Source organism: Acinetobacter sp. GXMZU3951 (assembly GCF_054457875.1).
Genome location: NZ_JBTLFO010000005.1, coordinates 115,344 through 173,014, shown reverse-complemented (window position 1 = coordinate 173,014; position 57,671 = coordinate 115,344). Strand labels below are relative to the sequence as shown.

Here is a 57,671-nt window from a genome sequence, read left to right as displayed (position 1 = left end):
ACCTGCCTGTGAAGCGGGGAGATCACTATAGTCTTTTCTATCAACATGAAAATCAGAGACTTGAATTAAAACTCAATCAAAAAAAATTAGGAGAAATACGTGATCCAAATGCCAATCAATATTTTAAAATCTGGTTTGGTGCTGCCCCATTTAATGCTAAATTAAAGCAACAATTATTAAATTAATCGGCATTTTTTAGCAGATGAGTAATCACTTTATCCTCATGGTCGAAGATCATTTCGAATTGGCGGCAACGGTATGCGAATTTTTGGAAGCGCATGGCTATGTGATTGATCATGCACGTAACCTAGATGCGGCTAAAACTTTACTCAAAACCCAGCACTACAACTTATTATTATTAGATATTAATTTACCCGATGGCTCTGGATATGACTTATGCGAATGGATTCGTAATCAGCAAAATTTGGATATTCCTGTGCTGATGCTGACTGCACGTGACACTTTGGATGACAAGCTCAAAGGCTTTGCCGCGGGCACCGATGATTATCTGGTCAAACCTTTCGACTTTAATGAACTGGTCATGCGCATTCGTGCCCTAATTAAACGCGCTTTGGGTGAAGTTGCCAATCACAAACTGCAAATTCATGATCTTGTACTCGATAGTGCCACACAAACCGTCTGCCGTGCTGGTCAAAGCATAGAACTCCCCCCGATTCAGTTCAAATTGCTGAAAATTCTCATGCGCAATTCTCCTAAGGTCATTACCAAACAAGAAATCATGATTGAATTATGGGGCGATGAAGAGCCCGAAAGTGATGCCTTGCGCAGCCATATTTATAATCTACGCAAAATGATTGATAAGCCTTTTTCACAGAAACTCCTGCATACCGTTTCTGGGGTCGGTGTGAAAATTTCGATCGAATCTGGTGAGTATTAGTAAAAATACACCACCACAACCAAGCCCGTACTATGGGCTAAATCAAGTTCGGGGTGCACAGACAAATAATATTCCCGATCAAACAGTTCGACGCGCCAACCGAGCTGTTTACACAGTTTTTCGACCAATTGTAAGCCTATACCGTGCCCTTTAATTTCAAACCCGAGTTGCGTGCTATTTAATTCCTGCACTTTAGCATCATTCGGCAGATTGATCCCGATACCATTGTCTGCAATCAGCAGGCTATGCTTTAGCTGAATGATGTGAATTTCAGACCCTTGCGAATAATTCAGTGCATTTCTGAGGATATTACTCAGCACCATTTTGGTCATAGATGGATATAAGTTCCTGAGCTGCTCAGACTCATTCTGCTGTACATGAATCTGCATGCCTTTGCTTTGACTAACCGCATGCAATGAATCTACCAAATCCTCAATAATGTCAGACAATAACATCTGCTCTGCTGCCAAATGTTGTGTGGTATTTCGAGCAATGGCCAACAAGGTATCGACCAGCAGCTGCATATCATCAATGGTATTATTTAAGCGGGTAAAAACCTTATCTTGCCCGTATCGAGCCTGACAGAGCTGCACATTGCCTTTTAGAATCGTAAGCGGCGTACGCAATTCATGACTGACATCGCCTGTGAACTCGCGTTCGCGTTGAATAAACTCACTCAACACGTGATGATATTTTTCAAGGGCCTGCTTCAGATATTCTGCTTCCATATTGCCATTGGTATAAATATCCTGAAATGGCGATGCCTTCGTATTGCGATGTGCCCAGTCAATATGTTCCAAAGCATTTGCCAGCCGAGTGATAGGCGAAAAATAGCGTTTGGCGCGTCGGTTTGACCACCATAAAAAACTGTACAGAATGAACAGGCTCAACATGAGCGGTGCCAAACCAAACAGCCAGACTAACTTATTGACGTTACTTTCACCAAACACCAATAAAACATGCTGCCCATTCTGCTCCCCATATACGGTCATGCGTTCTTTACCATCTACCCAAATCCGATGTACGCCTAAATCTAAAGACAGATTTTGAAACTGTTCAGGCGGGGTACTGCTCGTCCAGCGATAACCATAAAGGTTTTTGGTATCTGGCAAATCAGCATTCGGATCACGCTCTACCCTTGACCAGTAATGGGCCATTTCTTGTTCTAATGCGGTCTTTAACAATGAACCTTTAATCACCCAAGCACTACAGCCTATCCCGATAATAATCGACATTGCAATCAGGCCAATTTGCAACCAGTAATAACGATTGAAAATTTCTGTTAACGCCTGTTTTTGGAAGTGCGCTTGGGATTTCCGCATACTATTTCCCTAGTTCAGTAAGTCTGCATCAAGTGGTCTTTTTGTGAAATAAGAAATGAGCAATGACCCATTCTTGCCCCTGTTCAAAACCAAATAACTCTGCACATGCCATAAAAAAGATTCGCCAGCGTTGCCACCAAGCATCAGCATCTTTACCATAGGTTTGCTCAAAGATAGGTTTGAGCTCCATGTGCTGTGCATCCATATTGTCTAACCAGGCATTGGCTGTTCGTTCATAATGCTGACCTGACCACTGCCAATGTTGTTCCAGTTCTAAATGCTCCTGAAAATGTAAAAAGGTAGATACCGAAGGCATAAGTCCACCTGTAAAGAAGTATTTAGACATCCAATCATATTCAGACTTAATTTCAAACGGATAATGCAAGAAACGGTGACAGAAGATATGACACCACAATAAACCATCTGGCTTGAGCCACCCATTAATTTTTTCAAACAGTCGCTGATAATTCCGCACGTGCTCAAACATTTCTACCGAAACGACTCGATCAAACTGATCTGGACTTAGCTCCAAAACATTCACATCACAAGTCAGCACCTCAATATTCATCAACCCGCGAATTCTGGCCTGTTTTAAAATATGTTCACGCTGGGTTTTTGAATTAGAAACTGCGGTAATACGCGCATTCGGGTAACGCTCAGCCATCCATAAAGTGAATGACCCCCAACCACAGCCGAGTTCCAAAATGTCTTGGCCGTCTTGCAGCTTGGCGCGTTCACTATACAGTTGCAAGGCAAACTCTTCCGCCTGATCCAATGTTGTCGTTTCATGAGGAAAATAACAGGCACTGTATTTCAGGCGTCTGCCGAGTACGGCCTGAAAAAATTGCGTTGGCAACTCATAGTGCTGCTGATTGGCCTTATCGGTTTCTATTGCGATTTCACTCTGCTTGAGCATATTCAGCACATCCATATAGCGCTGTGCTGCCTGCTCAGGATCATAACGCCCCTCTTGAATCAGACGCTTTTTACTTAGGCCACGAATGGCTGCGCGAATCGCCTGATCTGGAATAAAACCACTTTCTACCAGTTTTAATGACTTCTGAATTATATAATCCATGTGCGTACCTACTTTTTGGGTTTCCACGGAATGAACATTGATGTTCGTTGTTGGTAATCGAGATAATTTTGTCCCCGATTTTTAAGTGCTTGTTGTTCGCTAAATGGGATGCCAGTGAGGTAATACAAAAACAACCACATCAGCACCGGATAGATCCACAATAGATAGAGTCCTGCTGCCAATCCCAAAATGGGATAAGCAAACCAATGCATCCATTCGAAAAAATAATTGGGATGGCGCGAATAACGCCAAAGCCCCTGATCCATGGTTAGGCCACGATGTTGAGGCTGTTGTTTAAAGCGATAGAGTTGCTGGTCGGCAAGGCTTTCCCCTACAAAAGCTAGGATTAAGATGAGTGCCGCAACGAGCAAATACACTGGATAAGCCGGACTCCAATCGTGTTGCGGTGTAGTCAACAATGCCCACATCGGCACGTAGAATAAGATGGCTAGACCCGCCTGAAAAATAAAAAATAACAGGAAACCGACATGCTGAAATTTACCCATGGCACGGCGCATATTGGCATAACGTGTATCTTCCTGATGTTCAGCAAGATAACGTCGTAACAAATGTGCACTCAATCGGATAAACCAAAGACCGCTGAAAATTGCAATGAACAGGCGGATGGGCATGGGAGCGACATCCACCACAATCGCGGTCAGAATAATATTTAAAGCCAGACAGCCACTCCAGGCCACATCCACAATACCGACACGACGATTGAAGGTTGCCCAGCCCCAACAACACAACATAATCCCTAGGTTCAAGAGCGTAAGCTTGACTAACATCATCTTCCCCTATGTCGATCTGCCCAATTAGTACGGGCTGGCTTCAAACAACATATGTACATCGCTAATCACGCCTTCTTTGAAGCCGCCTTCGCAATAACATAAGTAAAAGTCCCACATCCGAATAAAATTTTCATCAAATCCGAGCTGTAAAACCTGCTCCTTGGCATTCAGGAAGCGCTCACGCCAAGCATGGATGGTCTGAGCATAACTCAGTCCAATATCATCGAGCTGTTTCAACCGCAACTTCTGTTGCGAGGCGCTCTCTGTGAGCACACTAATGCAAGGAATAAAGCTACCCGGGAAAATATAACGTTTTATGAAATCAACCGTTCTCAACGCTTTTTCATAGCGTGCATCTTCGATGGTAATGGCTTGAATGAGCGCCAAACCCTGTGGTTTAAGTAAATCACGACACTTTTTAAAATAGGTCGGAAGATACTGCTCACCCACCGCCTCAATCATTTCAATGGAAACCAATTTGTCGTATTTACCTTCCAACAAACGGTAATCTTTAAGCTGCACATCAACGCGGTGGCTTAAACCCGCAGCTTGCACACGTGCCACAGCTTCATCAAACTGCGCCTGAGAAATGGTAATGGTGGTGACTTTGCAGCCATAATGCTGAGCAGCATAAATTGCAAAACCACCCCAGCCGCTGCCGATTTCCACCAGATGATCCAGCGGTTTGAGTTGCAGTTTTTGACAGATCAGCTCTTTCTTTAATTCCGATGCAGCTTCAAGCAACATGTCAGCATGTTCATACACCGCACTGGAGTACATCATGGATTCATCAAGAAAGAGCTTAAAAAAATCATTACTTAAGTCATAGTGTTCCGCAATGTTTTTACGGCTGCCACTGAGGGTATTCCTACGGCTTTTGTACCAGTTTTTCAGGACAAACTGGCTGAGCTGCGCCACGGCATTTTGATTAATTTTATCTAAGACATCCCGATTACGTGCCAAAATCTGAATCAGCTCGACCAGATCGTCACTTTTCCAGTCACCGCGAATATAACCTTCCGCGGCACCTAACACACCTTGTTTAAAGATGAGCTGCATGACCTCTGGATTATGCACCTCAACCACCGCATGTAAATCGGAAACCTCTCCGACCGTACCATTCCACACGCCACGAAAACTGATTTGTCCATGACGTAGTTTCAGTAAACTTCTGAGTAAAAATGGCAGTGAAGCTTGCTCACCATAAAGAAATGCTTTCATCATGACATGTTAATCCTTATTTTTCTTCGGGTGCCGATAAAACGGCACCTTTTTCCACCATAACTGCAAGGCCTGAACATAGATTGAAGCCATCATTTTTAAAGGTTCTAAACTATATCTGAGAGCATAATAATGTTGCTGTGAAGGAAATGTGATGGGACGCAAACGAAAACGCATGGTGGCATCAAATATCTGTTTTTGTTGTTCAAACAGTTGCATATGAATCACATGCATCTGCTCTGAAAAGTGGAATCGCCAACGATAATCCAAATTCATGGGCATAAACGGCGACACATGAAATGATTTTTCAAAACAAAACTCGTAGCCACGAAAACTGCTATGAACTTGCGCTGCATGCCGACAGTCATGCAGATACACCTTCCGTTCATTCCAAGGGGTATTGGTGATTTCACTCAAAATAAAAATGGGCTGCTGCTGTTGAGAATCGAAAATGAAATAAAACACCACGGAGTTGAAGCGAAAGCCGAGACAGCGAGGTAAAGCCAGAATACGAATCTGCCAGTCAGGCAACAACTCAACCTCGGCTTGCTGAGCCAGCACCTGCTCGACTTTTTGTCTAAGGCTGCCAGAATAGTCGGTTAAAAAATCCGTACTATATAAATTCAGAATATTCCAGTGATGGGCAGACCAAAACGGTGACTGCGCCGTAATGCGTTCAAGTTGATCGGGATCAAACCACAAATAGCTCAACTGGCTTTCAAAAGCATGAGCCTTCGGCATATAGCGCCGATGACGGATACTGGCTTCGGCAATCGCAAGCGGAGTATTCAACATCTGCAAGCTCCATGACTCATATCAAGATAATGTCGCTAAATAATCAACCACACGTGCCGCACTGCGAGCTCCATCTTCATGAAAACCCCAGCCCCAATAGGCGCCACAATATGCAGTCCGATTCAGTCCCTGCAACTCTTGCCAACGTGATTGAGCTTGTATCGCTTTTTGGTCAAACACTGGATGACGATAATGTCGTTGCACCAAGATTTTGGCAGGGTCAATTTTCATATTCGGATTTAAGGTGGCAAAAATTTGAGTTTTACATTGCAGATTCTGCAAGTTGTTCATCCAGTAGCTAAAACTATATTGTGTGACAGCTAAATCTACACCAGCTTCTTCATCTGCTGTGACATGGACATGCCAACTCGCCCATTGCGAACGCTGCCTTGGCATAATCGAGCTATCATGGTGAACGACCATGCGATTATCTTGATAATCAAAGTTGTGTAGAATCTCTCGTTCTAAATCAGTCGCATCTTCTAATAATTGCAACGTATCATCAGCATGGCTGGCAAAAACAACCCAATCAAAGGTGTGCAGACCTGCATCTGTTTGTACTTCGACATAATCGGAATGTCGTCTGACGCTGTGCACCGCAAGATGTTCCCACTGAATGCTCGGACATTGCTGATGAATTGCCCGAATATAGCGATTTGAGCCATTTTTAACGGTTTGCCATTGTGGTCTTTCCTTTAACTGCAACATGCGATGATGCTGGAAGAAACTCACCACAAACTTATAAGGAATTTGTCCAACCTGATCGACGGGGGTTGACCACAAGGCACCACACATGGGATAGAGATGCTCATGTCGAAACTCTTCTGAGTAATGATGTTGGTTTAAATAACTTTCGATGGTCAGTTCAGGATCAGAATCAATTACGGATTGGTCTTTATTCTCTTGATAGAAGCGATATAAATCTAACAACATGCGCCGAAACTTTTGATTCAAAAAGTTTTGCGGACGCTTGAGTAGCGACCATTTTTTTGAAGGATTATATTGCAATCCAGTCACAACATTATTGACTGAAAAACTCATATCGCTGCTTTGTTTCTCTACCCCGAGTTGTGCCAGCATTTCACTAAACAAGGGGTAATTAAAATCATTAAATACAATAAATCCGCTATCTACAGCAATGCTCTGACCTTCAATCTGAAAATGATGGGTATCGGTATGCCCGCCAAAATAGCTATTTTTTTCAAAGATTGTGACTTGATGCTGTGCAGATAATTTCCATGCCGCATAGAGTCCAGAAATACCCGAGCCTATAATCGCAATCTTCATGAAAAATCTTCCTTTTTTAATTTTTTTGGATGGATGTAAAGGGATGATGCATTTCGATGACTGGCTGCATACACTCGCGCTGGAATGGGCTTTAAGCCCCAAACTAAACCAAACCAAGACATCACTTTTAAAACATAATAAGTCACATCAATCTGCCACCAATAAAAGCCTTGTCGGGTACTGCCTGCATAGTAATGATGATTATTATGCCAACCTTCACCTAAGGTAATAATCGAAAGAAAAAGATTGTTGCGACTGTGGTCTTTAGTTTCAAAATCGCGTGAACCATATAAGTGCGCCAAAGAGTTAATACAAAGCGTGGCATGAATCAACAACACCGTTGAAATGACAAATCCCCACACCAGCAATTGCGGGCCTGAGGTGGCCAACTGCGGATACGCTACAGCCAGCCATTCACCCAAGCCATAAATAGCTGCCGCCGTGACTAGCACCACTGGAAGACTAAAACGGTCTAACCAGATCAACTCTGGGTATTTCAGCCAATCTTTCACCACTTCTTTACGAATGTTGAAGTTCTGATCATTCAAAAACCAACCGACATGGCTATACCAAAACCCATGGGTAGAAGAATGTGGATCCTGCTCAGTATCCGTAAAACGATGGTGATAACGATGATGCGCTGCCCACCATAAAGGCCCCCGCTGTGCACTCATTGTGCCAATCAAAATAAATACAAACTGGACAATACGAGAGGTTTGAAATGTTTTGTGCGATAAATAGCGATGAAAAAAAGCCGTGATCGCAAACATTCGGATTAGATAGAACCCCAACATAAACAGTACGGCAAATTTCGACACCCCCACCCAAAACACAGCAAGACAGGCAAGATGCAATAAAATGAAAGGCGAAATACGCAGCCATTGGATGTTTAAGTCTTTAGGAGGACTGTCTGGCTGCACGGTTAGAGTTTTTGCATCACCCGACCAGCTGTCCATCCAGCGTAGAAAAAATTTGAACATTGTTTCTTCCGCATTTTGAGTTTTTATATTTGCCTTTCATTTTATGTAGCACGATATGAAATTTATGTGAAGTTCACGCATAAGTTGATCGTGCAACAAGAAAATCTCAATGGCCTTGAATGAGTGAGTTGGAATGAGGTGTTCGTACGAGTTTAGTTACATCATAACCATATTGACGCGCAGTTTGTAGGTAAGATTGGTAGGTTGCTTCGTCAATCTGTGGACTACGTGACAAGATCCATAAATATTTATGGCTAGGACCACCCACCAATGCAACGTTATAGTTAGGATCAACTCTTAACACCCAGTAATCCCCTTTTGTGAAAGGAATCCATCTTAAGCCTGCAGGTAAAAAACTCACCTTTAATTGACTCTTCCCTGCATTTTGTGCATAAGCAACACCCTGTGATGAAATCGTTTCACCAGTTTGGGTCTGGCAACTATTCACAACGCTCAGCGTCTGATCTGGATTGAGTGCATAATTTGCCTTGGTGTTACTGGCACAATGACGTTGAAAGTACATGGGCAAATGTGCGATTTCATACCATTGCCCGATATATTGATCAATCTCAATTTGACTGACGGCTTGCGGCTTGGATTCTTCTGCCTGAGCCGACCATGATGAAAATAAACTGAGGCAGGCTATCGCAGCACAACTTAAAGATTTTTTAAAGAAATTTGGCATGACTCAACCTATGGCATAACTGTTTTGTCAAACATACAGGAGCCACTTGTGAATAAAGCGTGAATTTCAATGGAGCTGAGCAGCACTGCAACAGTATGCTTCAACCCTTTGAACATTTTTTAGCTTTATTCAATATAAATTTAAGCGATTTAGGCTTTTCACCCATTTTTTAATAGGATTGCAATGCAGCAAAAAGGCTGGTTTTACCAGCCTTGGAGGATTGTTAATTGCCTCGGTAGGTCGAGTAGCCATAAGGACTTAACAATAAGGGAATGTGGTAGTGGCTGACACTGCCATCCACTTTAAAGATGACGGGAACTTCTGGGAAAAAAGTACTCTGATTATTCTTTTTGAACCAGTCTCCTGTTTTAAACGTGACCTTATAAACCCCTTGTGCTAATGGCTGATTTTCAGGAAAAAGTGCCGCAATACGACCATTCGCTCCCGTAAATTGCTGATTCAGCTTCACCCAGTGATTACCTGAATTCTTTTCCAGCACCACCTCAACATCGGCCGAAGGTAAACCGTTTTCTAGATTTAGCACATGCACACTTAATGGGTTATTTTGTGCAAACGCCATTGATGCCAATAACAAAGTGGAAAGGGGTAAAAATTTCTTAAACATGATGGAATCCTTAATGGTTAAAACTAGACTGAATGGCTGCTTCAGCGCAATACTGGTCATTTTTGGCACCTCCTGCGCCCGCAACGCCAATTGCACCGACCACCTGATTTTCATAACGCACCGGCAAGCCGCCACCTAACAACAGTAAATCTGACACGGTGGTTAAATTTTTTGCATCACTGTTTTCATGGGCATTTTGACTTAACAACAAGGTTGCTGTTTTGGTTGATAAAGCGGTATAGGCTTTCTTTTCAGCCGCGCCCAAATTATGAGGACCCACAGTTTCATGCCTACTCGCCATCAAGGTATTTCCTCCCCGATCAACCACCACCACAGCAATGTTGTGCTGTATTTTTTGACAAGCTACCACCGCAGCATCTACTAAGGTTTGTGCGGCTTTAGAATCGAGTGAATAAACTTGATTCAATTGAATGGTTTGTGCAAAAGTACTGCTACTCATCAGCATTACTGTTAAAACAAGCCCTGTAAGTTTGTTCATCATGATTGCCCTGAATTAAGTTTTAAAAAATCTTATACAACCTGAATGATTTCAAGCATGACAATCACATTACAAAGTTGTCATCTTCAAAATGAGTCTGAGCAAAATGTGTATTCTGATTATCGAAGATGAAGTGAAGATCGCCTCATATCTGGTGAAGGGCTTAAATGAATCTGGCTATGCGGCTGAATGTGTTCATTCAGGACTCGAAGGCTTGGAGAAACTCAAGATGCAACCTTATACCTTGGTCATACTCGATGTGATGCTGCCCGATATTGATGGCTGGGCAGTGTTAAAAGTATTGCGTCAATTTTCCCAAATACCTGTGATTTTTCTCACCGCCAAAGACCAGATTATTGACAGAGTCAAAGGTCTGGAACTGGGTGCCGACGACTATCTGGCCAAGCCTTTTTCTTATATTGAGTTACTCGCACGCATTAAAAGTCTGTTGAGACGGCAACAGTATGTGCAGGAAAATGAGTTATGGATCGGCAACTTAAAAATGGACTTAATCCATCATAAAGTTTGGCGGAATGAGCAGTTAATTGAACTCAGTAAAAAGGAATTTAGTTTATTGCGCTTTATGCTACAGCACCCAAATGAAATTATTACGCGCAGGCAAATTGCTTCCGAAGTTTGGCATATCAATTTTGATACCGATACGAATTTTATTGATGTGGCGGTACGCCGCTTACGCAGTAAAATTGATGAGGGGCATGAGATAAAACTCATTCATACTGTTCGTGGCCTAGGCTATAAAATTTCGGTTGAAGCCTAATGTTCAAGCGCCTTCGCTCTTTAGAACTCCGATTAACACTATTGGTCACATGGTGTGCTGCCATGGTGTTGTGTGCTGTAGCTTTTATGACCTATCTGGGTATTAACCAAATTTTAATTGCCCAGCAAGATCGGGCTTTGGTTGAACGGATTGAGCGGCTAGAAATTTTGCTACAAGACAGTCGCAATATCGAACAGATTATTGCTCGCCCGAAGCTGTATCAAAACATGTTGGGAAATCAGGATAATTTGTTTTTATTGATTCAGGCCGACCAGATTCTGATTAATATCAATCCACTTGGCATTCCGCTGCCCGAATTTACCCATCAGCCCCAGATTCAATTCCGTGATTTATCGGCTCATGCTTACCCGACCCGTATTGCGTGGAAAACCATTCAAATCAATCAGCAACCCTATGTGTTAATTGCAGGCAAACAGTGGTCTGAACGTTTAGCCATTATCTCACCTTTTCAAAAGCGTCTTTTCCTCTATGTGTTTACAGGCATCTTGGCCATTTTCATACTCTGTGCCATAGCTAGCCGTCTAGGATTGAAGGCTTTAAGAACCCTGCGCGAGCAAACCCATGCCATTAATATTCAGCAACTTGAGCAGCGACTCAATCTGATCCATCCGCCTCAAGAGATTGAACAGCTGGCATCCGATATCAACGCCATGCTTGACCGTATTGAAATGGGATATAGCCAACTGAATCGTTTCTCTGAAGACATTGCGCATGAATTTAGAACCCCACTGAATAATTTAATTGGGCAAACCGAAATTTTACTCATGAGTGAACGCAGTCCCGCACAGTATCAGGAACTCTTGATTTCCAACTTGGAGGATTACCAACGTTTAAAAAGAATGATTGACAGTATGTTATTTCTTGCCCGCGCAGATGCGCATAAAGTTCGCTTAAACAAACAGAAAATTCAGCTCCAATCCTTTATAGAACATATGTGCAGTATTTTTGAATATCAAGCTGAAGAACAGGACTGCCATTTTGTGTTCAGGCTGGAAGCGACTGAACTCTGGGCAGATCCAGAACTGTTACAACAAGCCCTGTATAATCTGATATCAAATGCACTGATCCACTGCGGCAATCACCGAAGCATTTATGTGGTAAGCCAACGAAAGATGATCAATCACATGCATATGATTGGATTATCTGTGATCACCAGTGGCATAGAGATTGCCCCTGAGCATTTACCGCATATCTTTGAGCGCTTTTATCAGTGCAATTCCAGCAGACAAAACCCTCACCAAACGGGTGGTTTAGGGCTGTCGATTGTGGCATCCATTCTGACACTTCATCAGGGGACGTATCAGGCAGTCAATAGTGCAGAAGGCGTATGTTTTGAACTAATATTCCCAGACGTGTGATCCGAATTTGTCCTTATTTCATCTCGTTTTTGGAATCACTCTGAATTTTCCCATCTACTAGATTAATAGTTCGGTCACAGGTTGCCGATAATCTGGGATCATGCGTGACCAGCAATACAGCACAGTCATGTTCACGATGTACTTTGCGAAATAATTCAAACATTTCCGCGGCAGTTTGAGTGTCCAGATTGCCTGTCGGTTCATCGGCCAACAATAGTGCAGGCTTGGTTATCAGCGCTCGAGCTATCGCCACACGCTGCTGCTGTCCGCCTGAAAGCTCATTCGGTTTACGATCCGCAAATTTTTCCAACCCTACTGCGGCCAATAATTCATGGGCATATTGCAGTGCAGATTGATCTGGCTTGCCTTGCTTCAGCATTAACGGCATCAGGACATTATTTAAAGCAGTAAATGCCTGTATAAGATGATGGAACTGAAACACAAAACCGATGCTACTCCCCCGCAGCGCAGTCCGTCTGACATCATCCATACCGCTTGTGGCCTGACCGAGCAAGTACAACTCACCATTGCTGGGCTGATCCAAGAGTCCTAGAATATTCAATAAAGTACTTTTTCCTGAACCTGAAGGACCAATCAATGCGGCAAAATCATTACGCTCAATACATAAATCAATCCCGTGCAGCACCTCCACTTCATTGGCTTGCCCAACGTTATAGGACTTTCGTAATGCTTCTAAACGCAGCACTTCCTGAGACTGATCAGACATGACGAATTGCCTCCACAGGGTCTAATGCAGCAGCTCGACGTGATGGGACTGCCGCAGCCAACACACCTGTCAATGTCGCCAACAATATTGCCAAAAGGATGAGCTGGATTGATATTGAAATATGAAACAAACGTGGACCAAACTGATTAAATACCCAGACTAAACCACAACTGACCACACTCCCTAAAATCGAACCGAGCAGCCCAAAAATTGCCCCTTGAAACAAGAACACTCTTAAAATCTGCGATTGGGTCGCCCCCGTCGCACGTAAAATCCCAATTTCCCGCGTGCGTTGCACCACGCTTACCGACATCACACTGGCAATGCCAAAAGCGACTGAAATCGCAACAAAAACGATAATCATATTGGTCGATAGACTCTGAGCGGTAATCGCATTCATGAGTTGGGCATTGGTTTCAATCCAGCTTTCAGCTTTTAATCCCGTCAGGCGTCCGACTTGAGCTGCGATTTGATCGGCCTGAAAAATATCTTGGATCGTCAGATCAATTACGGTCACGCCACCTGGTAAATTGAGTAAAGATTGCGCCTGTTTCAAATCGAGATAAACATAACGGGCATCCAATTCACGCACGCCCAGTTCAAATATTCCCGAGATATTCACCACGGCATTTTTCTGTTGCCCAGTATCTAGCCTTAATTTGCTCCCGACTTGTACCCCCAAATCTTTAGCCAATTGGCGACCAATTAATACATTATCCGCACTCACCTGTAATTGACCACTCAGCATATATTGCTTTAACGGAATAATCCGTTGATAACGCTCCAAATTAATACCGACCAAGGCGACGGATTCAATTGCATCACCACGCTGTACAAATGCAGGACCAGAAACCACAGGAGAAACAGCCGTCAATACCGGTAACTGATCTAAAGTTTCCGTAATTTGTTGCCAATTGTTAATCGAGCGTAAGCGCTGCGCCCGTTTATCTTCTTGTAACAACTGAAGTGTTCCAGCTGCGGGCGGCACAATCTGGTTCACCTCATCTGGTGAGAGCAAGCGAATATGTGCCTGTGTGCCTAAAGTCCGTTCCACAATATTCGATTGTAAACCATGAATTAACGCGCTAATGAACACAATCACCGCGACCCCAACGGCAACACCGACTGTGATCATAACGGACTGTGCACGACCCTCTCGCAAAAAACTGATTGCGATGGTCCACTCTGTCCAAAGTCGCCCAAAAAAGTTTTTCAATCGAATTTCACCGGTAATTCATTTTTGCTATCTGTCTGATCCGCTTGATGCTGCAATCCACGTTGCTTTTGCTCTACGCGGACACGGGTGCCATCTTTAAGTGCTGATTCTGCATCGGCAAGGACTTGATCACCTTCTTTTAATCCAGCTACAACTTCGGACATGACCAAACCACGCAATCCTAGTGTGATAGAATGACGCTGAATTTTTCCATCTCTTACCAAAATAACCATGGCCTTTTTTCCACTGATACTGCTTAAAGCATCATTTGGAATAACCAAGGTTCGCTCACGCTTATTGGTTTCAACGTTGACCGATACCGTCATGTCTTGACGCAAAAAATCAGGGACTGGATCCACTGTTAATCGGACGTCGACTGTGCCACGTTGAGCATCAATACTCGGGGCAATAAAGTTAATCTGCGCAGGAAAAGCTTGATCTGGATAGGCATCCGCTATCACTGTCGCTTTTTGTTGTAAAGCCAGCAACGGTAAATTGCGTTCATCAAAGGGTACTCGAATTTCGGTTGCACCATCCAGCGCAATGGTGAAAAGGGTCTGGCTAGGTTGTACCAGATCTCCGGGCTCAACATTACGGGTTAAAATTGTACCTGAGACTTCAGCACGAATTTTAGTCTTAGCAAGTTGCGCTTGTAATGCGGCTAGTCGTTCACGCAGCATAGTCTCTTCAGCTTGCCCCGGAGCCAGTGCAGCAACTTTTAAGCGAGCCAATTCCAAATTATTATGAGCGAGTCTTTCTGCCTCTATCGATTTCTCTCTTTCCTCAGCAGATAATATGCCTAATTCGGTATTCCTTCTCCGCGCCGCTTCCCGCTCAGCTTGTTGTAACTGCACTTTAGCATTCGCCAAATCAACTTCCGCTTGTGGGCGTCTACTGGTCGCAAGTTCGGTCAATTCTGCTTCTGCTTGTCGTACCTGGGCTGCAATTTCATCCGATTTGAGTAGCAAAAGCAGATCCCCACGGGAAACCCGATCTCCTTCTTGAACCAACCGCTCAAGGACCACCCCTGTAATTTCACTCCCAATTTGAGCCCGAGATACCGTTTCGACCCGTCCTGAAGCAACTACCGTCTGAACCAGTGGACTAGATACAACCTCATAACCAGATAACAATGGCCCCTGCCACCAGCGATATGTAGCAAAACTGACGACTAAAACCAGTAGCATGATCACAATCAGAGACTTATAGCGGGTAATGTGCAATTGCATTCTCAACTCAATTTTTAAAAAGAACACTACATTCGGTTAAATGTAGCCTTTGTGTCGATTTATCGTGTCTATAATGTCTTTAAGCCGATTGGCTCCTTCACTATTTTTCCTAATTTGATTGTATGTTTAAAGCATGCACCACGAAAATAAAAGCTGAACCCCGTTGATCTTGTGATTTATGATGCGCTTTTTAGTGCAATGACTTTACTCATTATTCTTTCTGAATTTTATTCTAGCTATATTATGGTCAAACACCAATCTTTTGCTTTATCTTTTGCAAAGCTGTCTTAGTTTTCCTAAACATAGTCTGGATTTATTTTTTCTTTCATCCACATTATTTAATAAAAGTATTCGATACCAATGCAAGATTACACCATCAGCAATCACGCTTTTGATTCATTTTCCTAGCATGAGTAAACTTTGGAACATGAATTCTAGTCGCATTCTCCTCTCCAATTTTTAAAGGTGCTTATAGAAAAATAAGCACCTTCTCTTATTCTATTTTATAATTTTTATACCCTTAATTTTACCCTGTTCCACCCCTATCTCTTACTCCTTAAAAATCAGGATGTTTCAGCCTTACTTTTAAGTTTAAGTCGTTATACAGCGAGATTTAGGCGATTTCCGTCTGTCCCACCTGATGATAGGCACGATTAAAATAAACTAAACTTTGATCTTGCTCACTCTGTTGAATGGCCACAATACGACAGATAAAAATCGTGTGTGTACCCACTTCCTGAATTTGATCAATCTCACAATCAAAATTCACCAAAGCATCCTTTAACACTGGTGCGCCGGTTTCTAGCTCAGTCCAAATGCCATATTGAAAGCGTTCTTCTGAACTCAGTTTAGAGGCAAATACATTCGAAATTTCCTCATGCTGTGCACCCAACACATTCACGGTTAAAATCTTATTCTCGACAAAATGCTCATGTGACCGCGATGCTTTATTCATGCAAACCAATAGGGTCGGTGGCGTATCGGTAACGCTACACACAGCAGATGCAGTGAAACCATGACGATCAGACATGCCTGCCGTAGTCACAACACTCACTGCGCTGGTTAACGAAGACATTGCATTTCTAAAGTCTGTTGCTTCAATCATCATCTTGTTCCTAAATTAAGTCCTAACTTGTGTTTTAGATTGAGTTCACTGTGTGATTCGGTTACATCTGCATATGATCTGGATGTACGCTAAGTAGAATATTGTCTTACTTCCAATTAAAGCGAGGATCAGCTCTCGTAGAATTAAAAAACCATCCAATCCGAAAGCTGACCCTTAAATCATACGAGCGCTTAGTACCCCGTTAGCTCTTTGCGCACGATTTCTGCACCTGCACTTAAGGCATTCAGTTTACCGCGTGCCACTTCACGTGCCAAAGGTGCCATACCACAGTTGGTTGAAGGATAAAGCTTATCCGCATCAACAAATTGGAGGGCTTTACGCAAAGTATTGGCTACTTCTTCCGGTGTTTCAATGCTATTGGTTGCGACATCAATCGCGCCGACCATGACTTTTTTACCACGAATCAGTTCAATTAGATCCATTGGCACACGCGAGTTTTGACATTCAAGTGAAACAATGTCGATTTTAGACTGTTGTAATTTCGGAAACGCTTCTTCGTATTGGCGCCATTCTGAACCTAAAGTCTTTTTCCAATCGGTATTGGCCTTAATGCCGTAACCGTAGCAAATATGCACTGCCGTTTCACACTTCAAGCCATCAAGTGCGCGTTCTAAGGTTGCCACACCCCAGTCATTCACTTCATCAAAGAACACATTAAATGCAGGTTCATCAAACTGAATGATGTCTACACCAGCAGCTTCTAATTCGAGTGCTTCTTGGTTCAAGATTTTGGCAAATTCCCAAGCCAGTTTTTCACGGCTTTTGTAATGACCATCATACAGGGTATCAATCATGGTCATCGGGCCTGGTAGTGCCCATTTAATCGGTTGAGTCGTTTGGCTACGTAAAAACTTAGCATCTTCCACAAACACAGGTTTTTGACGCGATACTGCACCTACCACAGAAGGCACGCTCGCATCATAGCGATTACGGATACGAACTGTTTCACGCTTCTGAAAATCCACACCATCAAGATGTTCAATAAACGTCGTTACGAAATGTTGGCGAGTCTGTTCACCATCACTGACAATATCAATGCCTGCATGTTGCTGTTCTTGCAATGACAAACGTAAAGCATCTTGTTTGCCATCAAGCAGTTGCTCACCTTCGAGTTTCCACGGCGACCAAAGTTTTTCAGGTTCTGCCAACCAAGAGGGTTTCGGTAAGCTGCCAGCGGTAGATGTTGGTAATAAAATTGCCATTTTAAATCTTCTATCTCTATGTTCTATTTGGGGTAAATTAAGCAGCGTTACGCTCTACGTTATAATTGGCAGCCCATTGCTCAAGAATATCTTGATAAGGCTTAATAAAATTTTCTTCCGTCCATTTACCTTGTTTGACTGCGAGCTGACCACGTTCAATTCGGTCATAGACAATTCGCGTTAATGAGTAATCTGGGTACTCGAGACTGGCTTGATAAACTTGCGCCGCTGCTGAATTTGCATTGTAAATTTCAGGACGATAAATCTTTTGGAAAGTTTCCATGGTGCTAATCGCACTGATCAGTTCAAAATCGGTGTAATCACGCAGTAAATCCCCCGCAAAATAGAATGCTAAAGGTGCAACGCTGCCTTTGGGCATAAAGAAGCGAACCTGCAAGCCCATTTTGTGGAAATATTCATCGGTACGCGAGTACTGATCTTGCTTATACTCAACACCTAAAATCGGATGTTCATTGGTGGTGCGGTGATAAGTACGCGCTGTTGAAACACTCAAGCAAATTACAGGCTGTTGATTAAACTCCGCCTTAAACGTGTCTGAGTTCACCAAATATTGATAAAGCTTACCGTGTAAATCCCCAAAACCTTCGGGTGCATATGAAGTTGAGTTGTCTTTATTATGCTCTTTCAGGACTACGCTAAAATCATAGTCACGGACATAAGATGAAAAGCTGTTGCCAATCATGCCTTCAATACGCTGATTGGTGTGATGATCGGTAATGGTGCTTTTCAGCATCTCAATGATTGGGAAAGATTGACCATTACCTTCAATATCTAAATCAGCAGAAATAATATCAATTTCAAGTGAATAGCGATCGCCTTTCGGATTGTCTGATTGGGCTAAAGCATTGAAACGATTATTAATCATTCGAAGCGTATTACGTAGGTTCTGCTCACGGCTTTCACCACGCGCTAAGTTGGCAAAGTTAGTGGTTAGACGTGTGCTATCTGCTGGCTGATAGTTTTCATCAAAACGAATACGTTTGATTGAACATGCAAACTTTTTACTCATGGTGATGGTCATCCTAATTTTGAGAAATTATCTAAATTGCTTGAATGGTGTAATTTATACCGCAATCTCAACATGAATAAAAATGATTTAGTCTCATCTAAAAGTGAGTGAAATTCATGTTTATAGATTTTGTTATCTGCCGGATAACGATGAGCTGAATAAATTCAGGCAAGTGTATCCTGAGCCCAGTACCATATCTAAGTTGCAATTCAGCAGATTAAGTTAAGCAATAGAATTGTTTTGGATTAAAATTATATATCGAAATAAATACGCGCTCGACACTCGTAGATGGCATTTAAATCATGCCAAACTACATCTTAGGCGCTTGATTAATCGAAATTAAATCATTGATAAAAATATTATTTTCATAAGAAAAGAATTAAAAAGCAATCATTCCATCCCATGATCCCAAAAACAGCAAGTACAGATCATGTGATGACTCCAGCAATACTAAATACGTTGTCTTGTAACAAGCTGGAAGATAAAACCAGTATAAAAAGTATGGAATTGAAACCGCAAAAACGTTCAGAAATACAATTGCTAAATGATTGGATCAGCATCGACAAAGTGCCGTTGAAATTAAGCTGCATTGCATTCACTTATAAGGCGATAAACTGAACATAAGTTAATTTTAAAGTGAAATAAAGAAATCCATGCGAGCTTCACCCTCTTAATCTACTCAATCAGGTCGATCACTCCTAAGCTAAGTTGGCTCGGAAATTGGAATGAATAAGTAAAGTGATAAACTTTAAATCGGTGCTCATTAAAGCCCTCCACTAGAGATATAGCGTTAATAAGCGCCCTAAATAATCCTTTATAATACTGAGCATGCATTCAGATAACAGCACATCGGATTTTAACTTTTTCCGCCTGAAACTGAACTCAGTGTTCTTAGCAACTATCTCATTAATAAAAATGCTTAGGCTATTTTGCTATCAATGATCCCCATCGCCTTTAACTGCACTAATTCATGCTCTGCTTTAAATTCCGAAAGTACAGACATTGTATGCTCGCCTAATTGAGGTGGAGCATGATGATATTCCACTGGTGTTTCTGATAATTTAATCGGAGAACCAATCATCTGAAACTCAGCATTAAGTGGATGTGGAAGATTCACAAGCATATCCCGATGTTCAAGCTGCGGCTCTTGTAATGCTTCTGCCACTGAGTTAATCAGACCCACAGGCACTTTTACAGCATGAATCACATTCACCCACTGTTCTGCACTGTTCTGTAAAAAATGTGCAGATAACAATTCAATCAATACTTCACGATGGCGTACTCGATCCTGATTGCGAGTAAAACGTCCATCATCCAACAGAGCGGTATAACCAATCGCAATACACAGATCTTTAAACTGTTTATCATTGCCACATGCCACAATAAACTCTTTATCTTTGGCCTGAAAAGCCTGATAAGGCACAATATTTGGATGGCTATTACCCATACGTTGCGGAGATACCCCAGTCGTGAGGTAATTCATACCCTGATTGGCCAAACCTGCGACCTGTACATCCAATAATGATAAATCAATATGTTGACCTCGCCCAATCTGCTGACGTGCCAATAGCGCAGCCTGAATGGCAATGGTGGCATATAAACCGGTTTGTAGGTCAACGACAGCCACACCAACTTTTTGTGCCCCCTGCCCTAGACCTTCTTTCTCGCCGGTAATACTCATCAAACCCGACATTCCTTGGATAATAAAATCGTAACCCGGTTCACTAGCGCGTGGTCCTGTTTGCCCAAAACCCGTAATTGAGCAATACACCAGATTTGGATTAATGCCACTTAAAGTCTCATAATCCAATCCATACTTTTGCAATGAACCTGCTTTATAGTTTTCAATCAGCACATCTGCAGTTTGTACCATTTGATGCAGTAAGGCCTGACCTTCTTGTCGGGTAATATCAATCGCAACCGAATACTTATTTCGATTTGCAGCAAGAAAATATCCTGATTCATGCGTAGCTTGACCTGCTTGATCCAGCATCCATGGTGGTCCCCACATGCGGGTATCATCTCCACACTGTGGACGCTCGATTTTAATGACCTCAGCACCTAGGTCTGCCAGAATCTGCCCGCACCAAGGTCCTGCCAAGACCCGGCTTAAATCCAAGACGCGAATTCCCTTTAATGCACCCATGTTTACCCCTTAATTACATCTCGAATTTTGCTTTTCAGTTTTTTAAGACAAACTCACTTGCAAGATGCCCTCACGAGTATCCTGACTTTAAGCAAAATAAATTGTTGATACGGATTTGAATTAGAACGCTGCGATGCCTGTTTGCGCACGCCCCAAAATTAAGGCATGAATGTCATGTGTACCTTCATAGGTATTCACCACTTCCAAGTTAACCAAATGACGTGCAACTCCAAATTCATCACTAATGCCATTGCCGCCCATCATGTCACGCGCTAAACGGGCAATATCCAAAGCTTTCCCACAATTATTACGTTTGATGAGTGAAGTGCCTTCAACTGAAGCAATGCCGTCATCTTTCATCCGGCCAAAACGTAAGGCAATTTGTAAACCCAGAGCAATTTCGGTTTGCATGTCGGCAAGTTTCTTTTGGATCAACTGATTTGCAGCCAAAGGACGACCAAACTGTTTACGGTCCATTGTGTATTGATGCGCAGTATGCCAACAGAATTCTGCTGCGCCCATTGCCCCCCACGCAATACCGTAACGCGCACTATTCAGACACGTAAAAGGCCCTTTTAGACCACGTACCTCTGGAAAAGCATTTTCTTCTGGCACGAAAACATTATCCATCACAATTTCACCCGTAATGGAAGCTCGTAAACCGACTTTGCCATGAATCGCCGGGGCTGAAAGCCCTTCCCAACCTTTTTCTAAAATGAACCCCCGAATATCACCGACATTACCTTCGGCTGAAACTTCTTTGGCCCAAACCACAAAAACATCTGCAATTGGACTGTTGGTAATCCACATTTTGGCACCAGATAAACGATAACCACCGTCCACTTTTTTTGCACGGGTAATCATGCTGCCTGGATCAGAACCATGGTCGGGCTCGGTTAAACCAAAACAACCGATATATTCACCAGTAGCTAATTTGGGCAAGTATTTCTGCTTTTGCTCTTCTGTGCCAAATTCGTGAATCGGCACCATCACCAGCGAACTCTGTACACTGGCCATAGAACGGTAACCCGAATCAACATATTCAATTTCACGTGCAACCAGTCCGTAACTCACATAGTTTAGGCCCGCACCACCATACTGTTCTGGAATCGTTGGTCCAAGTAAGCCCAGCTCACCCATTTCACGAAAAATTGTCGGATCGGTTTTTTCATGGCGAAACTGTTCCAGCACACGCGGCTGCAATTTATCCTGACAATAGGCATGGGCAGTATCACGAATCATACGCTCCTCTTCAGTCAATTGCTGCTCAAGTAAAAATGGATCTTGCCATTTAAACTGCGTTTTAACCGTTTTTTTCGAGTTCACCATTTGATTCATTGCATCCTCTGCGCTGTTTTTTATCTAAATTGATGCTATGACTGAATCCGAATTAATTCAAACGAATAATTTGCATGCAGATATGCGGAATATGCATATCTTGATCCAACTGGCAAAATTAAATAAATTTGGATAGATTGCTATAGATGCTTCTAGGAGATTTTCCTTATAATTCGCACACAAGAATTTATGCATTTTTAAAATATTAAACTTGTCTGGTTGGTTTAAATGAGAAGAAAAATCCCCTCGATTCAAAACTTGATTTGTTTCGAGTCTGCCGCAAAACATGCAAGTTATACACATGCGGCGCAAGAGCTGGCGATGACGCAAAGTGCGGTATCGCGTCAAATCCAACAACTCGAGGAGTTTTTACAGACCCAACTGTTCTCTCGCACTCGACATGGCATGGCACTGACGGTTGCAGGCTCTCAATACTATGCCTCCATTAAACCTTACCTAGTCGGTTTAGAAAAAGTTACCCAAGAAGTTATCTCTCATAAAGGTTTAGCTGGCACGCTTAAATTAGGGGTTGTTCCGACCTTTGCAACACGATGGTTATTACCCAAACTACATCACTTTAATTCATGCTACCCAGAAATTACCATTCACTTAGAAACCAGCACCAAGCCCTTTCTTTTTAGCGAACATATATTTGATGCTGCAATTTACGCTGGAACACAGCAGCAAATTGAACACTGGCCAGGCACTCAGGCTCATTTATTAATGCACGAAGATGTGGTGGCTGTCTGCGCACCTTCACTGATTCAGCAATACTTTCCCGATGCCCAGCCCTGCAACTATGACACCTATAACCTGCTGCCAGAACAAATTGCACAATTACCATTATTGCAACAGACAACTCGCCCCACTATTTGGCAGGAATGGTTTCAGGCGCATCAAGTCCATCAACCTAAAGCCGATGAAGGACAACGCCATGAGTTATTTTCCATGCTCGCTGTAGCCGCTTCTCACGCCATGGGCGTTGCTTTGATTCCGCAAATGCTCATTGAACAAGAACTGAAAAATCAAACCTTGGTCATCGCCAACAATAGCCCACTACACAGCCACCGTTCCTATTATTTGGTTCACTCTAGTCAAGAACCATCACCCATTCTGCAAAAATTTGTTGATTGGATAAAAGATGAAGTACAGTCCATCTCCATCATGAATGCCGTTACTCCCCCAATAAGATAATACGAGGATGCTATGCAAAAACTAGTGGTGTTTTCAGGTGCAGGAATGAGTGCCGAAAGTGGTATTCAAACCTTCCGTGATCATGATGGACTCTGGGAAAATTATAAGATCGAAGAGGTCGCTACACCTGAAGCTTGGACACGCAATCCTGAACTGGTTCAAGATTTTTATAATCAGCGTCGTAAGCACATTTTACAAGCCCAACCGAATCACGCCCATCAGTTAATTGCTCAATTACAGCAGCACTATCATGTCAATGTCATTACACAAAACATTGATGACTTGCATGAACGCGCAGGTAATGACAATGTCTTACACTTGCATGGCAATATTCGCTATGCCAAGAGCTCTGGACCCAATGCAGAATATGCAAAGGAACTTTATCCAATAGAGGGCTGGCAGTTAAACTTAACAACAGATCTTTGTCCTGCTGGTTACCCGCTTCGTCCTCATGTGGTCTGGTTTGGAGAGGCTGTACCCGCGTATGCCGAAGCTCAAGCAATTGTGCAACAAGCGGATATTTTTATTGTGATTGGTTCTAGCCTAGAAGTTTATCCTGTAGCGGGTTTAGTACATGAAATTCCATCTGCATGTACCGCATATTATATTGACCCTAAAGCACATCGACAAAGTATGCCGCAACAGTATCAGCTCATTGCCAAAACCGCGACTGAAGGCATGCAACAACTATTCAATTTACTGACTCGGTAAATTGAAATAGCTCGGAATAATGCTAGATTATTCCGAGCTATTTCATACTTGAGCTATACACCGTATTGCTGTTTTAAATATTTCACAATCTGGGCTGATTCAAACATTTTTACTTGGGTATTCGGATCCACCAAATACGGCACTTGAATATCACGCCCCATCACAGCCATCACTTTTTCACGCTTACCATCTTTAATCGGGATGTATTTTCCTGGCTTTAAACGCAATACCGCAGGACCCATATCTTGCCAGCGCTCTTTAGCCACATTATGAAATATAAATGGAAGTTCAAGTTCAGTCAGGACACTACGTACAATTCGCGTAAATGGACTCGCTTCAAAGCCCCATAATTCCAGTAACTGTTCCGGAGTTTCTCGATTGGTAACCTGCGGATTGATCCAAATGCCGCGTGCACCATTAATCAAAGTCCCAGCAAATGCCACGACTGGTAATTTCGGATAGTGCGCAAATTTTTTCGGTGTTTTCCCTGTACGGCCATAATGTTTAAACAAATGATGGATAATCTCCTGAGACTCATACATTTGTGATGAAGTATTTTCATCAATCAAAAAAGGAAACTGTGCTTTTCCACCTAACTGTTTCACCAAGTTGCGATATTTTGTCCCCCCTTTCGGGCAAGGATAAACTTCATAATCCAGATTAAGCAGTGTTAACACTTCTCGCACACGGCGACAAAATGGTGAACCCTCAAACTCATAGAGCTTTAATGCTTTCTCAGGTTGTTGAGGAAAAGCTGTACCTGATACCCCACGCCCACCTTCAGTCAAAGAAGATGCCAAAGACTGAATGACTTTAATTTGATGGTTCACCATAATTTATCCTTATTTTATAATTCAATCAGTTTATCTTTCGAGATAACAATACCATTGTTATCCGCATAAATATAATCGCCTGACTGAATGGTCACACCACCAAAATAAAGTGGAATATCAGTTTCGCCTATGCCCTTACGATTACTTTTTTGTGGAATTGCAGCCAATGCATGTACTCCGAGATCCAATTCAGCAATCGCATCCACATCGCGTACACAACCATAAATAACGACCCCATTCCAATGGTTGTTTACAGCCGATTCTGCAATTAAATCCCCCATTAAGGCACAGCGCATGGAAGCCCCACCATCCACCACAAGGACTTTACCCGTACCATCTGTAGCCAATAACTCTTTTACTCGCGAGTTATCTTCAAAGCATTTGACTGTCACCACCTGACCACCAAAGCTTTTGCGTGCACCATAGCTTTTAAAGAATTTTCCATCCATCGATGGCGTAACCACCTGAAGCTCTTTTTCAGGATGATCATCAAGCAAATCACAAGTTACAAAAGGTACTGCTGCCACGTTTTTCTCCATTTATTTAGCTTGTTGTATGCGTAAATTATCATAAATTTCAAACTTTTCAGTTTGAGTTTGCGCTGCCACGACCATAGTATGAGCCACTTGTTCAGCTGTCACTGGCTTATATTTAAAAGAATTGGGAACTAAATGAGACACCTTCTGATATAAACGCTGTGTTGCCCCTTCTAACAACCGCTGTTCAGATCGCTCCCCCAGTAATAATGAGGGTTGTAAAATTGAGGTCTTATATAAAGCCAACTCGCGAATATGCTGTTCTAACTCGCCTTTCACCCGATTATAGAAAATCGGTGACTTGACGCTCGCCCCCAATGCACTCACCAATAGGTAGTGAATCTCCATTTCCTCCAGCAAATCTGCAAAATGGGCATTGATCTCATAGTCAATATTGTAAAATTTTGCTTTTGAACCCGCTTTTTTCATGGTTGTACCCAAACAACTAAAAGCATGGCTATGACCATCGACGTCTTCATCATTTAAGAGTAGAAAGTCATCCAATACGAATTGATGAACTTTATCCATCTGACTCAACTGCACATCATAATGCCGAACCACAGCAGTAATTTGCTCGCAACTACTTAATTCATTTAATTGTTTGATTAAAGCTCTACCGACTAAACCTGTTGCGCCAATCACGATGGCCTTTTGAATCGAATTTATCATTTTTTGATCATTCTCCGTTGTTTAACAGTAATCTAACGTTTTCTTTAACATTTTTCTGCATCTAAAATGTTGTCAAAGCATGTCAAGACTTGACTTCGTGGTCATGTTTAATCAAAATATGGCACTTGTTTACGGGCTGGTGATAGTTCTACTGATGTTGGTTTTCAGTATGAATTTCAGCCCGCCCAGACCAATCTAATTCAAGGAGTGCACGAGTGGCAAACTCTGCTCAAGCAAAAAAACGTGCTCGTCAAAACGTTAAAGCACGTAAACACAACGCAAGCTTGCGTTCTATGGTTCGTACTTACATCAAACGCACAGTAGCTGCTATTGCTGCTGGTGACCATGCTGTCGCTACAGAAGCTTACAAAAAAGCTGTTCCTGTAATCGACCGTATGGCTGATAAAGGTATCATCCATAAGAACAAAGCTGCTCGTCATAAGAGCCGTTTAAATACACAAGTTAAAGCATTAGCTAACTAATTTGTTGTATTAAAAAAAGCCCTTTCGGGCTTTTTTTATATCTGCGATTTCGATCTTTTCTTTCTCCTCGCAATCATGAACAAACAAAATAAAAAAAGCCCCTTCACTTTAATGAAAGAGCCTTCACCTAATTAATGTACAAGCAAGAGCAAATTCTTAGGCTTTAAATAAGACAATATCAAATTGTTGTTCGGCAATAACATGGTCCACTTCTGATTTGCACCATTAGTACAGTTATAACGAATAAGATCAGCACGATTGTCCACCAGATAGCCTTTATTCAAATCAAAACACTGAGTGCCTTGGCGGATGGATTGTGTATCTGCGGCCATCGTCCAAACTTGACTGCTTAACTGTGTTGAACAACTCGCCAATGTAATTTTATTACCACCACCATTACTGGTTAAGCATTGGCCAATCGCCAATTTACTGTGAATACGCCCCAAAGCATCGAGAATCCACTGTTCCGAATCATCCGCGGTGCAACCAGTTTGACCACTGATATATGGATTATATTGACCATTCGCCAATTTCTCGACTTTTAAACAATTCGTTCTATTCAATAAAACACTTTGTTCCTTATATAAAGTCGATGTTTCCATGCCCAACTGTGTAATAAACTCTGCTAATGCTGCTTTGGCTGCACTATTTTGAGCGGTTAAATCTTTTGCATAAACATTCATCCAACGATTGAGTCGGTAAATTTTTTGCTGTTGGCTTTCATATAGCACCAAGACCTGTTGTGCAGCAGCAGAGAGTCCTGTTGGGTTATTGGCATAAGAGTCATATAACAATTGTGCATTTGGCGATAAGACCACAACCGACTTACCCGCCTGAGATAAGAGTTCCTGTTCAAGCACAGGTAACTCAATTTTAGCTAATGCCGTATAAGCATGATCCCGCCCTATTTGAACCGCAGATCGGATTTCATCTGTATATGTAGGGATATCAATACTCGATAAAAGCTTTTCTGCTTCATGGGCTTTTTTACAATACAAATCGACACGTCGTGGCTGATCTGAGATTGCTAGATTAACATGTAGCTTATTGGCGGTACTATTGACAGCATCCATTCGGTTCGGTGCCAAAGCTACTGTTTTATTTCCGCCTACATCATAAGAAACATTTAGCCAACATGCTGCGTCAGAACTATTCGATTGATTTTCTGGGAGTTGAAATACATTACCCCAGTTACTTCGCGCAGCAGGATATAACAAACTCACCTGATTGACTGGGTCATATCCTCCCAAAATCGTATATACAGGAACCCCGAAGAGGCGTGGTTTTAAATAGTTTCCATCAGCACGGTTATACCAGACGCGTGTTGAACTTGGTACTCGTGGTTGTACCACTTCCATTTTGCGGGTAGTGGCATTCCATTGAGTATAACCAGTAACCGAATTAGCATCCCACATGGTGCGATTAAAGTGTGGTTGTATCTTTAATGAGGTACTGTAGCCCGTGTAGTGTGTAAAACGCGAGATTGAACTAGCAGAAGAGCCTCCTGCCATTGCATCCCAACCGTAAGGATATAACTGCTGGAAGTTAGGAACACCATTACTTCCATCCCCTAGACTTGTTGATCTCCAGTTGAGATTTCCGCGCATCTTATTACGGAATGCAATATATCCCCAACCACTGTCAGCATGATGCGCAGACCAAAAGTAATTGGTAGCTTGACCTTCTGCGGTCACAGACCCAGGGTAATGACCCAAACCATAATGATGGCCAATTTCATGGCTAAACTCATTACCAACAGAATCAATCAGTGTCAGCATGCCATTGCCACCACTTAAGCCATGGGTTTGATCCCCGTTGCTATACTGACCACGAGCATGATGCACAATCACACTTTCAGTTAACTGAGGTTGCTCTTGACTTGCCATTGAGGCACTGGTTACCCCCCAATTTGCCAAGTTTATGCCAACGCTGAACGTCGATTTAGCGACATTTTCACGCATATCACCCGAATACACCCCGCCTTCTACAACACTATGGGTATCGTAAATTGAACCATTCGCGACCATGACTCGATTAAGCTTCATATCATCGTATTTAGCCACGATCATTTCGGCAGCAGGAATGGTTTGAAAATAGTCTGTTCCGGCTTTTTCAGGCTCCAATAGCATATAGTGCCCAGTCGACACTGGTGGGTCCGTAAGCAAGCCTAATCGGATATTATTTAAAACCAAAACGCCAGGCGGCGCAAAGTCAATCGATGTTTCTAGCAATTCGCCAATTCGACCATTTTGATCCGTAATTTTAAGTTTGAGTCCTGACTTAACTTCATTCCAATTTAACTTGGTTGACCATGCGCGTTTACTGTAAAGCACCTGTGGGCGCTGATCTTGATTGCTTTGATCAGAAAGTGGAATTTGTGATGGATCATCAAGTTTGACTCGACGGACCAATAAACCATCTTGATAAATTTCAAGTTCAAGCTGTTGAATATCTGCCATCTCAGCAGTAGGCGTGACCAACAGTAAAGCTTCTCGCTCCGCAGTCAAACGGGGCATTTTTTTTGCCTCATTTCCATTCGGGTCGACCACATGCGCCTGACCAAACTGAATCATCGCCTGTAACGATCCCGTTAAATCGGAACGGATTTCACGTGTTGATGCGCTAGAGTCATAATCATAAAAACCCAATGTCTCATCAGCAACCACATCTTTTGTTGGCTCTGGATAAAGCGGTTGAGCTGGCTTTGTTTCGCTCAATCCATCCCCATTGCTGCCTTCTCCAGAACCGCCACCACAACCAGACAACAAAATTGCCGTTATGCACAAACTCAATGCATGCAATCTGTAATACATCACGTTTTTCAACAATATCCCCAATTATTAGAAAGAAAATAATATAAAATGACAAATAATCTATAAAATCATAGATTTAAAATTAATTATATACTTTTCACTTAATTGAAGGATAAGAGTTTTAAACCTGAGTCACCACGCAAGTGATTGCACCCAATGTAAATGAGAAAAGAATCTCAGAACGTTTTTTTAATGGTGCTGTTTGAATTGTCGAATATTGAGCTCGTGAAGTTCACCACGCCAAATCCATTTTAGTTTTGAATCTAAAAATTCATCCCCCTCAAACCAAACAAATAAGCCTTCCATCATCTGCGGCCAATCTTCTTGGGTAATCACATTCCGCCCTGAGATTACCGCAATAATCGCGGCAATGATCGTATCATGACTAACCGCTAGACTCAGGCCATTCTGTTGCTGTGGATGCGTGTTATAAATTAATTCCAAGACATCAACCACACCATGAATCGGATGCTTCATGCCTGGCAAAGCATTATTCACAAAGCTATTAATAAAGCCTAAAGCCCCTTGTTCACGAAAATAAGGACCTGCCTGCTTTATATCCAACACAAAACTACCTGGCTCAACCAATAAGCCCTGCTGGACAATTTCAATATGATGGGTATTAGTTTGCGTACTCATAGCATCTGCACCCTGAATCATCAGAGCCGCAGTGTCTACACAACGTTGTATAGGGCTTGAAATACAGTGCTGAATAATACGATCCGTCTGACCAATAAGATGTGCCCCCCAAGCTTGTGCCAAATCACGACCTTGCGAAGTCAACTGCAAGTCATAGCCAGCCAAACCCTGTCCGCTAACAATTTCCCGAATAGAATGCCGAGTAAATAAAGTGACGGGAGTGCTTGTATCTGGCAATAAATCAATTGCTTTAAGCATGCTGCGCGGGAGTCGTTCTAATGCCATGATATCTTCATATTTTTTTGTGTTTACACTGTACTATTCTAACCTTTTTGTTTAATGCCTGCTCAACATTCTTGCAAGCGCCGTCAAAGCCAGCTGCTTCATTTCACGGTTACGAAAAGCAATAAATCCCCCATTTAAAAGACTGTCCCGCTGATTATATAAAAATGGACGTCCTTTAAAATCTACCAATCCACCACCAATCCGCTCAAGCAAGCATTGCCCTGCACTGGTATCCCACTCACTGGTTGGATGAAAGCGCGGGTAAATATCAACTTTGTGTTCGAGCATCATACAGAACTTATACGCACTGCCTGCCTTAAACACCGTATAAGTCGTCATATTTTCCAGCACCTGCAAATACTCATGGTATTGGCCTTTTTGTTGCGAACTTTGACTTAAGCCGACTTGCACAGGTCCTGTTTGATTAGGTTCTGCACAATATTCAAACCATTGCTGTGTTGGTATGTCAAACTTTAAAGGCATACCTTGCCGTGGACAAATATACATCGTTTGTTCACCCGGGATCGCCAATATCGCAAAGACCGTTTCAGCATGCTCAACCAAACTTAAATTAATCGTAAATTCTGGACGCTTATGCAGAAATTCTTTGGTGCCATCCAATGGATCAAGCAGCCAGAAGTTTTGCCATTGTTGACGCGAGGCATAATCCCCCTCTTCGGATAACAATGGAATATCTGCACTATATTGTGCCAAGCTTTCTGTAATAAATTGATTAGCCCTGAAATCGGCTTGTGTCACCGGAGAATCGTCATGTTTATGTTCAATATTAAAATTTTCACCAGAACAATACTGTTCGAATTCTTGGCGTAAAATTTCACATGCTTGCGTCATAATTGGCACAAGCTGCAAAATCATATCATCGTGGGGGGCTTGGGTTTTTATAAACATAATCTGCTCTTCATACACTGATCCATCAATTTCACGCACTCTTAAGGGGCTTCGACTCATCCATTAAACGGTATGAAATGATCAATATTTTCTTTTATCTTACGCCTAGTTACATTAAATTGCATCGCTAGTTTGTAATACACTTTAGTCCTAATACCCTTAAATAACAGCAAGAAGTTAATAAATAGTCCATCATCATTCTTGCTGCTAATTACAAAGGAGTACATTCATCCTGAAACGAATTTCAAAAATGTGCTTATACTTAGGCTAATTACCATGAATTTTATGATCCAAACAGGAAAGGATCACTCAATACCTTATTTAAAATCAATCATCTAAAATCTTTTCTCGCGACAATCTTGCCATCGCTTCTTAAAATATAGATTGACCAGCCGCGTCATTCCCTGTGCATTATGTGGATGGACTAAAGTTGTTCAATATTCACCTACTCAGATTTAACCATATGATGACACAGTGCAAATAGCACTCATATCGTAGCCATAGGTGTTAAATCTGCACAATTTAAATATTAACAATAAATTAGGATATTCATCACGGACAAAGCAGTATGCCTGCTTCCAGACACAACATTCAGACAAGCAATGCATCTCCCGTATCAAAACACTTTCTGAACAATTTCAAATGATTCCTACAAGTTCTTTGTTGTATAGTAGGCCGATATAGTTCGAAGCTTCGTCCTATATCCTTTGCAACTTCAGCTTCTTGCTCCTCTGTTATATCAGGATTTTTTAATGGCTAAACCAATTGTGATATTCGATATGGATGGCACATTACTTGATCTCGCCTATGATGATCTTATCTGGAACCAATTACTGCCCCTTCGTTATGCAGAAACGCATCAATGCGACATACAACAAAGTCAAAATATTTTATTTCAGTTCTACCAAGAACATAGCCATACACTGAATTGGTATTCATCCCGCTTTTGGTCTGCAAAAGTTGGAGTGGATGTATTGGCCTTACAACAAGAACACCAACACAAAGTCAGTTTACGTGCTGGATGTATTGAGCTCTTAGAATATTTAAAATTAAATCAATACCCTTGCTGGCTTGCCACCAATGCCGATTGCGCCAGCCTGAAATTCAAATTAGAACAAACAGGGATTGCTCCATATTTTGATGTGATTGTAAGCAGCGAGACCATTGGTCATGCGAAAGAATTTCCAGCATTTTGGGAAAAGCTGCATCAGCTGCATCCATTCAATATTTCTCAAGCGTATTTTATTGATGATACGGAGAAAGTTTTACGTGGCGCACAAAAATTCGGCTTACAGCATTTAATTAGCATACAACAGCCCTCATCTATAGGATTAGTCCGTGACGAATCCGATTTCCCAATGTTAAAACATCTCACGGATTTAATTCCGCTCATCGAACAAGCCGAGGAACACAAGCAATATGCCTAAAGCAGAGCAACACTTACCTGCTGAAACCATGCGTATCGACAAATGGCTATGGGCTGCACGTTTTTTTAAAACACGCAGTATAGCGAAGTCCGCGATTGAAGGAGGCAAAGTCCATTTTGATGGTGAACGTGTCAAAGTTTCAAAAGAAGTCCGTATTGGTATGGAACTCACCATTCAACAAGGCTTTGAAAAGAAAACCGTGATTATCAAAGCCATTTCTGGTGTACGCGGACCTGCACCTATTGCACAACAACTCTATGAAGAAACCGAAGTCAGTATCGCAAAAAGAGAATTGCTTGCTTCGCAAAGAAAGTTGCATAATCTAGCTCGTCCTGATCATCGACCTTCGAAGAAAGATCGTCGACAAATCAGTAAATTTAAACAAGAAAATGATCAACAATTTGACCAACATTGGTCTTATAATGATGATTAAATTAGTCGCGTCATGTTGTGTCGCACTAGATACAACAGGCATAGAATAACAGGAATAATTCTGTCACTATACTGAAGTGGAAAACGTTTGTAATGCAATACATCCACTTTAGTTAAAAATTAAGTGACATAGTTTTGAGGTTGTGAGATGGATGAGAATAAAAGCAAGGCGCTAAACGCTGCCCTAAGCCAAATTGAAAAACAATTTGGTAAAAATACAGTCATGCGCCTTGGTGACAATACCGTGCAAGCTGTTGAAGCGGTTTCAACAGGTTCTTTAACACTCGATATTGCACTAGGTATCGGCGGTTTACCAAAGGGTCGTATTGTTGAAATTTACGGTCCAGAATCCTCTGGTAAAACCACCATGACTTTACAAGCCATTGCACAATGCCAAAAAGCAGGTGGAACCTGTGCCTTTATTGATGCCGAGCATGCACTCGACCCTCAATATGCACGCAAGCTTGGGGTCGATATCGATAACCTACTCGTATCTCAACCTGACAACGGTGAGCAAGCACTTGAAATTGCCGACATGCTGGTTCGCTCTGGCGCAATCGACCTTATCGTAGTCGACTCTGTGGCTGCACTTACGCCACGTGCCGAGATTGAAGGTGAAATGGGTGACTCACACATGGGCTTACAGGCTCGTTTAATGAGTCAGGCACTGCGTAAAATTACAGGTAATGCAAAACGCTCAAACTGTATGGTGATCTTCATTAACCAAATCCGTATGAAGATTGGCGTGATGTTCGGTAGCCCAGAAACCACGACTGGTGGTAATGCATTAAAATTCTATGCATCTGTACGTCTGGATATTCGTCGTGTAGGTCAAGTCAAAGAAGGCGACGAAATTATTGGTTCAGAAACCAAAGTAAAAGTTGTTAAAAACAAAATGGCACCTCCATTTAAAGAAGCACTCTTCCAGATTCTTTATGGCAAAGGTGTGAATCAGCTAGGCGAGTTGGTCGATCTTGCCGTTCAGCAAGACATCATCCAAAAAGCTGGTGCATGGTACTCGTATCAAGGCAACAAAATTGGTCAAGGTAAGAACAACGTGATCCGCCATCTTGAAGAGAATCCGCAATTGTCTCAAGAAGTTGAACGTATTATCCGCGACCAATTATTAACCACAGGTAATGTCGCTGTAGAGGAAAAAGAGGAAGAAGAACCTGATTTACTACTTGATGCTTAAGCCATTAGGTACTCTACAAAATATACCTGCTATACCAAAACGCCCTTCGGGGCGTTTTTCAATCAAAGATTAGTAATAATATGAGCCCATCTAAATTTCCCAAACTACTAAATTATGAAAGCCTCAAACAAGAATTTGGAACATCCGATGCCGAACAGACGCCACTGCAAGCATCACCGACAACTCAGCCAGATCACGAAGGCATAGAGACTGAAGTCCCACAAAATACAGGGCTCACAGGCTCACGTTTGCGCTCTTATGCATTTGCTGTGCTCACCCGCAAGGAATACTCCAAAGCAGAGCTAATAGAGAAGTTAGCGACCTATGCTGTAAATCGAGAAGAGGTGATCAACCTCGTTGAAGAACTATCTGAGCAGAATTATCAAAGTGACCAACGGGTTGCCGAAATTGTACTGTCGAGCCAAAAACGCAAAGGTAAAGGTCCGCAGCGGATTAAGCTGGCATTAAAAAACAAAAAAATTAACAGTGAACTAATTCAAGAAGAATTAAAAGAAATCAATTGGGCAGAACAAGCCTATCAGCTTAAAATCAAGAAGTTTGGCAGCAGCGTTGAAAAAGACCCAAAACTCAAAGCCAAACAAATTCGCTTTTTACAATACCGAGGGTTTGATATGGATGCAATTATGAAAGCAATTAACAAAAAAGAAGATGAGGAATAATGAATTATAATAAAAATGGTGGCAACCCTACCAGCAAAGCTTCGGCACATCACAATTCTACTACCGTTGCTACCTTCCGGTCCTGGCGGGGTTCGCAGAGTGCAATTGCGAAGTAACCGGCAGGGCTACCATTGCAAGAACAGAGTATAGAGATTTTTAATGAAGTTGCAAGCCCTATCCGAATAATTATCTGCCTAAGCTATTCATTTGATTATTTAAAATACAGAATTAACCTTTAGGTACTATTTGCCTTCATGATTGTCCACCAGGTTACTTTAAACATACGACAAGAACGCAAACATTTGTTGCTTTTCACTGCTTGAGCATTTTAAATGTGTGCATGATGAAATTTAATAAAGCCCATTCAAACACGTGGCTTTATACAAGCAATACAAAATGGATATATTTTATGATGCAATTTAAGCATGCGATTTATGCACTCGTATTTTTAAGCTCAACACATTTATATGCAAATGTCCCTATCGAAAGCCGTGGTTTAAGTCAAAGTGATGCTGGCTCTTCGTCTAGCTCAGGTTATGGCTCTTCAGTAGCAAATACACCAGTTGCCGAAGCCAATGTACCAACCAATATCAACTGGCAAATCATGCAAAAAAACCAACAGCTAGAAAATGATATTCGCACGCTAAGAGGTCGAATTGAAGAACAAGAAAATACCATTGAACAACTTAAAAACGAACTTAATAATCGTTATACCGATTTAGACCAACGCCTAGAACTCTTACAACAAAAAATGGATCCGGACAGTGCAGCAACGGAGGATAACCAACAGGATACGTCTCCCAGCGTCAACACAACAACCACTGTAGCGCCCAAAACCAACAATACGACCAACACAAGCACACCAGCTTTAAGCCCTAGCAACAATCCAACTACAGCAACAAATACAAACGCCGCCCAACAACCGACAGAGTTAGAAAAAGCAGCATATACTGTTGCTTTAGATGCCTACAAACAAGGTGGAGCCAAAAAAGCGATTGCTCCGATGCAAAACTTTATTAAAAACCACCCTAACAGCATCTATATCAGCAATGCGTATTTCTGGCTAGCCGAATTTAATCTAGCTATAGAACCGACCAACTACACTGAAGCGAAAAAGAATTACAACGTTGTGGTTAACCAATACCCTCAATCATCTAAGGCCTCACGTGCGCTTTACCAACTGTATAGCATAGCCAAAGATGTTGACCGTAATACAGCATTGGCCAATCAATACAAAACCAAGCTGCTTAAACAGTATCCTAAAAGTGAAGAAGCAGGTTATTTAAAGAAATAAAAAAAGACACCTTAACGGTGTCTTTTTTTATTTCACGTCTTAACGCACAATTCCACGTTCCGACTGCTCGAGAGAATCAATCAACAATTGAGCTTCGGGTACTGTTGGTAAAATGTCTTGTCGAATACGATCAACAGCTTCTACCGTCGTTAAACCTTCTTTGTAAATCAGTTTAAACGCTGTACGCAAGCCCTGAATGACTTCTTTAGACCATCCCTTACGTCGCATACCTTCTACATTCATTGCAAAAGCATGTGCAGGATTGCCCGATGCCATAACATATGCTGGAACATCTTTAACAATTAAAGATGCACCCCCCACCATGCTATAAGAAGCCAATTTACAGAATTGATGAATACCTGAGTTACCACCAACAATAACGTAATTACCAATATGGACGTGACCCGCAACCCCCACGTTATTGGCAAAAATATTATGATCACCCACCATACAGTCATGTGCTATATGTGTATTAACCATCAACAGATTGTGACTACCAATTTTCGTTAAGCTCTGATCTTGGACCGTACCACGGTGCAAACTACAATGCTCACGAATAGAGTTATGATCACCTATCTCTAACCAAGTTTCTTCACCTTGGTATTTAAGATCTTGACAAACTTCGCCAATACTCGCGAATTGGAAAATTTCATTATTTTTTCCAATACGCGTATACCCTCCAACCACAACATGTGAATGAAGTTTCGTTCCAGCTCCAATCGTCACTTGTGGACCAATAATACAATATGGACCAATTTGGACATCTGGAGCAATTACTGCTGATGAGTCAATAATAGCGGTTGGATGAATGAATTCGTTATTGCTCATGCCTGCTCTATACTTTCTGATGATAAACCATGATTTCTGCGGTTGTTGCAACAACGCCATCTACAGTAGCAATACAGTTATATTTGTAAATACCACGTTTTTGCATAATCAACTCAGATTTTAATACAAGTTGGTCACCTGCAACCACCTGTTTTTTAAATCTTACCTTTTCTGCACCTGCAAAAAGGAACAAAGAACCTTCACTTGGCTTCTCATTGTTCATAATAAAGCCAAGAATGCCTGATACTTGTGCCAAGGCTTCAACAATCAGTACACCCGGCATAATTGGGTAATTCGGGAAATGGCCTTGCAGAAACTCTTCATTGATTGAAACGTTTTTATAACCGACAATCCCATTATCAGTTACATCAACAATGCGATCAACCAACAGGAATGGATAACGGTGTGGTAAATATTCACGAATTTGCTGAATATGCATTGGCAATTCTGGTTTCGTAAATGGTAGTAAAGTCGACTCAGTCATCATAATTCTATTTACGCAATTTAAAAGTTGATTCAAGGGACTCAATTTGAGCCTGCATATGATCAAGTCGTTTGACTAATTGGGTCAATGGCACATCTGCTAATTGTCTAAAGCGAACAACCGTACGTTTCCAATTCGGACTTTCAAATAATCCCGTGCCACCAGAGTAGCTTCCCGCTTTTGAAATATTATTTGTGACCATTGACATTCCCGTAATTGTCACATTATCTGCAATTGTAATATGTCCAACTACACCACATCCCCCTGCTAGGATGCAGTTTTTGCCAATTGTGGTACTCCCTGCAATACCACTCTTTGCAGCAATCGCAGTATTTTCACCGATCTTGACGTTATGAGCGATTTGCACAAGGTTATCAATCTTAACACCATGTTCCAAAATCGTATCGTCCAATGCTCCACGATCAATACTACAATTCGAGCCAATTCGTACATCATTGCCGATTTGCACTGACCCCAACTGTGCAATACGATGCCACTTCCCTTGATAGGGTGCAAAACCAAAACCTTCACCACCTATCACAGTATTCGCATGAATACGCACGCGATCACCGATTTTACAAGCACCGGTTAAAGTGACATGTGAATCAATAAATCCATCTTTGCCAATCTCAACATCATCATCAATGCGTACATGAGCCTGAATAATGGTGTTATCACCGACCACGCAGTTTTCACCTATCACCACATAATGACCAACATATGCCGAGTCAGAAATAATCGCTGAAGGATGAATTTTTGCCGTACTCTCAATACCAACTTCAGCATATTTCTTTTCAAATACATGAGTCAGCATTGCAAAGGCCAGATAGGGATTCTGCACCAAAATAAAATTGTGATGGGTCTGCAATTTTTCTTGTAAAGCAGGAGTAACAATTAAAGCACCTGCTTTGGAAACAAGTGCTTTATCCAAATACTTTTCATCAGTCACAAAAGAAATGTTTTGAGCTGTTGCAGTATCCAGACTTGCGAGCCCCTTAAGAATAAGGTCGGACTGACCTCGACACTCGCCTTGTACAAGACGAGCAAGAGCTTCTAAACTAGTTGTTTTAAGATTCATTGATTACTTAATTGCATTAACCTTTTGAATCATTTTATCAGTTAAATCATATTTAGCGTCATAGGCAAGCGCAGAGTTTTTATTCAAAACCACATCTAAATTATTTTCTTTACGTAATTGCTCGGCTGCTTGCTTAATGCGAGAATCTAAAGTCTTATTCATAACTTGTAGAGAAGCTTGAACTTTACCTTGCAAACCTTGTTGAATACCATTTAATTCATTCAACTTTGTTTGATATTCAGCACTCATTTTTTGCATTTCAGCTTCAGATAATTTTGAAGCCTGCGCCTTTTGCTTCATCGCATCTAGCTCTTTGCTGAGTTGCTCTAACCGTGTGGTCTGTGGCTTGATGCTTTGCTGCAAGCTCGCATTTTGAGCCTTTAAATAAGTACTGTTATCTACAACTTGTTCTAAATCCACCACCCCATAACCTGCGGCATGAACTGCAGAACTTAGTGAAATGGTTGCAAATGCTAAAGCTTTGATTATTTTATGCATGATTAAACCTTATTTTATATGCTTGTTAAGTTCAAAAAAGATCGTACTTAGAAAGTACGACCAATCTCGAATTGAATTTCTTTAGTTTCATCACCCGGCTTATCATTCAGCGGGAAGGCGTAACTTAATGAGAGTGGACCAATCATGGTGATCCAAGTAAAGCCAACACCGACGCTATAGCGCATATTATCTACATCAAACCCATAATTATCTTCACAAGTTCTCTTATCAGCTAAACCATCATCAGTTGAAGGGAAAATATTACACTGGGTATCAAATACTTGTGCACCTTCCGCAAATAACACTGGCCGCACTTGACGCGTCCAGTCCCCTTTAAATGGTATAGGCAACGCCAATTCAGTACCAAATTGCACTAGGGCATTACCCCCGACTTCTTCAGGAGAAGGGTCTTTTTGATCTGTTTCCGCATAGTAAACACCATCATATTTCGGACCCAAGGTACTGTTATCATAACCACGTACCGAACCATAACCGCCAGCATAGAAGTTTTTATAGAATGGCAAATCATTACCATAGCCTAACTTACCATAGCCACGCAGAACAAAATCTTTCCCTAATGGCAAAAATGCCTGTGCATCATAGGTGATTTTTTGGTACTCAACATCACTTCCTGGAAGTGCGATTTCAGCATTGACACGGTGCGACTGACCTGATGTCGGGAATACTGGTCGATTAAGCGTATTATACGACCAACCCAAGTTAAAATTATAAGTTAAGAAATCACCTGTAAATTCAGATGGATAGGGTTCAGAAATATTTGTACAATCCGATCCAGTTGTAACAGTTCCATCCAAACAATATGTTGCAGTATTCTTAATTTTTCCACCATGTGCTAATAAATAATCACGCACATAGGTCGATACATAAGGACCAGTGGTAACTTCAGTTTGGTCAATATTTAAACCTGCACTAATACTCTGGTTTTCATCAATTGGATAACCAAAGTTGATACCACCACCGAAACTATCAGTTACATAATTGTTAACGTTATAATCTTCATCCAATTTGGTTTTGCGGTAGTACATGTTATAACCACGACGCACCCCATCAATGGTGAAATACGGGTCAGTCACACTGAGGTTGTAATAGTCTTGCGTTTCAGAGCGTGATAAATCAATTGCAACACTATTACCAGTTCCCATAAAGTTGGTTTGGCTTAATCCTGCTTGGAATGTTACACCACCACTTTGTGAAAAACCTACTGCCAATGTACTGGTGCCTGAATGCTGTTCTTCAACACTAACATTCAAGTCCACCTGATCCGGCATATTCGGGATACGTGTCGGCTTAATATCAACGGTTTTAAAATAACCTGTGCGCTCTAAGCGAACTTTAGACAAGTCAATTTTTTCATTACTTGCCAAAGCACCTTCCATCTGGCGCATTTCACGACGTAATACTTCATCCGAAGTCTTTGTATTCCCCGTAAAGTTAATACGACGCACAGTAACTTGCTGACCAGGATTAATGTAGTAGTTCAGATCTACCACACGCGTTTCATTATTAATTTGCGGAACCACATTGACTTCCGCATAGTAATAACCTGCATTACCATATTTACGTAGGAGTAACTGCTTAACCGCATTCACTTTTTCTTGCGAATAAGTCGAGCCATCTTTATAAATTTGCATGGCTTTCAATTCTTCTGGCTTATATAACGCATCACCCAAGAATTTACTTTCACCAAATTTAAACTGCTCACCTTCGTTTACAGAAACTTCAATAAAGATACGTTTTTTGTCTTCACTCAAGTTCAAACTTGAATTGGTAATATCAAAATTAATGTAACCTGCATTCAAATACAAGGCACGCAAAGCTTCTAGGCTGGCAGCCATTTTTTCACGTGCATAGCGGTCATTACGTGAAACAATTGAGCTCCAACTACTTTCTTTGACTGCAAAAGCTTGCTGAATATCACTATCGCTAAATACTGTATTACCAATGACATTGATATCTACAACTTTCGCAGCTTTACCTTCGTTAAACTCAAGCAACAAATCTACGCGGTTATTTGGCTTAGCCGTGGTCGTTACTTTCACATCCGCATCGTAACGGCCTTGCTGTACATACTGTTGTTCTAGCTCTGACTCTACAGTTTGAAGTGTTGATTTCTTTAACACCTCACCTTCAGCCAAGCCCATTTTTTTCAAGCCTTCTTCCAAAGCTTCTTTCGGAATTAGCTTATTGCCTTTTAGTTCGATTTTAGAAATAAGCGGGCGCTCAACCACGCTAAAAACAAGGGTATCACCCTGTTTGGATGCCTTAATGTCATCAAACAAACCCGTAGCATACAATGCACGAATTGAGTTTGAAATAGCCTGATCATCAACACGATCACCACTATTTATTGGCAACATGGTATACACATTGGCAGGTGTTAAACGAACGAGTCCATCAATTTTTATATCACGAACAATAAATTCATCCGCTGCATATACTTGTTGTACTGCTGCCATAGCACTAACCAGTGCCAAAGGCATAAATAAATGTGTGTGCTGCATGCCAGTCTTTTCCAATGTTAATTTCAAAGCAACGTTGTTATAAACGCATAAAGTCATTAAATAATGCAAGGAGCATCATGCTACCCAGCAGTACCATACCAATTTTTAAACCAACCAATTGTATTTGTTCAGAAACAGGTTTACCACGAATCAGTTCAACAAAGTAATAAACCAGATGTCCACCATCTAGCATTGGGATAGGCAACAAATTTAATATTCCCAAGCTTACACTCATCAGTGCCATAAACGAAATAAATGTTTGCCATCCCATTTCAGCACTTTGCCCAGCAACTTTAGCAATCGTGATCGGTCCAGATAAATTCTCCAAACCTATTAAACCACGAACCATTTTCACAATTGAGTTGAGAATCATGGTACTAATTTGTCCAGTCTTATCCACTGCTTTACCAAACGCTTCCAGTGGACCATATTGAATGGTTTGTTTATATTCTTCTGGGATAACCACTTTTCCAGGATTGCTCTGCACACCAAGCACACCAGATACATTGCCCATGTTATCTCGCTTACCTTGCGGCATAACCTCCAGATGAATCAATTGATTTTGACGCAGAACATCAATCTTCAGCAATTTTTCAGGCGAAGCTTGAACCACCTCAACCACATCAAACCAGTCTTTCATCTTCACGCCATCAATCGCCACAATACGGTCACCCTCTCTCATCCCTTGACGAATTGCCGCACCATCTTCACTTAATTTCATGACGGTAGCAGGAATATATGGACGATAAGGAATAAAACCCAGACTATCTAAAGGGGATTGATTTTGATCTTTTAAAAAGTTCTGAATTGGCAATTCAAAGGATTGTGTTTGCCCATTTCGATCTGCATCGATATGAATCACACCCGTCTCACCAGCACGATCCACCAAGGCAAAATTCAACTGTTCCCATGTACTAGTTTTTGCACCATCCACAGCTGTAATTTTATCGCCAACCTGCATTTGCACTGCAGCAGCTGGTGTATTTGCTAAGACCTTACCGACACGCGTGTTTAACTGTTCTTGTGCTGGTAAAAAAAGCACCCAAAACAGTAAAACTGCAAAAACAAGGTTAATCAGCGGTCCAGCTGCAACAATTGCAATACGTTTCCAAGGATGTTGGCGGTTAAATGCATAAGGTAAATCCGCTTCAGCAACATTTCCTTCACGCTCATCCAACATCTTCACGTAACCACCTAAAGGCAAAGCAGACAGCTGATACTGAATACCTGACTTCTTCGATGTCCATTTTAAAATAGTTGGACCAAACCCGATGGAATAAACTAAAACTTTAACGCCTAGTTTACGTGCTACAAAATAATGTCCGAACTCATGAATTGCAATGAGAGGCCCGAGCAATAAAATTGCTGCAACAATAATAAACAAGGCATTCATCTTAGCTTCCTTTACTGCTTACAAACTGCTGAGCAATTGATCTGGCAGTTGAATCGGCTTGTAGAATTAAATCAATAGAGTTTGCAGAACCATTTTCAACCTGATTCAAGGTATGTTCAACCACTACTGGAATATCCGTAAATCGAATCTGCTTTTGCAAGAAAGATGCCACCGCAATCTCATTCGCTGCATTTAATATTGCAGGAGCCAAGCCACCAGCTTGCATGGATTGGCGAGCCAATCTTAATGCTGGGAAACGCTGAGTATCTGGTTCCTGAAAATTAAGCTGATGATTTACAAATAAATCCAAAGCTGGAACATGAGTATCAATCCGCTTAGGCCAAGCTAAGGCATGTGCAATTGGGGTACACATATCTGGATTCCCCATCTGCGCCAAAGTTGAACCATCAACATATTGAACCATGGAGTGAATAATACTCTGTGGATGCACCACAATTGTTACAAAATGTTCTGAAATTGCAAATAGATGACACGCTTCTATCAACTCCAGCCCTTTATTCATTAAAGTCGCTGAATCAACAGAAATTTTTTGCCCCATCGACCAGTTGGGGTGTTTACAAGCTTGCTCTGGTGTAACGTTATGCAGTTGTTCTAATGAATGATTTAGAAATGGACCACCCGAAGCCGTCAATAAAAGACGAGATACCCCTAATTTAGGCTGACCATTACGCTCTTCATTTATATATTGTTCAGGTAGGCATTGAAAAATGGCATTGTGCTCAGAATCTACCGGTAACAATAAAGCACCATGCTCGCGTGCAGCCTGCATCATGATGTCACCCGACATCACCAATGCTTCTTTATTCGCCAACAAGACCCGCTTACCCGCCTGCACAGCTGCCAATGTCGGTAACAAACCTGCTGCTCCCACAATCGCTGCCATCACCACATCGACTTCAGGATGTCGCGCAACTGCTTGCAAGCCTGCTTCATCAAACAAGACTTCAATATCACAAAGATGTTCTTGCGTAAAAAGCTGACGCAATTCCACTTCCTTGTCAGACGGAACCACTACGACCTTTGGTCGAAACTGTTTACATATCTGCACCAGCTCCTGAATCCGACTGAATGCGGATATTGCAAAGACTGAATAATCTTCAGGATGCTGTTGCAGTATTTTTAAGGTACTTTGACCAATAGAACCTGTTACACCTAAGATACAAACAGCTTGTGACATTTACAAATCTACGCCAATTAGTTTTAACACATACATACCCGCTGCAAAGATAGGTGCTGCAGCAAGCAATGAATCGATTCGATCCAACACGCCACCATGTCCAGGTAAAATTCGACCAGAATCCTTGATTCCTGCACGACGCTTGATCATCGACTCGAATAAATCACCGAGTACCGAACTAAATACAGTGACTATAGACAGAATCAGGAACAAAATATGTTGTGCTAAAGTTAAATCTAGATATAAAACCTCAACCACAATGACAATGATCATTGAAGTAAAAATTCCACCATACAAACCTTCTATAGATTTATTTGGACTTACATCTGGGGCAAGTTTTTTCTTCCCGAACTTACGCCCAACAAAGTATGCACCACTATCTGCGCCCCAAACCAACAAGAACAGATACATCAACCACCATGGCGAACTAAACCACAACGCAAAAATTGCAGTCACGGCCGCAGCAACCAACACAAAACCTAAGAAATACAGGCTATTGTTATACCAGCCATCATATTCTGGGTAGTTTTTTACCCAGTAGACACTGACCAACCAAGACAAAATGGACGCACACCACAATAAAAGTGCAATATCTTTAAAATATAGAGCTAAAGTTGCAACTGCAGCAGTAAGCAGTCCATAGCTCCATGCAAAAGGCTTGATAATGTGATTTGTTTTTCTTGGCATGAGTTTAAACCACTCATAACCGGCAACCCCAGCGGCAATCATCATCAGAATCAACATTGGATACTGTGATTGGGTGGCGAACATACAACTAAGTACCACAGCCACCAATACCAATGCGGTAATAATCCGCTCTAACATTTATTAATTCTCGATTTTATCTTGTTGAATTTGCTCAGATGTTTTACCAAAACGTCGCTCACGCCCTGCAAAAACTTCTAATGCATGATCAAACTCTTGCACATCGAATTCAGGCCATAAGGTTTCTGTAAAATACAACTCAGCATATGCTGCTTGCCAGAGCAAGAAATTCGACAATCGATAATCCCCACCTGTACGAATCAGCAAATCCACAGCCGGCAAATCTGACATACTAATATACCGCCCCATCAGCTCGGTATTGATTTGCTCAACTTCAAGCGCCCCAGCCTTTACCTCTTTAGCAATTTGCTGTGCCGCTTGAGCCATGTCCCACATACCACCATAACTGACCGCAATGGTCAAAGTCATTTCAGTGAACTTAGCAGTCCTTTGCTCAGCTTGCAACATCAACTCACGTAAATGCGGAGATAAGCGAGAACGATCACCAATAAATCGCAAGGCAATTTCAAATTTTTCCATTCGCGGGATTTGCTCATGAATTGTTTCTTCCAACAAATTCATCAGCAAATCCACCTCAAACTGAGGTCTATTCCAATTCTCACTTGAAAACGCGAAAACGGTTAAGGCTTGAATATTTCTTTTTCGACAATGCTCTACAATCGGATCAAGGACATTTTTACCTTCACGATGTCCTGCACCTTTTTGCATTTGCATTTTTTTAGCAAAACGATTGTTGCCATCCATAATGATGGCAACATGTTTTGGAAGATGTGTAATGTCTTCAGATGCGGTCATTAATCTTAGACCTTCATCAATTCAGCTTCTTTTGCAGCCAAACGCTTTTCAACTTCAGCAACGTATTTATCCGTGATTTTTTGAATGTCATCACCAGCACGACGCTCATCATCTTCAGAAATTTCTTTTTCTTTCAATAATGCTTTAAGGTCACCCAAGACATCACGACGGATGTTACGAATCGCAACTTTGGCATTTTCAGCTTCGTTACGTGCAACTTTTTGCATATCACGACGTGTTTCTTCAGTTAAAGCCGCCATTGGTACACGAATAGCATCCGCAGTGATTGGGTTAAGACCCAAATCTGATTCACGAATAGCCTTATCAATCGCAGCCACCATTGAACGCTCAAACGGCTGAACGATTAAAGTACGCGAATCTTCAACACCAACGTTAGCAACCTGATTTAAAGGCACATCAGAGCCATAGTAAGGAACCATTACGCCGTTCAGAATGGATGGATGTGCTCGCCCAGTACGAACTTTTGCAAAACCATGTTCCAACGAGTCAAGTGACTTGTTCATACGGTCTTCTGCGTCTTTTTTAAGATCGTTAATCATATGATCTTCCTTACTTAATTCTATAAGATGTAATTACTAAAATAGCGTGTAGTATAAAGAGCTTTCAGGCTCACGTACATTAGTTCGTAACGTGAGTCCCTTCTTTTTCACCCATAACTACAGAAAGTAACGCGCCAGATTTGTTCATATCAAACACTTGCAATGGCACATTATGGTCACGACATAAACAAATTGCTGTTAAATCCATCACACCTAACTTTTCATCCAACACTCGATCGAATGTTAAGTGATCATATTTTACTGCATCGTCAAATTTGCTTGGGTCTTTATTATAAACACCGTCTACTTTAGTCGCTTTCAAAATGAGGCTCGCCTCAATTTCAATACCACGCAAACAAGCTGCTGTATCTGTAGTAAAGAATGGATTACCCGTGCCCGCAACAAATACACAAACTTCACCTTGAGTAAGATGACGAATTGCATCACGGCTTGAGTAAGACTCAACCACTGTACCAATTGGCAATGCTGACATTAAACGTGTTTTGATATTACGGCGTACCAACGCATCACGCATTGCCAAACCATTCATTACCGTCGCCAACATACCCATTTGGTCGCCTGTTACACGACCAACCAAACCATCTTTTTGCAACTGGCTGCCACGATATAAATTACCGCCACCAACAACGATACCCACTTGCACACCCAAACCAACCAAGTGAGCAATAGATAAAGACATTTGATCTAATACTTGCGCATCAATACCCATGTCTTTATTTCCCGCAAGTGCCTCACCCGAAAGCTTAAGCAAAATGCGTGAATAGCGTGGGTTCTTTGAATCTGACATTCCAAACTCCAAATTAACTTAATATCTATTTTTATCTTTTCAAGAATTCGCTTATGCCGACTTAATACGAATCAGCTTGGCAAACAAGTCATATTCATCAGCATCGGTAATTTCAACCTCAAGTAAATCACCTGCTTTAATCAGACGCTTGTCAATATCCTCTACAAAGACATTCCCATCAATTTCTGGTGCATCTGCATATGAGCGTGCAACCGCAACTGGGAACTCTTCTTCGAGATCATCAACCAAAACTGTCATGACTTGACCAATACGTTTTTGAAGCTTGGCAGCAGAAATCTCCTGCTGTACTTCCATAAAACGCTCATAGCGCTCTTGTTTAATTTCTTCAGACACATGATCTGGCAGATCATTCGCAGTTGCCCCTTCTACAGGAGAATAAGTAAAGCAACCTACGCGATCCAATTGTGCTTCTTTCAACCAATCCAGCAACATTTGGAAGTCTTCTTCAGTTTCACCTGGGAAGCCCACCACAAAAGTTGAGCGAATCACCAATTCCGGACATTTTTCACGCCATAATTTCAGACGCTCTAAAGTGTTTTCACTATGTGCTGGTCGCTTCATCAATTTTAAGATGCGCGGACTGGCGTGCTGAAAAGGAATGTCCAAATAAGGCAAGATTTTGCCTTGTGCCATTAAATCAATTACAGCATCAACATGCGGATATGGATAAACATAGTGTAAACGAACCCAGATCCCCATTTGACCTAAGGCTTCACACATGTCATAGAATTTGGTTTTAACTGGCTGACCATTCCAGAAATCCAGCTTATATTTGGTATCTACACCATAAGCAGAAGTATCTTGAGAAATCACCAAAACTTCTTTTACGCCTGCACGTTTTAATGCAGCCGCTTCATCAAGTACAGAACCAACCGGACGTGATACCAAGTCACCACGCATGCTCGGGATAATACAGAAGGTACAACGATGGTTACAGCCTTCCGATATTTTCAAATATGCATAATGTTTAGGGGTTAAACGAATCCCTTGTTCTGGCACTAAATCAATAAATGGATTGTGCTTAGGGGGTGCTGGCACATACTCGTGTACCGCCTCCATAACATCCTGATAGGCTGCCGCACCTGTAACTTTTAAGACATTCGGGTGCATTTCACGAATTTTATCTTCGTCTTTACCCAAACATCCCGTCACAATAACTTTACCATTGGCGCTCATTGCTTCGCCAATCGCATCCAATGATTCTTGTACTGCAGATTCAATAAAACCACAGGTATTAACAACAACCAAATCAGCACCATCATAATCTGATGCCACATCATAACCTTCAGTCTTTAACTGAGTTAAAATTCGTTCAGAATCTACCAATGCCTTAGGACAACCTAAAGAAACAAAACCGACTTTGGGGGACTTCATGAATCTGCGCTCCACTAGAATGCGCGTATTGTAAGACTTTTCTATTGATAAGAATAGGTGGAAAGTCGACTCTTTGTGTAATGCACCAAAATTAATCCACTGTTTGCTTTATATATTTACATTTGCACCATTTTGATACATTTTAAAAGTTATTTATCTTAGATCTTCGCCTTACAATTTCAATAAAGTCCAATTTCAGCGCATTTTTTTAATAAAGGTTCAACTTTGACACGTTGAATTTAAAGTTGGCGTGCATTTTGCTTAATTTGCATCAATTGCGTTCCAAGATTGGACCATAAATTGCTTTTTGAAGATGCCATTGCGCCATTTTAACACAGGATACCCTCGCTAATGGATCAGCCACATACTATCGACTACCGCGTTTTGGTGGACAATTTGACCACCGCAATTTTGCTTGTCGACAGTAAACTTAATATTTTTTATTTAAACTCATCATGCGAGTCATTGTTTGATATGAGTTTATTGCGAGCAAATGGGCAACCTGTCCTAAATTTGCTGCATATGCCAAATGATGAATTTAATACAGAAGAAGCATTATTAAACACTTTAGCCACAGGTCAACCTTATACACGTCGTGAAGCAACAATAAATGTTAACTTCAAAGACATTCACGTGGACTACACCGTCTCTCAACTCAATGCAGGCAAACCCTATCATCCTTTACTTTTAATTGAGCTGAATCCTATTGATCGGATGCTAAAAATCTCCAAAGAAGAAAATTTAATTCAGCAACATCAAGTCGCACGCCAACTGATTCGTGGTGTCGCACATGAAATTAAAAATCCTTTAGGTGGCATTCGAGGCGCGACTCAACTTCTCGCACGTAGCTTAAATAATCCAGAGTACGCCGAGTTCACTGACATTATTATTAGTGAAGTTGATCGACTGCGTAATCTTGCCGATACCATGCTCGGTTCACGTCAATTACCTAGCTATGAACCTGTGAATGTGCATGAACCACTGGAACGCGTCCGCTCACTGATTGCCAATCAAACCAAAAAGAAAATTAAGATTACTCGAGACTATGACTTGTCACTACCTGAAGTCAAAGCCGATCGGGATCAACTGATTCAAGTAATGCTGAATATCAGCGTCAATGCCGTACAAGCCATGATGGAAAATAAAGATTTCTTTACCGAACATCAGCCTGAACTGGTGTTAAGAACACGCATTCAACGTTTGGTCACCATTAATGGTGTGCTGAATCGTTCAGCAGTCAGAGTCGACATTGAAGACAATGGGCCTGGCGTACCAGAAGAAATTTTAGAATCAGTTTTTTACCCACTGGTCACAGGTCGTGCCAAAGGCACAGGCTTGGGACTCAGTATTGCACAAAACATAATGCATCAACATAACGGAATGATTGAATGTCAATCTGTTCCTGGAAAAACAGTATTTAGCTTATATTTACCTTGGGAGTCTAACCATGTCGCGAAATAAAATATGGGTAATTGATGATGATCGCGCCATGCGATGGGTGCTAGAAAAAACATTCAAAGAAGAAGGTTTCGATGTCACCAGTTTTGAAGAAGCTCAATCTGCTTTAGATCAACTTGCCACCGATGCCCCTGATGTCATTTTAACTGACATTCGTATGCCGGGAATTGATGGTCTGACCTTTTTAGCAAAAGTAAAGAGCAACTATCCAGATTTACCGGTCATTATTATGACGGCGCATTCGGATCTTGAATCAGCCGTATCGAGTTATCAAACAGGTGCTTTTGAATACCTGCCAAAACCTTTTGATATTGATGAAGCTTTAGCATTGGTCAACCGCGCTATCTTGCACATCACCAAGCTACAACAACAAGAATCTGCCAAAACAGTGTCACCAATTCAATCTACCGAGATTATTGGTGAATCTCCTGCAATGCAAGAAGTGTTCCGTGCCATTGGTCGCTTGTCCCAATCCCATATTACCGTGCTGATTAATGGCGAATCCGGCACTGGTAAAGAGTTGGTGGCACATGCTTTACATCGCCACTCGCCACGTAGCAGCAAACCTTTTATTGCCTTAAATATGGCTGCCATTCCCAAAGACCTGATTGAAACTGAGTTATTTGGCCATGAAAAAGGTGCCTTTACCGGTGCCAATACACAACGTCAAGGCCGTTTTGAACAAGCCAATGGTGGCACGCTATTCCTCGATGAAATTGGCGATATGCCTTTTGAAACTCAAACACGATTATTACGTGTCCTGGCAGATGGCGAGTTCTATCGTGTCGGTGGACATATCCCAGTAAAAGTCGATGTGCGAATTGTTGCCGCAACCCACCAAGATTTAGAAAAGCTGGTCAATGAAGGTCGTTTCCGCGAAGACTTATACCATCGCCTTAACGTGATTCGTATTCACATCCCAAAACTTGCGCACCGTAGCGAAGATATTCCTATGCTGGCGCAGCACTTCTTGGCACGTGCTGGTAAAGAGCTTGGAGTCAGCCCAAAAATCTTGCGTCATGAAACACAAGAATACATGCAGCAATTACCATGGCCAGGTAACGTGCGCCAGCTAGAAAATACCTGTCGCTGGTTGACCGTCATGATTACAGGTCGTGAAGTCTATCCGGAAGACTTACCTTCTGAATTGAAACAAATTCCGATTGAGAAATCTTCTGAACAAGCTGCAACACCTCATTTCGATCGTATCTCACTCCATCACTGGGATGAATTATTAGGTCAATGGGCAATTCAAAAACTCAAAAATGGCGAAATGAAAATTTTAGACATAGCCACACCAATGTTCGAGCGCACCTTAATTAATGCCGCACTACAACAAACGCGTGGTCGCAAACGCCATGCGGCTGAACTTTTAGGTTGGGGGCGTAATACACTGACCCGCAAACTCAAAGAACTCGGTATGGATACGGCGGATGATGACATCGAAGAAGAAATCGAAGGTTAATCCCCAGTAAAAAAGCTCCTTTAAGGAGCTTTTTTATTCAATCACTGCCCTTAAATGGCTGCAAAACCTGTATAACGATACATATTCTCGACACCCAACTCCGAACGCACCAAAATCACACCGTCATAATGAGCTTTCTGGATTTCTTCAAAAAAATTAGCCGATTCATCTGCGTGAATTTCATCGACTGTACGTGGCATCTGCTGTTCAAAACGATCAGCAATAAACTCAAAACCCAAATCCATGGCAATAAACAAAGTGTGCTCACAAGGCTGAACATATTGTTCCTCAGACCAATCCACCACTGCATGCTGGCAAATTGGACAGCAGATATTACTGTCAGCCGAGTTCACCTCAATGATCTGTTGAAACATCTTTCATCATCTTTAGCAAATAAATGGCAGTCTAAAGGATTCATCACAAAATTTATATGTCATCCACATACGATTTTAAAATTGACAAGTTGCAACATTAAATCTAAATTTCAAATATCGTTGCATAAATGGAATTATAAATGTTATCCGATCTTGATGATTTTTATTGTTTTGCCCTAGTGGTCGAACATGGTGGATTTAGCGCAGCAGAACGGGCTACAGATATCCCCAAATCAAAACTCAGTCGTCGCGTTTATAATTTAGAAGAGCATCTTGGTGTTCGATTAATACAACGTAGCTCAAGGCATTTTGCAGTGACTGAAATCGGCATGAATGTCTACCGACACGCTCAAGTCATGATGAATGCTGCGCAAGCCGCACATGACCTTGTCGACCACCTCAGTGTAGAACCTCGCGGTGTGATTAAAGTCAGCTTACCCGTATCGATTGCTCAAAACGAAATGACCAAAATTTTGCCGGGCTTTCTCAAGAAATATCCTGAAATTAAAGTTCAACTTTTAGTGAGCAACCGACGAGTCGATGTGATTAATGAAGGTATTGATATAGCCCTACGAGTTCGTTCAAATCTGGATGATGATCCAAGTTTGATTTTAAGAAAATTTGAATATATCGAACAACATTTATTTGCCAGTCAAGCTTACTTAAATCAGTTTGGCGAATTAAAGCAGCCTGAAGATTTAGCACATCATCATATTTTAAGCATGGCCGATGAACATTTAGATCAGCAAATTATTGTACATGACAATCAGAACCATCAGAAAAAAGTCAAAGTGAATCCAGTTGTGATGGGTTCAGATTTGATGATGCTAGCGCAATTAGCCCGTCAAGACTGTGGCATTGCCTTACTTCCAGACTCAATTGTGCAAGACTACCTGAAAACTGGTGAATTGGTTCGTGTACTGCCTGAGTGGAAAGCACCGCACGGCATTTTTCATGCCGTTTATCCATCACGTAGAGGACAACTCCCAGCCGTTCGCGTCTTTATTGACTATCTTGTTGAGCATCTCACTCGAAATCATGCATAAATATTCAAAAAAAAAAAGCTTATCCGAGGAGGATAAGCTTGAAAAAGAGAAACAAGAAACTACAGCTAGAATCTTGGCGTGCATTTTAGGGATTGAGCACAAATCAATCAAATAGAAAAAAACAATAATAGAAGTCACTCAGACATTCTGCAGCCCAGCGATCTATATCATCCTATTCTAAATAAATCAGAAATAACGATTAATATAGCCAATCAACCACACCAATTAGACTTAAGTCTAATGCATGATTTCATCACTTTGTCACGTGATTTCAGGATAGTCACCAGTCCCTTCAGGCCATGGCGTGAGCAATTCAAATCCCGTTTCAGTAACAGCAACCATATGTTCCCATTGTGCCGATAATGATTTATCGGTCGTCACCACAGTCCAGCCATCTTTTAGTTCTTTAACTGTACCCCGACCAATATTGATCATTGGTTCAATGGTAAAGACCATACCTTGCTTAAGCTTTAAACCCTGTCCTGGTTGACCATAATGCAGAACACTTGGCTGTTCATGATAAACCTTACCAATGCCGTGCCCACAATAATCCTTCACCACACTAAAACCTTCGCGCTGCGCCACAGACTGGATCGCAAAACCAATATCACCTAGGGTTGCATCAGGTTTGACTGCTTGAATACCCGCTAGCATGGCTTCGTAAGTTGTATCCACCAGTTTTTTTGCCTCGGGTTTTATACTTCCCACATAATACATGCGACTGGTATCACCAAAATAACCATCCTTAATGATCGCCACATCAATATTAATAATATCTCCATCCTGCAAGATTCGAGTTGCAGAAGGGATACCATGACAAACCACTTCATTAGGAGAAATACAGGTGGTTTTGGTATAACCATAGTAGCCAATATTGGCAGGTGTGACTTTTAAGGTATTCACAATATAGTCGTAACAAATATCATCCAGATATTCGGTACTCACCCCTGGTTTAACATGCTCGCCAATCATTGCCAAAACCTGTGCTGCCAATCGCCCTGACACACGCAGTTTTTCAATATCTTGTTCAGTTTTAATGACTACTGAAGCAGCTAGCATATCCTCACCCTCTTAAATGATGCTGGCATTATAATCCTTTTCATTAAAAAAAGCCGTATTCGCAATATCCACCCCATTTCCAGAAGACTCAAGAAATGCAGGTCATTTGCGACATAAAAATATATAAACTTTCTAAACAGCCTGTTTAGTATTTTTTCACCCATTTTCAGCAATATATTTAAAACACATCCTTAAATACTCGAAAGATTGTATAAAAAAAATTCATATTACCTATAAAAAATTTTCCCAAGTCCTTATTTTTCTACTAGAATCGCGTGTTTTGAGTCAATGCTTCTCCTGATATGACGAATCTTCGAACTAGAGATATTATTGCCTTAGGTTTTATGACCTTTGCTCTGTTCATTGGAGCAGGCAACATTATCTTTCCTCCTATTGTTGCTCAACAAGCAGGTGAACACGTTTGGCTAGCTGCCGCTGGCTTTCTCGTTACTGCTGTTGGTTTACCTGTAATCACCATTATTGCACTTTCACGTGTTGAAGGTTCAATTCAACTGCTTAGCTCACCCCTAGGCCGAGTTGCCAGCTTAATCTTAACAGTTGTCTGTTATTTGGCTGTTGGACCACTCTTTGCCACACCACGAACCGCAACAGTTTCTTATGAAATTGGGTTCTCATCTTATTTTGGTACATCAGCAAATAGCCTGTTTATTTACAGTGTCATCTATTTTGCTATCGTGACTTTGGTTTCACTATATCCAAACAAACTACTGGATACCGTGGGACATTTCCTTGCACCAATTAAGATCATTTCTCTAGCTGTTCTTGGTATAGCTGCATTCTTAATTCCAGCTGGATATATTCCGCCAGCAATTCATAATTATGCAACAAGCCCTGTATCTGAAGGCTTTGTCAATGGTTACCTTACCATGGACACTTTAGGCGCATTAGTTTTTGGTATTGTTATTATTCACGCGATTCACTCACGTGGTGTTACTGACAAAAAACTCGTGACCAAATACGCGGTCATTGCAGGCCTTATTTCCGGCATTGGCTTAACACTGGTTTATCTCAGTTTATTTAAGCTAGGCTTAGGCAGCCACGAAGTTGCACCAAATGCTGCCAATGGCGCAATTATTTTGCATGCTTATGTACAACATGCTTTTGGTGATTTGGGCTCAATCTTCCTAACAGGTATGATTTTCCTTGCCTGCATGGTAACCGCAATTGGTTTAACTTGTGCTTGTGCAGAATACTTTTCAGAACTAACTAAAATTCCATATAAAGTTTTAGTCTTCATTTTGATTGGTTTTTCTCTACTCATTTCAAACCTAGGTTTAACCAAACTGATTGCCGTGTCAGTACCTGTATTATGTGCAATTTATCCACCAGCAATCGTGGTCATTATGCTGAGCTTCTTTGCTAAGTTCTGGAAAAATCCACCTGCTGTAATTGCCCCTGTAACAGCGATTGCTTTTATCTTTGGCATTCTTGAAGGCTTAAAAGCTGCTGAATTAAATGCTTTTTTACCTGAAGCAATTCAACATTTGCCTTTAAATGAACAAAACCTCGCGTGGCTAATCCCATCTTTAGTGGTCTTGGTTATTGCCTTGATCTGCGACAAATTTAGAAAATAAGCTTTCTATTTGTGATTAAAATCCGATTTTACCCAAAGACGATTTTAAGTGTGACCAATAAATGTCGGTTTTACCCAAATCAACCTTTATTGTTTACTTTTCGCAGCTTCAAGCAATAACTCGCCCTGCGAGTGATCACCCACAATCTACAAATCCCTCTCCCATCAAAAACTGGTCTAATTTTTGCTTTATAAGACTTAAGCACAATTAAGTTTTTCCGAATATCGGATTAGGCTAAGTGTCAGGCATATAAATCTAGTTTAAACATGCATATCGTGTAATCACAGTATGCTAGGAATTTCATTACCAAATGAAATATGAACTATTTATAAAATAAACAATCCAACATATAAATTTTCATATATGCAATACTTTTTTCATTAAATAAAGGTATTCGCTATTGAAATACCCTTAAATACGCAGTACAACATAAGTAACCAATCCGACCAAAACACTTAGGTTTCGGTCAAACTTATAGGAGGGATGGAGATGTTATCATTACATTTCAACAAGCAAGTCTTCATTAACGCTCTGAAGGCAAATAAAAACATGGTCACCTATTTAAGCACCACTGTGGCCTTAATGTTAACTTTGCTATTTCATGGATTAATTCAAGGACATCTAAAAGCCGAATATTTTGCCTACGCGCTTTTTGTCTCTGCTGCATTTTATAGCTGGGCGATTATTGATCAGAAATATCGTTCCCAGAAAAAGTCTAAGCAAACCGATTAACAAGATGGATGATTATTCATCCATCTTTAAAACTGTATTTCTCAAAATAAATATAAAATTGTGCCTAGAAGCAACATCCCCGTTGCAAATAATTCCCCTACAATCAAAGCCAGCATAAAGCACAACATCATCCATTTCGGTAAAATCCGACTCCCTAGCTGGTGTGGAATTTTAAATTGATTGGAAGTATCTTTCAAAAAACCATGCAGAATATAACTAACAATTGAAGCACTAAAAAATATTAGATTAGTCAGCACAAATACTGTCGTCCAACTTTCAGACCAAACCGCAAGCTTAGCCATCACAGCTATAATTAAACATGCAGGGGCGTACAACAAACTACTGCGATGTGCAATGTCTACATAATAATGTGCACGCGCTTGTACTGATTGTTTGATCTGCCAATATTTCCAAACCCCTGTCAGCATGCCTACCCATAAAAATACCCCACTAAAAATCACGGAAATTTTCACCGCAAATGTCCATCCATTTAACTCCATACCTACCCTTTTCTTCTGTTATTTTTGACTTTTGAGTCACAGATTATACAAGTTTCTTTTTGGAACTTAGATAAAGTAATGACAAACAACGAATCGAATAGTCATAATGAATACCACCTCACCCAAGTCCATTCAAATCAAATGTGCAGATGGATACCTGCTCAGCGCCAAACTCTATCACGCCCCGAATAGCTCAAATCAACCCTTTCCAGTCCTGATTTGCCCTGCAACCGGAATTGTTAAGGAGTTTTATCATGCTTATGCAGAATGGCTAAGTAGCATGGGCTACACCGTCATGAGTTTTGACTTTAGAGGTATCGGTGCTTCCCTACACGGTCCACTTAAACAGTCTAATGCCAGTATTGTTGACTGGGGTCAATTAGACATTACAGCAGCGATAGACTGCTTACTCGCACATACTGCTAAAGAAAAAGTAATTTTGCTCGGACATAGCGCTGGCGGGCAACTTTTAGGCATTAGCCCCAACCATGCTAAAGTCGCCAAAGTCATTGCCGTAGCAGGTTCCACAGGTCATGTTCATAACCTCAAAGGCAAAACCAAATTTCTTGCACCAGTTATGTTTCATATTGTTTTCCCAATTTCTAGCAAACTGAAAGGTTATGGTGCAACCAAAATGATTGGAATG

At 41.4% G+C, this 57,671-nt stretch carries 57 protein-coding genes and 1 other RNA gene (2 of these 58 cut by a window edge); 18 read left to right on the top strand and 40 right to left on the bottom strand.

What is annotated here, in order from left to right:
- Nucleotides 1-185 carry the 3' portion of a chalcone isomerase family protein gene (locus ACX17N_RS09935; protein WP_458892412.1) on the top strand. 316 nt of this gene lie to the left of the window's left edge, so the window shows 185 of its 501 coding nt (coding positions 317-501); its start codon lies off the left edge, out of view; its stop codon occupies nt 183-185.
- A gap of 17 nt (nt 186-202) precedes the next feature.
- A complete protein-coding gene (locus ACX17N_RS09930) occupies nt 203-898 on the top strand; it encodes a response regulator transcription factor (protein WP_458892411.1) in 696 nt (231 codons plus the stop codon).
- On the opposite strand, the gene ACX17N_RS09925 is transcribed toward ACX17N_RS09930, so the two are convergent.
- The 10 genes from ACX17N_RS09925 to ACX17N_RS09880 form a co-directional block, all read right to left on the bottom strand.
- Complete coding sequence (locus ACX17N_RS09925; RefSeq protein WP_458892410.1) at nt 895-2,220, bottom strand: sensor histidine kinase; 1,326 nt, start codon at nt 2,218-2,220, stop codon at nt 895-897. The genes ACX17N_RS09930 and ACX17N_RS09925 overlap by 4 nt on opposite strands.
- 28 nt (nt 2,221-2,248) lie before the next feature.
- Nucleotides 2,249-3,298 (bottom strand): SAM-dependent methyltransferase, encoded by a 1,050-nt coding sequence (locus ACX17N_RS09920; RefSeq protein ID WP_458892409.1) that lies wholly within the window; start codon nt 3,296-3,298, stop codon nt 2,249-2,251.
- An 8-nt stretch (nt 3,299-3,306) separates the two neighbouring features.
- On the bottom strand, nt 3,307-4,086 hold the full coding sequence (locus ACX17N_RS09915) for a DUF1295 domain-containing protein (protein ID WP_458892407.1): 780 nt from the start codon (nt 4,084-4,086) through the stop codon (nt 3,307-3,309).
- A 27-nt stretch (nt 4,087-4,113) separates the two neighbouring features.
- A complete protein-coding gene (locus ACX17N_RS09910; RefSeq protein ID WP_458892406.1) occupies nt 4,114-5,313 on the bottom strand; it encodes a class I SAM-dependent methyltransferase in 1,200 nt (399 codons plus the stop codon).
- A 6-nt stretch (nt 5,314-5,319) separates the two neighbouring features.
- Nucleotides 5,320-6,105 carry a DUF1365 domain-containing protein gene (locus ACX17N_RS09905; RefSeq protein ID WP_458892405.1) on the bottom strand — a complete coding sequence of 262 codons (786 nt, stop codon included), beginning with the start codon at nt 6,103-6,105 and terminating at the stop codon, nt 5,320-5,322.
- Between the two features lie 21 nt (nt 6,106-6,126).
- Nucleotides 6,127-7,392, bottom strand: coding sequence for an NAD(P)/FAD-dependent oxidoreductase (locus ACX17N_RS09900; RefSeq protein ID WP_458892404.1), 1,266 nt, complete (start codon nt 7,390-7,392; stop codon nt 6,127-6,129).
- The gene (locus tag ACX17N_RS09895; protein WP_458892403.1) at nt 7,389-8,372 is read right to left on the bottom strand and encodes an acyl-CoA desaturase; all 984 of its coding nucleotides are present in this window, start codon (nt 8,370-8,372) and stop codon (nt 7,389-7,391) included. Before ACX17N_RS09895 ends, ACX17N_RS09900 begins: the two co-directional genes overlap by 4 nt.
- A gap of 106 nt (nt 8,373-8,478) precedes the next feature.
- Nucleotides 8,479-9,057: a lipocalin family protein gene (locus ACX17N_RS09890; protein WP_458892402.1), complete on the bottom strand. Its 579-nt coding sequence runs from the start codon at nt 9,055-9,057 to the stop codon at nt 8,479-8,481.
- Nucleotides 9,058-9,280: 223 nt separating this feature from the next.
- Nucleotides 9,281-9,682, bottom strand: a complete 402-nt coding sequence (gene uraH / locus ACX17N_RS09885; protein WP_458892401.1) for a hydroxyisourate hydrolase — start codon at nt 9,680-9,682, stop codon at nt 9,281-9,283.
- Between the two features lie 10 nt (nt 9,683-9,692).
- The gene (locus tag ACX17N_RS09880; RefSeq protein WP_458892475.1) at nt 9,693-10,181 is read right to left on the bottom strand and encodes a GlcG/HbpS family heme-binding protein; all 489 of its coding nucleotides are present in this window, start codon (nt 10,179-10,181) and stop codon (nt 9,693-9,695) included.
- 106 nt (nt 10,182-10,287) lie between these two features.
- Here ACX17N_RS09880 and ACX17N_RS09875 point away from each other — a divergent pair, with 106 nt between their 5' ends.
- Both ACX17N_RS09875 and ACX17N_RS09870 read left to right on the top strand, forming a co-directional pair.
- Nucleotides 10,288-10,959: a heavy metal response regulator transcription factor gene (locus ACX17N_RS09875; protein ID WP_458892400.1), complete on the top strand. Its 672-nt coding sequence runs from the start codon at nt 10,288-10,290 to the stop codon at nt 10,957-10,959.
- Complete coding sequence (locus ACX17N_RS09870) at nt 10,959-12,338, top strand: heavy metal sensor histidine kinase (RefSeq protein WP_458892399.1); 1,380 nt, start codon at nt 10,959-10,961, stop codon at nt 12,336-12,338. Before ACX17N_RS09875 ends, ACX17N_RS09870 begins: the two co-directional genes overlap by 1 nt.
- A 13-nt stretch (nt 12,339-12,351) precedes the next feature.
- On the opposite strand, the gene ACX17N_RS09865 is transcribed toward ACX17N_RS09870, so the two are convergent.
- From ACX17N_RS09865 to ACX17N_RS09830, 8 genes are all read right to left on the bottom strand, one after another.
- On the bottom strand, nt 12,352-13,065 hold the full coding sequence (locus tag ACX17N_RS09865; protein WP_458892398.1) for an ABC transporter ATP-binding protein: 714 nt from the start codon (nt 13,063-13,065) through the stop codon (nt 12,352-12,354).
- On the bottom strand, nt 13,058-14,281 hold the full coding sequence (locus ACX17N_RS09860) for an ABC transporter permease (RefSeq protein ID WP_458892397.1): 1,224 nt from the start codon (nt 14,279-14,281) through the stop codon (nt 13,058-13,060). Before ACX17N_RS09860 ends, ACX17N_RS09865 begins: the two co-directional genes overlap by 8 nt.
- On the bottom strand, nt 14,278-15,504 hold the full coding sequence (locus ACX17N_RS09855) for an efflux RND transporter periplasmic adaptor subunit (protein WP_458892474.1): 1,227 nt from the start codon (nt 15,502-15,504) through the stop codon (nt 14,278-14,280). The genes ACX17N_RS09860 and ACX17N_RS09855 overlap by 4 nt, the downstream gene beginning before the upstream one ends.
- Before the next feature lie 619 nt (nt 15,505-16,123).
- Nucleotides 16,124-16,615: a flavin reductase gene (locus ACX17N_RS09850; RefSeq protein WP_458892473.1), complete on the bottom strand. Its 492-nt coding sequence runs from the start codon at nt 16,613-16,615 to the stop codon at nt 16,124-16,126.
- Nucleotides 16,616-16,806: 191 nt separating this feature from the next.
- Nucleotides 16,807-17,838 (bottom strand): methionine synthase, encoded by a 1,032-nt coding sequence (locus ACX17N_RS09845; RefSeq protein ID WP_458892396.1) that lies wholly within the window; start codon nt 17,836-17,838, stop codon nt 16,807-16,809.
- A gap of 37 nt (nt 17,839-17,875) precedes the next feature.
- On the bottom strand, nt 17,876-18,868 hold the full coding sequence (locus tag ACX17N_RS09840) for a DUF1852 domain-containing protein (protein WP_458892395.1): 993 nt from the start codon (nt 18,866-18,868) through the stop codon (nt 17,876-17,878).
- 919 nt (nt 18,869-19,787) lie between these two features.
- On the bottom strand, nt 19,788-21,014 hold the full coding sequence (locus ACX17N_RS09835; RefSeq protein WP_458892394.1) for a CaiB/BaiF CoA transferase family protein: 1,227 nt from the start codon (nt 21,012-21,014) through the stop codon (nt 19,788-19,790).
- Nucleotides 21,015-21,134: 120 nt separating this feature from the next.
- Nucleotides 21,135-22,352, bottom strand: coding sequence for an acyl-CoA dehydrogenase (locus ACX17N_RS09830; protein ID WP_458892393.1), 1,218 nt, complete (start codon nt 22,350-22,352; stop codon nt 21,135-21,137).
- Nucleotides 22,353-22,580: 228 nt separating this feature from the next.
- Between ACX17N_RS09830 and ACX17N_RS09825 the strand changes: the two genes are divergently transcribed.
- Nucleotides 22,581-23,546, top strand: coding sequence for a LysR family transcriptional regulator (locus tag ACX17N_RS09825; RefSeq protein WP_458892392.1), 966 nt, complete (start codon nt 22,581-22,583; stop codon nt 23,544-23,546).
- 12 nt (nt 23,547-23,558) lie between these two features.
- Complete coding sequence (locus ACX17N_RS09820) at nt 23,559-24,257, top strand: SIR2 family NAD-dependent protein deacylase (RefSeq protein WP_458892391.1); 699 nt, start codon at nt 23,559-23,561, stop codon at nt 24,255-24,257.
- A 53-nt stretch (nt 24,258-24,310) separates the two neighbouring features.
- Here the strand turns inward: ACX17N_RS09820 and ACX17N_RS09815 are convergent, their stop codons facing one another.
- From ACX17N_RS09815 to ACX17N_RS09805, 3 genes are read right to left on the bottom strand one after another with little or no spacing between them, the layout of a single operon-like run.
- Nucleotides 24,311-25,093 (bottom strand): glutathione S-transferase N-terminal domain-containing protein, encoded by a 783-nt coding sequence (locus ACX17N_RS09815; protein WP_458892472.1) that lies wholly within the window; start codon nt 25,091-25,093, stop codon nt 24,311-24,313.
- 11 nt (nt 25,094-25,104) lie between these two features.
- Complete coding sequence (gene rraA / locus ACX17N_RS09810) at nt 25,105-25,617, bottom strand: ribonuclease E activity regulator RraA (RefSeq protein ID WP_458892390.1); 513 nt, start codon at nt 25,615-25,617, stop codon at nt 25,105-25,107.
- A gap of 12 nt (nt 25,618-25,629) precedes the next feature.
- Nucleotides 25,630-26,295 carry an NAD-dependent epimerase/dehydratase family protein gene (locus ACX17N_RS09805; protein ID WP_458892389.1) on the bottom strand — a complete coding sequence of 222 codons (666 nt, stop codon included), beginning with the start codon at nt 26,293-26,295 and terminating at the stop codon, nt 25,630-25,632.
- A gap of 215 nt (nt 26,296-26,510) precedes the next feature.
- On the opposite strand from ACX17N_RS09805, the gene rpsT reads away from it, so the two are divergent.
- The gene (rpsT, locus tag ACX17N_RS09800) at nt 26,511-26,777 is read left to right on the top strand and encodes a 30S ribosomal protein S20 (protein ID WP_458892388.1); all 267 of its coding nucleotides are present in this window, start codon (nt 26,511-26,513) and stop codon (nt 26,775-26,777) included.
- Between the two features lie 131 nt (nt 26,778-26,908).
- Here rpsT and ACX17N_RS09795 read toward each other — a convergent pair whose 3' ends face one another.
- The 3 genes from ACX17N_RS09795 to ACX17N_RS09785 all read right to left on the bottom strand — a co-directional run bounded on the left by ACX17N_RS09795 (nt 26,909) and on the right by ACX17N_RS09785 (nt 31,423).
- On the bottom strand, nt 26,909-29,590 hold the full coding sequence (locus tag ACX17N_RS09795) for a M66 family metalloprotease (protein ID WP_458892387.1): 2,682 nt from the start codon (nt 29,588-29,590) through the stop codon (nt 26,909-26,911).
- 189 nt (nt 29,591-29,779) lie between these two features.
- Nucleotides 29,780-30,514 (bottom strand): phosphoglycerate mutase family protein, encoded by a 735-nt coding sequence (locus ACX17N_RS09790; protein ID WP_458892386.1) that lies wholly within the window; start codon nt 30,512-30,514, stop codon nt 29,780-29,782.
- Between the two features lie 51 nt (nt 30,515-30,565).
- Complete coding sequence (locus ACX17N_RS09785) at nt 30,566-31,423, bottom strand: 3'(2'),5'-bisphosphate nucleotidase CysQ family protein (protein ID WP_458892385.1); 858 nt, start codon at nt 31,421-31,423, stop codon at nt 30,566-30,568.
- A 752-nt stretch (nt 31,424-32,175) separates the two neighbouring features.
- Between ACX17N_RS09785 and ACX17N_RS09780 the strand changes: the two genes are divergently transcribed.
- From ACX17N_RS09780 to ACX17N_RS09765, 4 genes are all read left to right on the top strand, one after another.
- Nucleotides 32,176-32,850: an HAD-IA family hydrolase gene (locus tag ACX17N_RS09780; protein ID WP_458892384.1), complete on the top strand. Its 675-nt coding sequence runs from the start codon at nt 32,176-32,178 to the stop codon at nt 32,848-32,850.
- Nucleotides 32,843-33,283, top strand: a complete 441-nt coding sequence (locus ACX17N_RS09775; RefSeq protein ID WP_458892383.1) for an RNA-binding S4 domain-containing protein — start codon at nt 32,843-32,845, stop codon at nt 33,281-33,283. The genes ACX17N_RS09780 and ACX17N_RS09775 overlap by 8 nt, the downstream gene beginning before the upstream one ends.
- Nucleotides 33,284-33,430: 147 nt before the next feature.
- On the top strand, nt 33,431-34,477 hold the full coding sequence (recA, locus tag ACX17N_RS09770) for a recombinase RecA (RefSeq protein WP_458892382.1): 1,047 nt from the start codon (nt 33,431-33,433) through the stop codon (nt 34,475-34,477).
- Between the two features lie 80 nt (nt 34,478-34,557).
- Nucleotides 34,558-35,157, top strand: coding sequence for a regulatory protein RecX (locus ACX17N_RS09765; protein WP_458892381.1), 600 nt, complete (start codon nt 34,558-34,560; stop codon nt 35,155-35,157).
- A gap of 25 nt (nt 35,158-35,182) precedes the next feature.
- Here ACX17N_RS09765 and ffs read toward each other — a convergent pair.
- Nucleotides 35,183-35,279, bottom strand: an RNA gene (ffs, locus tag ACX17N_RS09760) — signal recognition particle sRNA small type.
- Between the two features lie 287 nt (nt 35,280-35,566).
- Between ffs and ACX17N_RS09755 the strand changes: the two genes are divergently transcribed.
- Nucleotides 35,567-36,451, top strand: coding sequence for a YbgF trimerization domain-containing protein (locus ACX17N_RS09755; protein ID WP_458892380.1), 885 nt, complete (start codon nt 35,567-35,569; stop codon nt 36,449-36,451).
- 39 nt (nt 36,452-36,490) lie between these two features.
- On the opposite strand, the gene lpxA is transcribed toward ACX17N_RS09755, so the two are convergent.
- The 12 genes from lpxA to rimO form a co-directional block, all read right to left on the bottom strand.
- The gene (lpxA, locus tag ACX17N_RS09750; protein WP_458892379.1) at nt 36,491-37,279 is read right to left on the bottom strand and encodes an acyl-ACP--UDP-N-acetylglucosamine O-acyltransferase; all 789 of its coding nucleotides are present in this window, start codon (nt 37,277-37,279) and stop codon (nt 36,491-36,493) included.
- A 7-nt stretch (nt 37,280-37,286) separates the two neighbouring features.
- Complete coding sequence (gene fabZ / locus ACX17N_RS09745; protein WP_241625106.1) at nt 37,287-37,763, bottom strand: 3-hydroxyacyl-ACP dehydratase FabZ; 477 nt, start codon at nt 37,761-37,763, stop codon at nt 37,287-37,289.
- 7 nt (nt 37,764-37,770) lie between these two features.
- Nucleotides 37,771-38,841, bottom strand: a complete 1,071-nt coding sequence (gene lpxD, locus ACX17N_RS09740; protein WP_458892378.1) for a UDP-3-O-(3-hydroxymyristoyl)glucosamine N-acyltransferase — start codon at nt 38,839-38,841, stop codon at nt 37,771-37,773.
- Nucleotides 38,842-38,844: 3 nt separating this feature from the next.
- Nucleotides 38,845-39,339, bottom strand: a complete 495-nt coding sequence (locus tag ACX17N_RS09735; protein WP_458892377.1) for an OmpH/Skp family outer membrane protein — start codon at nt 39,337-39,339, stop codon at nt 38,845-38,847.
- A gap of 47 nt (nt 39,340-39,386) precedes the next feature.
- A complete protein-coding gene (bamA, locus tag ACX17N_RS09730; protein ID WP_458892376.1) occupies nt 39,387-41,861 on the bottom strand; it encodes an outer membrane protein assembly factor BamA in 2,475 nt (824 codons plus the stop codon).
- A 37-nt stretch (nt 41,862-41,898) separates the two neighbouring features.
- On the bottom strand, nt 41,899-43,254 hold the full coding sequence (gene rseP, locus ACX17N_RS09725) for an RIP metalloprotease RseP (protein ID WP_458892375.1): 1,356 nt from the start codon (nt 43,252-43,254) through the stop codon (nt 41,899-41,901).
- A gap of 1 nt (nt 43,255) precedes the next feature.
- Nucleotides 43,256-44,452 (bottom strand): 1-deoxy-D-xylulose-5-phosphate reductoisomerase, encoded by a 1,197-nt coding sequence (gene ispC, locus ACX17N_RS09720; protein ID WP_458892374.1) that lies wholly within the window; start codon nt 44,450-44,452, stop codon nt 43,256-43,258.
- Nucleotides 44,453-45,277 (bottom strand): phosphatidate cytidylyltransferase, encoded by an 825-nt coding sequence (locus ACX17N_RS09715; RefSeq protein ID WP_458892373.1) that lies wholly within the window; start codon nt 45,275-45,277, stop codon nt 44,453-44,455.
- Nucleotides 45,278-45,280: 3 nt separating this feature from the next.
- Nucleotides 45,281-46,033 carry a polyprenyl diphosphate synthase gene (gene uppS / locus ACX17N_RS09710; protein ID WP_458892372.1) on the bottom strand — a complete coding sequence of 251 codons (753 nt, stop codon included), beginning with the start codon at nt 46,031-46,033 and terminating at the stop codon, nt 45,281-45,283.
- A gap of 5 nt (nt 46,034-46,038) precedes the next feature.
- Complete coding sequence (gene frr / locus ACX17N_RS09705; protein ID WP_458892371.1) at nt 46,039-46,593, bottom strand: ribosome recycling factor; 555 nt, start codon at nt 46,591-46,593, stop codon at nt 46,039-46,041.
- 79 nt (nt 46,594-46,672) lie between these two features.
- Nucleotides 46,673-47,401: a UMP kinase gene (gene pyrH, locus ACX17N_RS09700; RefSeq protein ID WP_458892370.1), complete on the bottom strand. Its 729-nt coding sequence runs from the start codon at nt 47,399-47,401 to the stop codon at nt 46,673-46,675.
- Between the two features lie 51 nt (nt 47,402-47,452).
- Nucleotides 47,453-48,796 carry a 30S ribosomal protein S12 methylthiotransferase RimO gene (gene rimO / locus ACX17N_RS09695; protein ID WP_458892369.1) on the bottom strand — a complete coding sequence of 448 codons (1,344 nt, stop codon included), beginning with the start codon at nt 48,794-48,796 and terminating at the stop codon, nt 47,453-47,455.
- A 351-nt stretch (nt 48,797-49,147) separates the two neighbouring features.
- On the opposite strand from rimO, the gene glnL reads away from it, so the two are divergent.
- Together glnL and glnG are read left to right on the top strand one after the other, a co-directional pair.
- Nucleotides 49,148-50,257 (top strand): nitrogen regulation protein NR(II), encoded by a 1,110-nt coding sequence (glnL, locus tag ACX17N_RS09690; RefSeq protein WP_458892368.1) that lies wholly within the window; start codon nt 49,148-49,150, stop codon nt 50,255-50,257.
- Nucleotides 50,244-51,719, top strand: coding sequence for a nitrogen regulation protein NR(I) (gene glnG, locus ACX17N_RS09685; protein ID WP_458892367.1), 1,476 nt, complete (start codon nt 50,244-50,246; stop codon nt 51,717-51,719). Before glnL ends, glnG begins: the two co-directional genes overlap by 14 nt.
- Nucleotides 51,720-51,769: 50 nt before the next feature.
- Here the strand turns inward: glnG and ACX17N_RS09680 are convergent, their stop codons facing one another.
- On the bottom strand, nt 51,770-52,093 hold the full coding sequence (locus ACX17N_RS09680) for a hypothetical protein (RefSeq protein ID WP_458892366.1): 324 nt from the start codon (nt 52,091-52,093) through the stop codon (nt 51,770-51,772).
- Between the two features lie 140 nt (nt 52,094-52,233).
- On the opposite strand from ACX17N_RS09680, the gene ACX17N_RS09675 reads away from it, so the two are divergent.
- A complete protein-coding gene (locus tag ACX17N_RS09675) occupies nt 52,234-53,139 on the top strand; it encodes a LysR family transcriptional regulator (RefSeq protein ID WP_458892365.1) in 906 nt (301 codons plus the stop codon).
- Nucleotides 53,140-53,400: 261 nt separating this feature from the next.
- On the opposite strand, the gene map is transcribed toward ACX17N_RS09675, so the two are convergent.
- Nucleotides 53,401-54,198: a type I methionyl aminopeptidase gene (gene map, locus ACX17N_RS09670; protein WP_458892364.1), complete on the bottom strand. Its 798-nt coding sequence runs from the start codon at nt 54,196-54,198 to the stop codon at nt 53,401-53,403.
- Between the two features lie 302 nt (nt 54,199-54,500).
- Between map and brnQ the strand changes: the two genes are divergently transcribed.
- Nucleotides 54,501-55,793, top strand: coding sequence for a branched-chain amino acid transport system II carrier protein (brnQ, locus tag ACX17N_RS09665; RefSeq protein ID WP_458892363.1), 1,293 nt, complete (start codon nt 54,501-54,503; stop codon nt 55,791-55,793).
- A 489-nt stretch (nt 55,794-56,282) separates the two neighbouring features.
- Nucleotides 56,283-56,525 (top strand): hypothetical protein, encoded by a 243-nt coding sequence (locus tag ACX17N_RS09660; protein WP_458892362.1) that lies wholly within the window; start codon nt 56,283-56,285, stop codon nt 56,523-56,525.
- A gap of 41 nt (nt 56,526-56,566) precedes the next feature.
- On the opposite strand, the gene ACX17N_RS09655 is transcribed toward ACX17N_RS09660, so the two are convergent.
- On the bottom strand, nt 56,567-57,025 hold the full coding sequence (locus ACX17N_RS09655) for a hypothetical protein (RefSeq protein WP_458892361.1): 459 nt from the start codon (nt 57,023-57,025) through the stop codon (nt 56,567-56,569).
- 106 nt (nt 57,026-57,131) lie between these two features.
- On the opposite strand from ACX17N_RS09655, the gene ACX17N_RS09650 reads away from it, so the two are divergent.
- Nucleotides 57,132-57,671, top strand: partial view of an alpha/beta hydrolase family protein gene (locus ACX17N_RS09650; RefSeq protein WP_458892360.1) — the 5' portion only. The gene runs 327 nt beyond the window's last position; 540 of the gene's 867 nt are visible here — the first part of the coding sequence; the start codon lies at nt 57,132-57,134; the stop codon falls past the right edge of the window.

Bases quoted from the DNA above. Each gene is read 5' to 3' on its own strand.
- ACX17N_RS09930 (WP_458892411.1), top strand. From the start codon at position 203: ATGAGTAATCACTTTATCCTCATGGTCGAAGATCATTTCGAATTGGCG.
- ACX17N_RS09925 (WP_458892410.1), bottom strand. From the start codon at position 2,220: ATGCGGAAATCCCAAGCGCACTTCCAAAAACAGGCGTTAACAGAAATT.
- ACX17N_RS09920 (WP_458892409.1), bottom strand. From the start codon at position 3,298: ATGGATTATATAATTCAGAAGTCATTAAAACTGGTAGAAAGTGGTTTT.
- ACX17N_RS09915 (WP_458892407.1), bottom strand. From the start codon at position 4,086: ATGTTAGTCAAGCTTACGCTCTTGAACCTAGGGATTATGTTGTGTTGT.
- ACX17N_RS09910 (WP_458892406.1), bottom strand. From the start codon at position 5,313: ATGATGAAAGCATTTCTTTATGGTGAGCAAGCTTCACTGCCATTTTTA.
- ACX17N_RS09905 (WP_458892405.1), bottom strand. From the start codon at position 6,105: ATGTTGAATACTCCGCTTGCGATTGCCGAAGCCAGTATCCGTCATCGG.
- ACX17N_RS09900 (WP_458892404.1), bottom strand. From the start codon at position 7,392: ATGAAGATTGCGATTATAGGCTCGGGTATTTCTGGACTCTATGCGGCA.
- ACX17N_RS09895 (WP_458892403.1), bottom strand. From the start codon at position 8,372: ATGTTCAAATTTTTTCTACGCTGGATGGACAGCTGGTCGGGTGATGCA.
- ACX17N_RS09890 (WP_458892402.1), bottom strand. From the start codon at position 9,057: ATGCCAAATTTCTTTAAAAAATCTTTAAGTTGTGCTGCGATAGCCTGC.
- uraH (WP_458892401.1), bottom strand. From the start codon at position 9,682: ATGTTTAAGAAATTTTTACCCCTTTCCACTTTGTTATTGGCATCAATG.
- ACX17N_RS09880 (WP_458892475.1), bottom strand. From the start codon at position 10,181: ATGAACAAACTTACAGGGCTTGTTTTAACAGTAATGCTGATGAGTAGC.
- ACX17N_RS09875 (WP_458892400.1), top strand. From the start codon at position 10,288: ATGTGTATTCTGATTATCGAAGATGAAGTGAAGATCGCCTCATATCTG.
- ACX17N_RS09870 (WP_458892399.1), top strand. From the start codon at position 10,959: ATGTTCAAGCGCCTTCGCTCTTTAGAACTCCGATTAACACTATTGGTC.
- ACX17N_RS09865 (WP_458892398.1), bottom strand. From the start codon at position 13,065: ATGTCTGATCAGTCTCAGGAAGTGCTGCGTTTAGAAGCATTACGAAAG.
- ACX17N_RS09850 (WP_458892473.1), bottom strand. From the start codon at position 16,615: ATGATTGAAGCAACAGACTTTAGAAATGCAATGTCTTCGTTAACCAGC.
- ACX17N_RS09845 (WP_458892396.1), bottom strand. From the start codon at position 17,838: ATGGCAATTTTATTACCAACATCTACCGCTGGCAGCTTACCGAAACCC.
- ACX17N_RS09840 (WP_458892395.1), bottom strand. From the start codon at position 18,868: ATGAGTAAAAAGTTTGCATGTTCAATCAAACGTATTCGTTTTGATGAA.
- ACX17N_RS09835 (WP_458892394.1), bottom strand. From the start codon at position 21,014: ATGGGTGCATTAAAGGGAATTCGCGTCTTGGATTTAAGCCGGGTCTTG.
- ACX17N_RS09830 (WP_458892393.1), bottom strand. From the start codon at position 22,352: ATGAATCAAATGGTGAACTCGAAAAAAACGGTTAAAACGCAGTTTAAA.
- ACX17N_RS09825 (WP_458892392.1), top strand. From the start codon at position 22,581: ATGAGAAGAAAAATCCCCTCGATTCAAAACTTGATTTGTTTCGAGTCT.
- ACX17N_RS09820 (WP_458892391.1), top strand. From the start codon at position 23,559: ATGCAAAAACTAGTGGTGTTTTCAGGTGCAGGAATGAGTGCCGAAAGT.
- ACX17N_RS09805 (WP_458892389.1), bottom strand. From the start codon at position 26,295: ATGATAAATTCGATTCAAAAGGCCATCGTGATTGGCGCAACAGGTTTA.
- ACX17N_RS09795 (WP_458892387.1), bottom strand. From the start codon at position 29,590: ATGTATTACAGATTGCATGCATTGAGTTTGTGCATAACGGCAATTTTG.
- ACX17N_RS09790 (WP_458892386.1), bottom strand. From the start codon at position 30,514: ATGGCATTAGAACGACTCCCGCGCAGCATGCTTAAAGCAATTGATTTA.
- ACX17N_RS09785 (WP_458892385.1), bottom strand. From the start codon at position 31,423: ATGTTTATAAAAACCCAAGCCCCCCACGATGATATGATTTTGCAGCTT.
- ACX17N_RS09780 (WP_458892384.1), top strand. From the start codon at position 32,176: ATGGCTAAACCAATTGTGATATTCGATATGGATGGCACATTACTTGAT.
- ACX17N_RS09775 (WP_458892383.1), top strand. From the start codon at position 32,843: ATGCCTAAAGCAGAGCAACACTTACCTGCTGAAACCATGCGTATCGAC.
- recA (WP_458892382.1), top strand. From the start codon at position 33,431: ATGGATGAGAATAAAAGCAAGGCGCTAAACGCTGCCCTAAGCCAAATT.
- ACX17N_RS09765 (WP_458892381.1), top strand. From the start codon at position 34,558: ATGAGCCCATCTAAATTTCCCAAACTACTAAATTATGAAAGCCTCAAA.
- ACX17N_RS09755 (WP_458892380.1), top strand. From the start codon at position 35,567: ATGATGCAATTTAAGCATGCGATTTATGCACTCGTATTTTTAAGCTCA.
- lpxA (WP_458892379.1), bottom strand. From the start codon at position 37,279: ATGAGCAATAACGAATTCATTCATCCAACCGCTATTATTGACTCATCA.
- fabZ (WP_241625106.1), bottom strand. From the start codon at position 37,763: ATGACTGAGTCGACTTTACTACCATTTACGAAACCAGAATTGCCAATG.
- lpxD (WP_458892378.1), bottom strand. From the start codon at position 38,841: ATGAATCTTAAAACAACTAGTTTAGAAGCTCTTGCTCGTCTTGTACAA.
- ACX17N_RS09735 (WP_458892377.1), bottom strand. From the start codon at position 39,339: ATGCATAAAATAATCAAAGCTTTAGCATTTGCAACCATTTCACTAAGT.
- bamA (WP_458892376.1), bottom strand. From the start codon at position 41,861: ATGCAGCACACACATTTATTTATGCCTTTGGCACTGGTTAGTGCTATG.
- rseP (WP_458892375.1), bottom strand. From the start codon at position 43,254: ATGAATGCCTTGTTTATTATTGTTGCAGCAATTTTATTGCTCGGGCCT.
- ispC (WP_458892374.1), bottom strand. From the start codon at position 44,452: ATGTCACAAGCTGTTTGTATCTTAGGTGTAACAGGTTCTATTGGTCAA.
- ACX17N_RS09715 (WP_458892373.1), bottom strand. From the start codon at position 45,277: ATGTTAGAGCGGATTATTACCGCATTGGTATTGGTGGCTGTGGTACTT.
- uppS (WP_458892372.1), bottom strand. From the start codon at position 46,033: ATGACCGCATCTGAAGACATTACACATCTTCCAAAACATGTTGCCATC.
- frr (WP_458892371.1), bottom strand. From the start codon at position 46,593: ATGATTAACGATCTTAAAAAAGACGCAGAAGACCGTATGAACAAGTCA.
- pyrH (WP_458892370.1), bottom strand. From the start codon at position 47,401: ATGTCAGATTCAAAGAACCCACGCTATTCACGCATTTTGCTTAAGCTT.
- rimO (WP_458892369.1), bottom strand. From the start codon at position 48,796: ATGAAGTCCCCCAAAGTCGGTTTTGTTTCTTTAGGTTGTCCTAAGGCA.
- glnL (WP_458892368.1), top strand. From the start codon at position 49,148: ATGGATCAGCCACATACTATCGACTACCGCGTTTTGGTGGACAATTTG.
- glnG (WP_458892367.1), top strand. From the start codon at position 50,244: ATGTCGCGAAATAAAATATGGGTAATTGATGATGATCGCGCCATGCGA.
- ACX17N_RS09680 (WP_458892366.1), bottom strand. From the start codon at position 52,093: ATGTTTCAACAGATCATTGAGGTGAACTCGGCTGACAGTAATATCTGC.
- ACX17N_RS09675 (WP_458892365.1), top strand. From the start codon at position 52,234: ATGTTATCCGATCTTGATGATTTTTATTGTTTTGCCCTAGTGGTCGAA.
- map (WP_458892364.1), bottom strand. From the start codon at position 54,198: ATGCTAGCTGCTTCAGTAGTCATTAAAACTGAACAAGATATTGAAAAA.
- brnQ (WP_458892363.1), top strand. From the start codon at position 54,501: ATGACGAATCTTCGAACTAGAGATATTATTGCCTTAGGTTTTATGACC.
- ACX17N_RS09660 (WP_458892362.1), top strand. From the start codon at position 56,283: ATGTTATCATTACATTTCAACAAGCAAGTCTTCATTAACGCTCTGAAG.
- ACX17N_RS09655 (WP_458892361.1), bottom strand. From the start codon at position 57,025: ATGGAGTTAAATGGATGGACATTTGCGGTGAAAATTTCCGTGATTTTT.